Source organism: Hyphobacterium indicum (assembly GCF_003129605.1).
Taxonomy (GTDB): Bacteria; Pseudomonadota; Alphaproteobacteria; order Caulobacterales; family Maricaulaceae; genus Hyphobacterium; species Hyphobacterium indicum.
In genome coordinates this window covers 454,407-510,677 of the sequence record NZ_QBDX01000001.1, presented here as the reverse complement: position 1 = coordinate 510,677, position 56,271 = coordinate 454,407, and the positions used below count along the sequence as shown (strand labels likewise).

Genomic DNA, 56,271 nt, shown 5'->3' with positions numbered 1-56,271 from the left:
GATTTTGCCCGCGCCATCGCCTTTCTCGGCATGATGATGGTGAATTTCCACATCTACATAAACAATGCCGATACCGATCCGGCCTGGGCGACCCAGCTGGCCAGCCTGTTTTCCGGGCGGGCCGCAGCGACCTTCGTTTTTGTCGCCGGAGTGGGCACGGCGCTGCTGACGGCGCGCTGGCGCCGGACCCGCAGCCTGGACGACCGGCGGGCGGCGCGCCTGTCACTCCTCAAGCGCGGCCTCTTCCTCTTTATCGTCGGCGTCTCTTTCCGGGCGCAATGGCCGTATGACATCCTGCATTTCTACGGGGTCTATCTGGCGCTCGCGGCGCTGCTTTTCACGTTCAGCACACGCTGGCTGGTCGTTTTTGCCATCATCACACCGCTGCTCTTCGTGGCGGAATATCTCGCCTTCCCGCCGCTACTGGGCTGGGATTACTGGGAAAGCCCGAGCTTCCACAATCCGCTGGTGGCGGTCCGGGACGTCTTCTTCACCGGACATCATCCGGTCTTCCCGTGGTTCGCCTATTTCCTCACCGGCATGGCGGTGGGGCGGCTGGACCTGCACAAACCAGCCAATCACTGGCGGCTGCTGATCGGCGGCGTGGCGCTGATCGCGCTGGCCAAGGCGATCAAATTCGTGGCGCTGGACCTCAATTATATCAAGCTGGTGCCGGTCGAGGATTGGGGGCCGGGCTATGCGCTCAACTATATTGCTGATCTGTTCGGCACTTCAGCCTATCCGCCCACGCCGCTCTATGTGATGTTCGGGCTCGGTGTCGGCATGATCGTCCTGTCGCTGTCGCTGATGATCTGTGCAGCGGACTGGCGGCGCAGCCTGTTCCAGCCGGTGATCCATGCCGGGCAGATGGCGCTGACGCTCTATCTCGCCCACGTCTTCATCGGCGTGACCGGGATTGAATGGTTCCTGCCCGAGGAGATGGAATCCATCTTCTGGCTGTATGGTATCGTCATCGCCTTCTTTATCGCGTCGATGATCTTCGCGACGATCTGGCGGCGCCATCATGCGCGCGGCCCGGTGGAATGGGCGATGCGGCGGCTGGTGGATTGATTTCTCCCCCGTTTTACGGGGGAGAAAAACTAAATCGTCCCGGTGATCCAGCCACCTCCGAGCACGCGATCACCCGCATCCGCAGGTGAATAGAAGACCGCCGCCTGTCCGGGGGCGACGCCTTCCTCGCCTTCGTCTAGCAAAAGACTGGTCTTGCCGTCCGCAACCTGCATGACGGCGGGCACGGGCGGCCGCGTGGAGCGGACCTTGACGAGGATGGGCGCGCCATCCTGGGCGGCAAGACCGCCCTCGCCGAGCCAGTTGACCTCGTGCAGCTTGATTTCCTTTACCGTCAGCGCATCGCGCGGGCCGACAATGACCTGACGCTCGTCCGGGTTCAGCCTGACCACGTAAAGCGGATCGCCCGCGGCAATGCCCAGCCCGCGGCGTTGCCCCACGGTGAAGCGCAGGACGCCTTCATGGCGGCCCAGCACGCGCCCATCAATGTGGATGATGTCGCCGGGGGCGGAGGCACCGGGGCGCAGCTTTTCGACGATATCGGCATAATTGCCGTCCGGCACAAAGCAGATGTCCTGGCTGTCCGGCTTGTCGGCAATGGCGAGGCCGAAGGCTTCGGCGAGTTGCCGGGTCTGGTCCTTGGTCAGACCGCCCAGCGGAAAGCGCAGGTAATCGAGCTGTTCTGCCGTTGTGGCGAACAGGAAGTAGGATTGATCCTTGCCGGGATCTGCAGCCCGGCGCAATTGCGGACCCTCCGGCGTTTCAACGCGCTGGATATAATGCCCTGTCGCCATACAGGCCGCACCGAGTTGCTTGGCCTGCTTCAGGAGGTCGGCAAATTTCACGCGTTCATTGCAGCGCACGCAGGGGATGGGCGTATAGCCGGCCAGGTAGGTATCGGCGAACTCGTCCATTACCGCTTCCCTGAAACGGCTTTCATAGTCGAGCACATAGTGGGGAAAGCCCATTTCCTCGGCGGCGCGGCGGGCATCATAAATGTCCTGCCCGGCACAGCACGCGCCCTTCTTCTTGATCGCTGCACCGTGATCATAAAGCTGGAGGGTCACGCCCACCACGTCATATCCCGCCTTGTGCAGGAGGGTGGCAGTAACCGTGGAATCCACACCGCCGGACATGGCCACGACCACGCGGTGATCGGCCGGGTTACCGCCCAGACCCAAGATGTCGCCATCGAGGCCGAATTCACGAATGAGGGTGTCGGCGCGGCTATCGCCAGCGCGCGTCAAAGTCGTCGTCATACTCGTCTCCCACGGGGTCAAGGCCCGAAGCAGTCGTTAAAGGGACGGCGGATATAGGCGAAAGGCGCGGGTTTAGGAAGGGTCAGTCGCGCGTGGCTTCCACGCGGTCGGTCACAAACCAGTCCGTGCCAGGATAACGGCGTTCGATTGTCTGGCGATAGTGATCGTCGGAAATCCGTTCCATACGGGTGCGCGAGTCGAAGGGTCCATGCTGGTCCTCGCCGGAAAATTGCGATTCAAAGCCGGTTTCAGTGAGAGTGATTTCCTGTGCCGATTCCACCCAGCGATTAGCCCGGGCATCGAAAAAGCGGACAGAATAGAGATTGGTCTCGACATCATAGGTGTTAATGATGTCGCCGATCCACGCGCCGGTATCATTCTGGACCCAGTGAGACTGATGCCCCATGCCCTCGAATATGCGCTCGACCGTGACCGTAAATTCCAGCGTAAGGGTATTATTCGGGCCGCGCATGATGAAGTTCTCAAGCTGCCAGTCGCCTTCCAGAAACGCGAAATGGTCGAAAAAGTCCCGCGACGCCTGATGCCGGTCGACGGCATCGTCCTGCGCGTAAGCGACTCCGGAAAAGGCGACCAGAAGAACTGCTAGAAAATTGCGCATGCTCACACCTGACTAAATAATTATTTGGTGCAGAGCGATTTATACGAATGATTATTGGTGACCAATGACAATGATTTGATTAGCTACAGAGCGGCTATCTCAGGAAGGGCAGGAGCGAGACCTGGCTGAGGGTCGAGAAGGTGCGGGCGGCGACATCGACCGCGGTTTGCGCCTGCTGGAAACGGGTGGCCGCTGCCGCCATGTCGGCATCTTCCAGATCGCCGATCAGGCTAGTGAGATAGTCGGCTTTCTGACCCTGGCTCCGCACCATGTTCTCGACACGTGATTGCTGGGCCCCGTTTTCGCCGACCCTGTCGCTGATCCGGTCAAACGCGGACAACACATTGGCAATTTCGCCCTGCAGATAGGTCTGCTGGGCATCGGTCAGCGGACCATCAAGCGGACCATCCGGTCCGGCATCGAACTCGGCCAGGCGTTTGAACGCGGCCATGAGGTCGGCCCCGACCTCGTCAGCCAGCAGGCCGACTTCCATCGTCACCTGATCATCCAGCTTCGCCACCGGGCGGCGGCCGGAATTGACGAAGACGTCTGCCGCCGTGGGCGCAGCAACCAGATCGGCAAGCGTGTCCGCCGCAATCGGATTTGTGTCCGTACGTGTGCCGCCGAAGACATAGCCGCCGGCATATTGGGTCGACAGTGCGCTGCGCGACTTTTCGAAGGCTTCGCGGGCCTGGTTCATGATGTGCGTGCCATCAATCGTGGTCATCGCCACCCGCAGATCGCTTGCCGACTCTGACAGCTTGTCGAGGGCAAGGGCTGTGACTTCCATCCGGCTTCCCACGCGTTCGGCGGAGAATTTGTACGATTCCGCACGGTCCCGCGCGCCATAGGCCGCGGAAATGGATTCGGCACGGTGGCCTGCACCTTTAAGGTCGGGATTGAGTTTTCCGGTCGCCAGTTGCTGCTGGCTCTCGAAGACATTGCGCTGTGCTCTCATCAGATCCAAGAGCGCGGTCTGGGCCGCGGCGGATGTTGCGATGCGGGTCATCTCACCTCTCCTAGATGATGCTCAGCAGCGTGTCGGTCAGCTCTTTTGCCGTTTGCAGGAGCCGCGCGGACGCGTTGTAGGATTGCTGGAAAATGGTCATGTTGGCGAGTTCTTCGTCGAGGCTGACACCTTCGACATCGGCGCGTTTCTGATCAGCCGCGGATTTCAGGGATTCCGCAGATTGCGCCGAACGTTCAGCGCGCGCGGCCCGCGAACCGATATCGCCGGCGACCCTTGCAGCAAAATTTTCCAACGTGCCGGAGCTGGCCGCAAAGCCGCCAGCGGCGGAGAAGGCGCGCTGGCTGGTCAGGGCCGATTGCAGGGCGTGACCGCCGCGGCCATCTCCAGACGTCACCACAATATCCCCCACGGCCGGTGCCCCGTCGAGATCGAGCTTTGCCATGGCCAGCTGCGAGGAATCGGCGCGGATACGCGGCGCGACCTGCGGCAGGTCCGTTCGTCCGGCCTGCGCCGAGAGCCCAAGGCCAAACAGATCACTGAAAGCGATGGCGGTCGTTCCGCGCTGGGTATTGTCGCCAACCAGCTCGACCTCGAAGCTGTCAAAACCCGGAACCGGCGTCTGGACCAGTTCGCCGGCGCCGTTGATGGAGAAGGTGGCATAGCGGCCGAGACCGGCCACCGGGTCGTTCAACTGATTGAGCAGATCATTGAAGCTGCCAGCGCCGACGCTGATCGAAATGTCCTGGGCGACCGTTCCGTTTGCACTGTTGACGCGGAAGTCCAGCGTCTGTCCCGGTGTGAATCCATGCGCATCGGCACCGGATACGCCGCTCTGGAAAAACAGCGGGCGGGTGGATTCAACAAGATCATTGAGCCCAAAGAAATGCGAGAACCCCCGGCCACCCCGGTCTGACGGCGCATTGGAATCCTGCAGCGTGGAAATGCCATCGGTTCCGGTCGCGGAAACCGTCATCCGGCCATCGGCGAAACTGGCCGAGCCATCAGCTCCGAACGCGGTGTTGAGCGCTGTTGTGAAATCGGCAATCGTTGTTCCGCCGAAACCCGTGGCAGCACCGCCATCGACACTCAGGGTTCCTGCGTCGAAGTCGACATCAATCTGCTTGACCATTGCGCCGGTGTTATCCACCACCGCAATCGTCGTGGCACCGCTGAAACCGAGATTATCCGTACCCAGAAGACCGGTATTACGGCCCTCCAGGCTGGTGGGCGGCGGGTAGGCTGTGGCGTCGTTATGTTCCTTGTTGAGCGCGTCCGCAGCAGTGGATACCAGCTCGGCAATCTCTTCCATGAGCGCCGGCAATTCATTGTCCCGGAGTTCAAGGAAGGCAGCCAGTTCACCGGACCGGATATGCGGGTTGAAATCCATCTGCCCGGTTCCGCCCGGCGACTGGATGGTGATGCGCGAATAGTCAACGCCGGCGGCTCCCGAGCCTGTCGGCGGATAACGCAATATGGCGGCACCGTTCTCCACCAGCGCCACGCCATCGGTGGTCGAGACGAAAACACGGCCATCGCCATTTGTTGTGGTCCGTATGTCGAGATACTGGGCGAGTTCATCGACCAGTTCGGCCTGGCGGTTCTGTGCCCCTGTCGAGTCGGCGGCCGCCGATGTCAGGGATTGGACCTCGCGGTTGAGGTTTGCGATTTCGGCCGTGAGTTCATTGACGCGGTTGATGGTGGAGGCAATCCGGCTATCGGCCTCCTGGCGCAAGACGCGCAATTCACTGTTCAGGCGGCGACCCTCTTCAAAGAAGGATTGCAGATCCGCAGCGACGGACATACGAGAAACGGTGAGCGAGGGCTCCAGCGCTGCGGACGATATTGACGAGAAGGCCTGATTGAGCCGCGAGAAGATGGAGCCCTGATCGTCAAATGTGCCGACCTGCGATTGAAAACGGTCGAGGGACTGGCCGATAATCTCGGCGGCTGAATGTTCTGCTGACGCGCGGACTGACGCTGCCTGAAGGAAGGCATCCGCGACACGGACGACGCCGGTCACGCTGACGCCGAAACCCCGGCCATCAATGACACGCGTGGTAAAATTCGCTTCGGTGCGCGCATAGCCCGGTGTGTTGACATTGGCGACGTTGTTGGAGGCGGACCTCAGCCCGATCTGGCTGGCCTGAAGTCCCGACAGGGCGCTCCCGAGAATAGAGCTCAGCGACATGACTACGCCTCCCCTTCAGAACAGTGGAAGTGGTGGAAAGATGCCGGGTATCGGGCAGAATCTGCCGGGGCAAAACGCGCGGGCCCGCTGCCTGCAATTTGCTCCTGATGGAGCTTATACCTTGTATTTGTGTTGCTTTTCAGCATTCCGGCTCATTCGCCTCACAACAAAAGTGATATCTCTGGCGGAGGACGTCGCAATGCCGGGGCCAGTTTCAGGGCGGATTGGGCATAGCGGTCAAGCTGGGCAGATTTCGCCATCATGCAGGGGGAGATTCCTGCCGGGCGGCACCTATCCCCTATTGGCAACAAAGTTAATCTGTATATTTTTCAATGCCTTATATCCATGCGCAACTGGCACACTCCTTGCGACTCCCCCTGACGGGTGCATGGGCTATCGGGGCCCAAGCCATAAAGGGAGCCAAGGCACGGCATGGACGCGATTCTTTCGATCCTGCCACAGACCCAAAGCGCCAGTGGCGCTGGCGGAACGGCTGCGCCCGATGCTGCCGGGGATGGCGCGTTTGCCGCCCTTCTGGCGGGCCAGACCGCGCCCGTCGCTCCGGTTCCGGCCATCCCGTCCAGGCCGAATGGCGGGAATGTTTTCAGCCCGGCGACAACGGCCGATACCGGTCCGGTTCTTACCGCCCTGGCACAAACACCTGCGCTGTCCGGTCTGGCGGCCGGCCCTCAATCTGCAGCGGGTGACGCTGCTGCGGCCGCATCCCTTCCTGCCTCCCCCACCACGGGAGAGACTTCCGGCGCTCAATCGGCCACCCCAGCGGCCACGGCGACAACTGGCGGCAGTGGCGGATCTGCCGGGAATGGATCGACCCCGGATGCGGCGAATGGCGGGGACAAGAGCACTTCGTCATCACCGCAGGTTCCAACATCCGTCCCCGGGGAGCCCGGTGCCAGCACAAACGCATCCGGCAAGACCGGACCGGCTCAGCCTGCGTCAGACAATGGCGCGCCAACTCCGCTGGCCGAAGGCGCTGACAAGAGCGCTGTAAAAACGAATTTGGCGACTGTGCCCAATGGCGCCGCAGACACGGCCCTGAAATCCAATGAGGCGGCACAGCTGGCTCAGGCCGCAGGCTCGGCTCAGCCTGCCTCTGCCGCATCTGCCGCATCTGCCGCATCTGCCGGTTCCGGTAACGCTGTTGCGCAAACCGCCGCTTCGCCGACGACCGGCGCTGCCGCAACCACGCCTGCAGCCGCCGGAAATACGGCCGCAACGGCCTTGCCACAAGCGCCGGTCCAGGCGGGTGTGCAAGCGCGCCGTGAAGCGAGCGGCATGGACAAGATGCAACCGGCCGGAACGAATTCCGCTTCAAAAAGCAGCGCGGGGGCTGGCGGGAACGGTGCATATGCCGCCGCGACGGCGTCAGCTTCTGCTGTGAAGCCGGAGGCCGCCACACCGACCGCGCCACAGCCAACCGCTTCGCAGACGGCCACGCCACCGCCCGCCGACTTGCCGGCCGAAGCGGCGCGCCAGGCGCAAGGTGACGCGGCCCGCACCGCGCCGCCGCCCCTGGATGTGGCAAATCCGGATTCTGCGTCCGAAACCGAGCAGGCCGACCTCTCCAATCTGCGCGCGGCTGATGCGAGCCGCGCTGCCGAGCGTCCCGGCATTGCCGCTGGCAGTGCACGCTTCACGCCTGCCGCGGCCGGAGCTCTGGCTGCTCAGATTGCCGCCAAATTCCAGAATGGCGAGCGCCGCTTCGAAATCCGCATGGATCCGCCTGAACTGGGCCGGATTGAGGTGAAGCTGCAGGTCGGCAATGACAATCGTGTGCAGGCAATACTGAGCGCGGAACGCCCGGAAACCCTTAATGATCTGCGCCAGTATGCTCGCGAACTGGAGCGGGCCCTCGAGGACGCCGGGCTTGAGCTTGGCAATGACGGCCTGTCATTCGAGTTGTCGCAAGGCGAGGAGGAGCCCGGCCAGACGCCGCAGGGCGGTGGGCGATTCTCCAGCCTTGAGTTTGCAGAGGACCTTTCCGGTTCCATCACCGCCGCCGCATTGCCGCGGGAGCTTTACGGCTTCCAGCTGAGCGCGCGCAGCGGAATCGATATAAGATTATAGGAGTCAGACATGTCGCAAATTGACGCCCTCGGGGCGGCCTTCGGAAGCCAGACCGCGAATTCACAAGCATCGCTGGCGAACAATTTCGAGATGTTCCTGACTTTGCTGACCGAGCAGATGAAGGCGCAGGACCCGCTCAATCCACTGGATTCCACTGAATTCGTGAACCAGCTGGTCAATTTTTCAAGCGTCGAGCAGGAAATCCGGTCCAACCAGAATCTGGAATCGCTGATCTCCATCCAGGCGGCGTCAGCACAGGGTGCTGCGGTCGGCTTTATTGGCCGCGAAGCCACAGTCGCGTCTCCGGATGCGGCACTCGAGAACGGATCGGCGGAGTGGACCTATATTCTGCCGGAAGACAGCCAGGGAACGCTTGTGACCGTGAAAGACGCCAATGGCCGGACCATCGCGTCATTTGAAGGCGAAGCCACGGCCGGGAGCCATAATTTTGCCTGGGATGGTGAAGACCAGACCGGCAATGCCATGGAGGACGGTATCTACACGCTGGAAATCTCTGCGGTAAATGCTGATGGCAATGCGATGCAGCCGGACATTCTGACGACGGCCCGTGTCACGGGCGTCGATTTTTCCGGCTCTGAAGTCGTGGTCGAGCTGAACGGGCTGTTTGTCCGTTTGTCCTCGGTCCGAAGCCTGCGGGAGGCAGGTGCAGTATAATATCGGGCCCCAAGAACCCGACGCTTGGCGGCAAGAATTCTGCCGGGTGGATGATGAAAGCAGAACGCTCCTAATTGAACACTCAGGGAGCACAAAATGAGTATCAATTCAGCCCTTTGGGCCGGTGCGTCCGGTCTGCTGGCCAATTCAAGCGCGCTGGCCGCAGTCTCGGACAATATCGCCAATGTCAACACGGTCGGATACAAGCGCGCCCAGGCCGTTTTTTCGCCAATGTATGAATCCTATGGCGTGAATTCCCGCTATGCTGCGGGCGGCGTCACCACCAATAACCGCTTCCAGATATCGACCGGCGGACTTCTGACGCCAGGGACCTCACCCACAGATCTGGCGATTGCCGGAGACGGTTTCTTCGTCGTGCGGCCGGTTGCCGCGAATGTAGAGGCGACTGATGCCGTGCTGTTTACCCGGTCCGGGTCCTTTGCTGCGGACTCGCAGGGAAACCTCAGAAACGATGCCGGTCATTTCCTTTATGGCTGGCCGGTCTCGGCAGATGGATCGGTGACGACCAATCCCTCCGATTTGTCCAGTCTGGAAGCTATCAACCTGTCTTCCATCGGCGGCGCGGCCGAAGCGACCACACAGGCCGGGGTCAATGGCAATCTGCAAGCCAGCCAGCCGGTTTCGGCGGCCGAAGCCACCTATGCCCCCGGAGTCAGCGGAACCAATATGGCCTCCGGCAATGTGACCCCGGACTTCCAGCGTTCGATCCAGATCTATGACAGCCAGGGCGGCGCACGGACCATTACCCTGTCCATGCTGAAGAGTTCGACGGCCAATGAGTGGCATGCCGAACTGCACGTCACACCGGCCTCTGACATCACGACGGGTGCCGGACTGGTCGATGGTCAGATCGGAACCGGGACCATTGCGTTCAACGCGCAAGGCGAGATTGATCTGACCAACACCACCCTGCCGCTGACGCTCGATTTCCTGTCCTCCACAAATGCAGCTCCCCTCGGGGCGACCCAATATCAATGGGCATCAGGGACCGGCGTGGCCGGACAGCAGGTCACCATGGATCTCGGCTCGCCGACCCAACCGGGCGGCATGACGCAGTATGACAGCCCGTCAACGCTGACCTCGACCCAGGTCAATGGTTCGGCGTTCGGCACATTCACCGGTGTTGAAGTGGACAATGACGGCTTTGTCTATGCCAAGTTCTCGAATGGCATCGTCCGCAAGACCTACCAGGTTCCGGTGGCGACCTTCGTCAACCCGAACGGGCTGAATGTTGAAGCCGGCGGAGCCTATTCGGTCACACCGGATTCGGGCGGTTTTACCTTCAACGTGCCGGGCACCGCATCGGCGGGTACCATTGCGTCCTCAACGCTGGAGAATTCGAATGTCGATATTGCCACCGAATTCACCAGCCTGATTACGACGCAGCGCGCCTATTCTGCATCGTCAAAAATCATCACGACGGCAGACGAGATGCTGGACGAAGCGATCCGGATGAAGCGCTAGCGCTGATCTGACCTATACTTCCTGAGTGATGGACCTTCCGCCGCGGCGGGAGGTCCTTTGCTTTTTAGTCATTGAGTTAAATGAAGATTTACCACAGCGTTTAGGCGGAATTTAAGAGGCTGCGCGTATAACCCTCATCAACAAGGACGACAAAGAGCGTCCAACGGGTGAAATCAAGGGTGGTGGATATGCAAGCTCGGCGTAAGGAAAATTATGTCATTGGTCCGGATGGAAGCCCGCTGACGCTGGCCGACCTCCCCAATCCGTCGACGCAGCGCTGGGTGATCCGCCGCAAGGCCGAAGTGGTCGCAGCGGTCCGGGGCGGACTCCTGTCGCTGGAAGAGGCCTGCGAACGCTACCGCCTGTCGGTGGAAGAATTCCTGGGCTGGCAACGCGCCATCGACAAGCACGGCCTCGCCGGATTGCGCACCACCCGGATTCAGCATTACCGCGCCAAGCCGGGTCATCTGGGCGCCTGAGCCACATATTTCAGAAAAAACTGCGAAAAACGCCCGGTTCTCTGAGCCGGGCGCTTCGATATTAAACCCTCGTTTACGCGGGCAGTGGGAAAAAGTTGCCGGGTTGCTGCTTCGAAAGCAGCGCAGCGAATCGGCGGGACGCCCACGTGAACAGTCTGATGGAACAATTGCGGTCACTCGGTGCCATGCGCCTCATTGCCATTTTCGGCTTGAGCGCAGGTCTGGCCGCCGCACTCCTTTTCTTCAGCTTCAATATGGGCGGGGGCAGCCAGGCCCTGCTGTATGCGGGGCTGGATCCGTCCGACTCAGCGCGCGTCAGCGAGGCGCTGGACACTGCCGGCATCCCCTATGAATTCCGCAGCGGCGGCTCGACCATTTATGTCGCGCGCAACCAGGTTGATGAGGCACGCGTGCGTGTCGCCAGCGGCGGGGCACTGAATTCCGGCTCGGTGGGCTATGAAATCTTCGATGAAACGGACGCCCTGGGTGCGACCAGCTTCGTGCAGAACATGAATGCCAAGCGGGCCCTGGAAGGCGAACTGGCGCGGACCATCCAGTTCCTGGATATTATCGACACCGCGCGGGTACATCTGGTCTTGCCGGAACGCAGACTGTTCGAACGCGAATCCGCTCAACCTTCCGCGTCCATTGTCATTTCCGCACGGGGCGAGCTGACCCGCGAACACTCCGGTATCATCCGGAATATCGTCGCCAGCGCGGTCGATGGCATGTCTGCCCGTGACATTACCATTGCCGACACGACCGGCCGGCTTCTGGCCAGCCCGGACGAGGGGGACGGTCTCGGTTCGATCGCACTGGAAAGCCAGCGTGCCTCGATCGAGGAACAATACCGCCAGCGCATTCTCAACCTTGTCGAAGGCGTTGTCGGTACGGGCGCGGCCCGCGTCCAGGTGAGCGCCGAGCTGAACCGGAATTCGGTGACGCAAAGCGAAGAGCGTTACGATCCTGATGGCTCGGTCCTGCGCAGCCGGACGCGCTCGGAGGAGACGGGCCGCGAGGTTGATGGTGCCGCCAACGCGGTGTCTGCTTCGGAGAACCTGCCGGATGATGAGGCAGCTGATACGGATCGCCCGCAATCGCTGAACGAATCCTCCACGTCAAATGATCAGCAGGAATTTGCGCTGTCCCGCACGACCACAACGCGCGTGACAGAGGCTGGCGAGATCGAGCGGCTTTCAGTGGCGGTGGCTGTTGATGGCACCGTGGAAATCGCCGAAGACGGAAGCCGTACCTATGTGCCGCGCACAGAAGCGGAAATGGCTCAGATCACCGCTCTGGTTCGCTCCGCCATGGGCTTTACCCAGGTCGATGGCGGGCGTCAGGACAGTCTTGAGGTCACCAATATCCGCTTCTCGCGCGCCGACCCGACCATGGGCACGCCCGCAGCCTCCGGCTTTTCGCTCAACAAGAATGACATCATGCGGGCCGCCGAGATCGGCGTCATGTTCCTGACGGCCTTGCTGGTCATCTTCCTGGTTGCCCGCCCGCTGGCAAAGAGCGCGGCATCCGCCGGCCCGGCCATGGCCATTGCCGGCGCTGGTGGCGGCGGTGGTGGCGGCGCGATCGAACGCGAGGGTGGCCAGGCGGCGATCACGGATGATAGCGGCCAGCAGATTCCCCAGCAGGCCCAGGGAGGCGGATCCGGTTCATCCGCCATGGCGCCTGCGTTTGTAGATAGCGGGATCGACATCGCCAAGATTGATGGTCAGGTCAAAGCCTCGTCGATCAAGAAAGTCTCCGGCGTGGTGAATTCCCATCCGGATGAATCCCTTTCCATAATCCGTAGCTGGATGAGTGAGGGCTGATGGCTGTTCGCGAAGGCAAACGCGTCATTGACGACCCGCAGAAACTGGCCGGCCCCGAACGGGCGGCCGTCATTCTGCTGGCACTCGGCGAGGAGCAACATTCCCTCTGGGAAATGATGGACGAGGAGGAAATCCGCGAGATTTCCCAGGCCATGTCCAATCTCGGCAGCGTCTCCGCCAAGGCAGTCGAGAAACTGATCGTCGACTTCGCCAGCCAGATTTCGCAGGGCGGCTCCCTGATGGGGTCGTTTGAAGCGACCCAACGCCTGCTCAACACCTTCCTGCCCGACGAAAAAGTCGATGGCATCATGGAAGAGCTGCGTGGACCGGCCGGCCGGACCATGTGGGACAAGCTGGGGAATGTGAACGAGGTGGTGCTGGCCAATTACCTCAAGAATGAATACCCGCAGACCGTCGCCGTCATTCTGTCCAAGGTGAAGGGCGAGCACGCGTCGCGGGTGCTGGGCGCCCTGCCCGAGGACTTCGCCCTTGAAGTGGTGATGCGGATGCTCCGGATGGAGCCCGTGCAGCGCGAAATCCTCGACAAGATCGAGGAGACACTACGGACCGAATTCATGTCCAATCTGGCGCGGACATCCAAGCGCGACAGCCATGAAATGATGGCGGACATATTCAATAATTTCGATCGCCAGACGGAAAACCGCTTCTTGGCCGCACTGGAAGAACGCAATCGCGACAGCGCCGAGAAAATCCGCGCGCTAATGTTCGTCTTCGAGGACCTTTCCAAGCTCGACCCGGGCGGCATCCAGACCCTTCTGCGCGCCGTCGACAAGGGCCAGCTGGGCCTGGCACTGAAAGGCGCATCGGACAGTCTGCGCGACCTGTTCTTCTCGAACATGTCGGAACGCGCGGCGAAAATCCTGAAAGACGACATGGCCGCCCTGGGGCCGGTACGGCTCAAGGATGTCGATCAGGCGCAAACTGCCATGGTCGCCACTGCCAAGGACCTCGCCGCGAAGGGCGAAATCCTGCTGGCCGAAGGCGGCGGCGAAGACGAGCTGATTTACTAGGACAAGGATTGAATGACCCATTCGCTTCCAAAATTCGACTTCGACAGGGTCTTCTCGGCCGATGGCGAAGTGCTGCGCGATGGCGACCGGGTCAAGCAACTCCTGACAGCGGCCGAAGTCGAGCAAGTGCGCCAGCAGGCCTTTGCCGAAGGCGAAAATTCGGAGACTGCCAAAGCTGCCTCTGTGCAGGCGGATGCGGTGCGCGCAATCGCGTCCCAGATGCAATTGATTCTGGCGCGGCTGCAGACCGAGTCCGATGCACTGCGCGGCGATTCCGCGAAACTGGCGCTCACCGCCGCGAAAAAACTCGCAGGTGCAGCGATTGCTGCCAATGCAGGCGATGCCGTCGCTGCGTTCTGTACCAGCGTTATGAAAGATGTACGCGGTGAGCCGAGATTCAATGTGCATTGCGCCGAGGTGATTGCCGGGCCGGTCGCGGAGTTGCTCGAGAAAACCGCTGCCGAGGCCGGGTTTGACGGCGCTGTCATTGTCCGCGCCAACCCCGAAATGACCGGTGCGGATTGCCGCCTCGAATGGGGCAGCGGCAGTATTGACCGCTCACAGGAAGACATTGAAGCCCGGATAGACGCGCTGATCGCCGACTGGCTGGCCGCGCCGGACGATGATTCCGCCACTGACAGCGACAGCGCCCCCGCCGCGGATGGCGCTCAGGCGGCGACAGGATAAAGGAGACCGGAATGTCCCAGGATAGTGATCTCGATCTGCCGGAGTTTGAATCCGACACCAGCACCGATGTGCCGGCCACGACGACCGAAGGCAGCGACGCTTCTCAGATTTCCCAGACCCTGGCGGATGAGGACGAAAAGACCGCGACGGACCTGTCACCGGTATTTGATGTCCCCGTCAATGTCTCCGCCGTGCTTGGGAAAACCCATATCGAGCTGAATTCGCTTCTGAAATTGAAGGCCGGTTCAGTGGTCGAGCTGGAACGCAAAGTCGGGGAAGCCATCGATATCTACGTCAATGACCGGCTGGTCGCGCGCGGCGAGATCGTCGTTGTCGATGACCGGCTCGGTGTGACCATGACAGAAATCATCAAGGATGGAGACGCCGCATGACCGCGATTTCATCCTGTAACGGCAAGGAGGGCTAACCATGCGCTTGCTCATCGTCGGAAGCCTCGGAGGCCAACTCCATACCGCTGCCAAGATTGCCATCGACCGCGGCGCAAAAGTCGCGCAGGTCGACACCATCAACCAGGCGACCAGCCATTTGCGCGCCGGCCGCGGTGCCGATCTCCTCATGGTCGATGCGTCACTGGATATCGCCGCGCTGATTGCCGCCAATGAAGCGGAACGGATCACCGTCCCGGTGGTGGCCTGCGGTGTGAATGTCAGACCGGATATTGCCGCCATGGCGATCCGCGCCGGAGCCAAGGAATTCATTCCGCTGCCGCCGGAAGCCGATCTCATTGCCGCCGTGCTGGCGGCCGTCGCCGATGACGAGCAGCCGATGATTGCGCGGGATCCGTCGATGCAGAAGGTGATCGAGTTCGCCAACCAGATTGCCGGCTCCGATGCCAGCGTGCTGATTACGGGCGAGAGCGGGTCCGGCAAGGAAGTCATGGCGCGCTATGTCCACAACAAGTCCAGGCGCGCCGCCGCGCCCTTCATCTCCGTCAATTGCGCGGCGATTCCGGAAAACCTGCTGGAATCGGAGCTCTTCGGTCATGAAAAAGGGGCTTTCACCGGTGCTGTTGCCCGCCGTGTTGGCAAGTTCGAGGAAGCCAATGGCGGTACGCTGCTGCTGGACGAAATCTCGGAAATGGATGCGCGCCTCCAGGCCAAGCTGCTGCGCGCCCTGCAGGAACGCGAGATCGACCGCGTTGGCGGCTCCGGTCCGGTCAAGATCGATATCCGGGTGCTGGCGACCTCGAACCGCGATCTCCGCAAGGCTGTGGCCGACGGATCTTTCCGTGAAGACCTTCTTTTCCGACTGAATGTCGTCAATCTGGCGCTGCCGCCCCTGCGCCAGCGGCCGGCGGATGTCGTCGCCCTTTCCGAACATTTTGCCCGCAAATATGCGGCCGCAAACGGTCTGGGCGACCGCCCGATCTCGGAGAGTGCCAAGACAGCGCTTCTCGCCCGTGAATGGCCGGGCAATGTGCGCGAGCTGGAAAACACCATGCATCGCGCCGTACTGCTGGCTTCGGGCCAGGAAATCGGGCCGGAAGCCATCCGCATGCCGGACGGTTCGCTGTTTACCGGAAATGCCTCGAACCCGGCCGCCAGAGCTGCCGAGACCGCCGATGTCGCGCAGCGCAATATGGTCGGCCGGACGGTTGCGGATGTGGAGCAGGACCTGATCCTGGAAACGCTGGACCATTGCCTTGGAAACCGGACCCATGCTGCCAATATTCTGGGCATTTCAATCCGGACACTCCGCAACAAGCTGAAACTCTATACCGAGCAGGGCATTTCCGTACCTGCCCCCGGTGACACCCGCGCGGGAGCGGCCTGATCTGAATGGCTGACACAACGGCCTCTTCCCAAACCGGCGTCCGCGGGTTTGATCTGCTGGGATTCCTGAAAAAGGGTCTGCGCGGCGATATCGCGCTCGGCGTGGGCATCATGGCCATTCTGGTCATGCTCATCCTGCCCATGCCGCGCTTGCTGATGGATATCGCGCTGGCGATTTCGATCTCGCTTTCCGTGCTGGTCCTGATGACGTCGCTTTTCATCAAGAAGCCGCTGGAATTTTCCGCTTTCCCGGCGGTGCTTCTGATCGCAACACTTCTCCGTCTCGGCCTGAATATCGCCTCGACGCGGTTGATCCTGTCGAATGGCGCAGAGGGCACGGATGCCGCCGGTCAGGTGATCGAGGCGTTCGGGGCCTTTGTGATGCAAGGCAATGTCGTGATCGGCGTGATTGTCTTCATCATCCTGGTGATCGTGAATTTCGTTGTAATCACAAAAGGTTCTGGCCGCATTGCCGAGGTCGCAGCCCGCTTCACACTGGACGCCATGCCGGGCAAGCAGATGGCGATTGATGCCGATCTGTCGGCCGGGCTGATCAATGAGGACGAAGCGCGCCGGCGGCGCAAGGAACTGGAAGGCGAAAGCAATTTCTTCGGCGCCATGGACGGTGCCTCGAAATTCGTGCGCGGCGATGCCATTGCCGGTCTTCTGATCACCGCGATCAATCTGATCGCCGGCATGGTGATCGGGATTGCGCAGTCCGGCATGGATTTCGGGACGGCTGCCTCCACCTATTCCACACTGACGATCGGCGACGGCCTGGTCTCGCAAATCCCGGCACTGATCATCTCGGTGGCGGCCGGTCTTCTGGTCTCCAAAGCTGGTGTCGAAGGTGAAGCCGACAAGGCGCTCTACACTCAGCTCGCCGGCAATCCGCAAGGCCTCTACATGGTCGCGGCGACGGCCGGTGTCATCGGTCTTCTGCCCGGCATGCCGTTCATTCCGTTCGCCCTGATGGCGGCGGGGGCCGTCGGCCTAGCCCTAACGGCGAAACGGAAATCGGACAGTGCCAAAGCCGAAGTCGTGGCAAAAAGTGCGCAGGAAAATGCCGCGTCCGAGGCGGCCGAGCCGCCCATTGGGGAAACTCTGGCGCTGGACGAATTGAAGATCGAGCTCGGCTATGGGCTGTTGCCGCTGATCAATGATGTGGAAGGCCGCAAGCTGACGGACCAGATCCGCGCCCTGCGCCGCTCAATGGCCGAGGAAACCGGCTTTGTCACTCCGTCCGTACGCATCATCGACAATATGCGTCTCGGCTCGAATGACTACACGATCCGGGTCAAGGAAATGGAAGCCGGCAAGGGCCAGGTGAAGCTGAAACACTTGCTCGTCATGGATCCGCAAGGCCAGCAAATCGATCTGCCCGGCGATCATGTCAAGGAACCGGCCTTTGGCCTTCCTGCCACATGGATCGACGAAAATCTGCGCGAGGAAGCGACATTCCGCGGCTATACGATTGTCGACCCGTCAGCGGTCCTGGTCACGCATCTGACCGAGATTCTGCGCGAGCATATGGCCGAGCTCCTTTCCTATGCGGAGGTCGAGAAGCTGATTGCCGGCCTGTCCAAGGAGCACAAAAAGCTGGTGGACGATATTGCGCCCTCCCAGATCACGCGCGCCGGTATCCAGCGTGTGCTGCAAAACCTGTTGAAAGAGCGCATCTCCATTCGCGATCTGCCGACCATTCTGGAAGGCATCGCCGAAGCCAGCGCCTTCTCGCAGCATATCGATGCCATCACCGAGCACGTGCGCGGCCGGCTGGCGCGTCAGATCTGTCATGCGAATGCCGGTCTCGATGGACAATTGCCGGTTCTGGCCATGTCTCCGCAATGGGAGCAGGCGTTTGCCGAAGCCATGGTCGGCGAAGGCGACCGCAAGCAACTGGCACTGGCTCCGTCAAAACTGCATGAATTCGTTGCCGCTGTCCGCGATGCATTCGAGCGGGCGGCCTCGCAGGGCGAGACGCCGGTGCTGCTGACCAGTCCGGGCACACGGCCCTATGTGCGGTCCCTTGTGGAACGCTTCCGTCCGAACACGATCGTGATGGGTCAGAATGAAATCCATCCGAGTGCGCGGCTGAAAACCATGGGGCATGTCTAGACCATGCGCCTGAAGACCTTTTCCGCCCCTTCCCTTGCCGAGGCGATGGCCCATGTCCGCCGCGACCTCGGCGAGGATGCCATCATTGTCGCGACCGGCGATGCACCGGGTGGCGGCGTCCAGGTCCGGGCCGCGTCCGATGCGCCGCGCGGCGGCGATGTCATCGAAGCGCCGCGCGAACGGGCTGCCCGTATTCATAACGACATACGGCGTCAACGCGGTGATGATAGCGACGGGCTTGACCGGATCATCCGCGCGCTCGGCTTTCACCGCGTGCCCGATGCTGCCATCGAGGCCCTGGCGCGGTTCTGTGAATTGCAGGAAGAGGCGCCCGCCGCCCATGCGCTGGCGCAAGCGCTGGAAAGCCGGTACCGGTTTGCGCCGCTGGAGGTCGAATCCGGCCTGTCCTACCTGTTTGCCGGAGCCCCGGGCGCGGGCAAGACCGCTACGCTGGCGCGGATTGCGGCACGCGCTGCGGCTGCTGATGTGCCGGTGCTGATCCTGGCGACGGATTGCGAGCGCGCCGGCGCCGAAGCCCGCATTTCCGAGCTGGCCGCCAAGCTGGGCTTTGATTATGCGATGGCCGACGATCCGCGCGAGGCCGAAGCCTATGCCCAGGATGCCGGAGATCAGCTGCTCCTGATTGATGCCCCGGCGGGCAATCCCTTCGATCTGGATGATCTGGACATGATGGCGGCTTTTGCCGCGGCCGCCGAAGCGGAAATCATTGCCGTCGCCGATGCCGGGCAGGCCCCAGAGGATGCGGCAGAAGCCGCCTCGCTCTATGCCTCTGTCGGGGCCCGCCGGACGATTATCGGCAAGGCGGATTGTGCGCGCCGCAAGGGGGCTATTCTGGCTACAGGAGAGGCGGGACTGGCTTTTGCGCATGTCTCGGCCAGCCCCTATATCGGATCCGGCCTGGCACCGGCGACGCCATTGCGGCTGGCCCGCACGCTGCTGGACCTTCACGATCTGCCTGATGATGTCAGCCTTGAGGGAGATGTGGCATGAGTTTCCTTCCCGACAGCAAGGCGCCGGCCGGACGCATTCTCGCGGTTGCCTCCGGAAAGGGCGGCGTCGGGAAAACCGTCATTGCCGCCGGACTGGCGCAAGCCTTCTCGGCACAGGGCGAACGCCTGTTGCTGATTGATGGCGATCTCGGCATGGCCAATATCGATGTGCAACTGGGCCTGTCGCCGGATGCCGACCTGGCCGCGGTCATGTCCGGTCAGGTCTTGCTGGAAGATGCCTGTCAGCCTGTCCTGGGCGGAGCGCGGCAACGCGGCGGGTTTGACGTGATCGCCGGACGATCAGGGTCTGGCGGGCTGGCAGGGCTGAGACCGGATGCCGTGAACCGGCTGGCGGCGGCCTGTGCGACTATCGCTCTTTCCTATGAGCGGGCCGTGCTGGACCTGGCCGCGGGTGCCGACGATTCCACCATGCGCATGGCGATGGCGGCCGACGATGTGTTGATCGTCATCAATGATGAGCCGACCTCGCTGACCGACGCCTATGCTTTCGTCAAACGTTTGCGTATCCGCGACGAAAGCGCAGCACCGCTGGTGGTCGTCAACAACGCGCCGACCGCCGACAAGGCCCGCGAAGCCTATGCCGCCTTCCGCAAGACCTGCCAGAGTTTTCTCGGCTTTGCGCCGGCGCTTGCGGGCATAGTCGCGCGCGACGAACATGTACCGCTGACAATCCGCGCCCAGATGCCATTGAGCCAGCGGTCGCCGGATTGTGACGCCATGTGCGATATCGCCAATCTTGCCTCGGCCCTCGCCGCAGGGCGCGAAGCCGCGTAAGGTAGTCCCATGGACGCAATACTCGACAGACTTTCGGGCGGTTTCACAGCCACGGACTGGTGGCTGATCCTCGTCTGGTCACTGTTTGGCGCGCTGATCATGCGCCGCGCCACGCAATTGCCGGTCGTTGTCGGCCTGGCTTTCGTGGCCGACACGATTACCCCCTACTTCCTGCGCATCGCCACCGGGGTGACGCCGGACTTTGCCTTCGACCTGATGCTGGCACGGCTTGATGAGCGTGGCGGGTTGGTGCTGCTGGCCCGGTTGTTCATCTATTTTGTTCTGATCGGCCTTCTGTTTGCGGCGCGGGGGCGTTTCGGGCGAAGGTGATGATCCCGCTCCTGACTTCCCTGCTTGCAAGCCTCTTTCTGCCGACGGGATGCTCAATGCCGGGCTGGAGTTTCTGTGTGCGGATGCCCGCCGATGCCCGTATGGAAGTCGCACAGGATCAGTCCGATCCTGTCATCTACCGGTTCGAAATGGCGGACGGCTCGAACGCATTCGTGGCGGTCGGCCAGTCCACCGAGGTTGTCTATGGCGGCCAGTGGTCGGAACGGCGTCAGGGTCTGGAGACGGTGCGTTGGCAGGCTAATGGTGAGGGCCGGATCGATTATTACATTGAACGCGTCTGGGCCGAATCGGCCGGTATTCCGCGATTTCTTCATGCCTGGATCGAAGCATCGGAAAGCGGAGAGATTTCGGAAGCCGAGGATTTGATCCTGACGCTTCGGTCCTGCGACCCGCGAATGTGTCCTGCCCTGGGCCCCGTCAGGCCTGTTACCGAAGCGGCTACCCTCGAAGCGGCGGTGCCAGTTGCGACAGAGACGTTGGTCATTCAGCCTGAGGGAAATGTTGCAGAAACGCCGGACATTCCGCAAGAAACGGCACAGGACCCCCGTCATGGACCGGTTCTGCTCACTGGCGGCAACTGATTGCATCCACATTGCGACTGGCGTGCATCCAACGGAGCATTATCTCTGAAGGAGTTCCTTATGTTGTACGCTTTCCTCGCTGCGGCGCTCAGCGCTGCAAATTTCAATCCTGCCCTCCCGGTCGATTTCCAGTTTGGCACCGGACAGGACGCCCATGATTTTTCAGCCTTGTGTGAGACGCATACAGTGCGGGAGATGAATCCGGCGGAAATGCCGCTTGCGACGACCAGCCACGTTCAGGTCGACTGCCATGGCTATGACTATTTTGGCGCTGGGCGCCTGGCCGAATTTGTGTTCGCCGATGGCGCACTGACCCATGTCTGGGTGCTTGTCGAGGAAAGCGATCTGGATCCGCTGCAAGCCGCCTTCGTCGATGCATTCGGAATGCCGGATGTTCAGGCACCCGTCTTCGCGGCATTCTTTGAACAACGCGCAGCCTTGCGCCGGGATGTACCCGAAGCCCTCTATTACGGCGAAGCTGCCGCGCCGCTGTTTGAGGGCTTTTTCTCACAATAAGCCGTCGCCACTGTCACCCTCTGGCGGAATCGGAGGGTGACAGTGTGCTGGTCTATTATTCAGCGGCCGCCGTCCTGTCGGCGGCTCCGTCGATTTCGACCTGGGCGTTCAGCAATTCCTGCGCTTCGGTCCAGGCTTCCCCGGTGGTTTCCGCCCCGAAGAAGAGGCGCATGGAGGCATCCAGCATCGGGCCGTAGAGCAGCGTGCCTTCGGCATCATCCTCGACATGGAAGCCATCCGCACTGGCTTCCAGATTGTCCCAGTAGGCGCGGACCAAAGTCCAGTAATCCTGTGTCGCGGCCCAATATTCGTCGGCCGCGTCATCATGGGCGAGATCGGTGCGGACATAGGTGTTCACACCCACTTCCCGGACGAGCGGGGTTGAGGCTCCATCCTCGTCAACGATCAGTTTCGTGTTGTCCTGTTCATGCACCCAGCCCCAGGCGGTGATGACGTGGCGGTTGACCGCCTCGATGGCATGATAATCCGACCGCGTCGTGTCATCGCGGCGCGGCAGCGGGCGCCAGGACAGGTCCGGCTCCCAGGTTGAAATCGCCGCCTCATGGTCCCAGCGCGCGACGGCCGCATAACGCGGGCTGTCGTCAACCTGATAGACGCTCTGCGACCAGGCACCGGCGGCCTCAGAAGCCGGCACATCGACCATGTCCCAGTTATCATGACCCCGGAACGCCATGATGCGGGCGGGTTCATATTCCCAGTCCTGACGCCAGTGCTTGATCACCATGGGAGCCTCTTCCTCACCGACCAGCAGGAAATGCTGGAGTGAAATGAAATCACCGCGGTCCTCAATGACACGGACCACTTCCCATGCCCCGCTGAGCTTGGGTTCGGCGAATTCATAGCCGGGCTGCAACGCCACGACTTCACGGAAGTCGAAGGTGACATCGTATTCGCCGGTCATGGCGAGTATGGCTTCGCGGTCGCGTTCGAACTCCGCCTGACTGTGCTGATAGGCGGGAGGCGGGGTCTGCGCCCCGGGCATGTCAGCCGTGTTGGTCGTCGCGCAAGCGGTCAGTCCCAACATGAGCGCGCCCGCGAGAAACAGTCTGGAAGTCATGGAATTCCCCGTCATCTGATCATGAAGCTGGCTGACTGTTATCGCAAACGATTCTTACTTGCAATCGCAAAAGTGATGCGGCAGAAGGGCGCAAATCGCTAATGCGAACTATTCGCAACACTATCGGGGTGATTATTCATGCGTTCTGTCCTGCTCGCTGCGATCAGCAGCACCGCCTTCCTGTCCATCGCTGCTCCGGCTTTCGCACAGGACGCCGGGCAAACACCTGAAGCCAGCGGGAATGACGATGTGATCATTGTCCGCGCGACGCGGACCGAAATTCCCGCTTTCAGCTACCCGGGGCAGGTCTCGGTCATCGACCAGGAAACGCTGGAACTGACCGATCCCTATTCACTGGAAACCCTTCTGCGGCAAATTCCCGGTGTCGACGCCGGCGGCGGGCCACGCCGGACGGGACAGACATTGACCATCCGCGGGCAGTCACGTGAAAACGTCACCCTGCTGCTGGACGGGGCGCGGCAGAATTTCAACTCCGCGCACGATGGAATTTTCTTTGTCGACCCGGCCCTGCTCTCCTCGGTTGAATCGGTCCGCGGCCCGGCTTCGGCGCTCTATGGTTCCGGCGCGTCCGGCGGTGTTATCGCGTTTGAAACAGCGGATGCGGCCGACCTGCTCGGCGACGGGCAGATGCTGGGGGCCCGGGCAACCGCCGGTTACCGGTCAGTGGATGAGGAATTTTCTGTTTCCGGTGCCGTCTATGGCGTGAATGGTCCGCTGGACGTGCTGGCCTATCTGTCGCGCCGGGAGAGCGGAGATATCCGCCTCGGGTCCGGGAATGACCTGCCGGCCGATGACCAGTCGGTTTCCGGCCTGTTCAAGCTGGGCCTTGATGCTGCGCCGGGCGTCCGGTTCGAAGGTTCATGGCAAGCGTTGCGGGCCGAAGCGACCGAGCCCAATAATGGTCAGGGCAACAATCCCACCGGGCAGCTCAATCCGCTGGTCGACAAGGACATCACCACCGACACATTCCGTCTGTCCGGCGACATCTCGCCGGCCGGAACGCCGCTGGATCTGACCCTGACCCTGTTCCAGTCATCGTCTGCTGTTGAGGAGACGGAGACCGTGGGGGGCCGCATCATTGATCGCGAACTGGACAGCTGGGGCGTGCGCGCCGATCAGCGCTTCGAATTCCGGCTCGGGTCAGCCGACGCCGCTCTCACTGCAGGAGGTGAAATCTATCGCGATGAACAGGCGGGCTTTGACTCCACCGCGCCCGGCAATGTGCGGGGTGGTGTGCCGGATGCGACGACGGAATTTTCCGGGCTGTTTGCGCAGCTTGAAGTCACCGCCTATCAGCCGCTGGGCCTGCCCGGTGAAATCGTCTTCCTTCCGGGCGTCCGCTTTGATGATTATGAAAGCACGTCCGCCGTCGCGGGTCGCAATAGCGATGATCAGGCCTCCGGACGCTTCGGGGTCAGCTATGCGCCGAACAATACGGTCCTGATCTTTGCCAACTGGGCGCAAGCCTTCCGTGCGCCGTCCATCAACGAGATCTATCTTGATGGCACGCACTTCTCGCTGCCTCACCCCATACTCGGTGCGCCGGTCTTCATCTCCAATGAATTCATCGCCAATCCGGCACTGAGTCCCGAAACGACCGAAACGATCGAGATCGGGGCAGGTCTGGGCTTCGACAGCGCCTTTCGTGCCGGAGACCGGCTGGAAATCAAGGGTTCCTGGTTCGAGACACAGGCCGAAGACCTGATCAATCTGTCGGTCAATTTTGCCTTCGACCCCACCTGTTTTGCACCGCCTTTCCTGCCCTGTTCGGCTGGCACGACAAACAGCGCCAATGTCTCTTCGGCGACACTCACCGGGTATGAAATCCAGCTCGATTATGAAAGCGGGATCTTCGGCCTGACGGCGGCCCTGTCGGAAACCGATGGCGAGGATGATGCCACGGGCGCGCCCGTTGGCTCCCTGACACCGGCACGCCTGTTCGTTGATGGCCGCTGGCGGCTCGACCAGCATCGCCTGGTACTGGGCGCACGCGCCGAGATCGCCGATGATTTTGACAAGACAGCGACTCTGGCCGAGGCACGCGATGGCTATGCGACACTGGATCTTTATGCGCGCTGGCGTCCGGCGGAAACGTCACCGGTCACGCTGTCGGCGGGGATCGATAATGTCTTTGACGCGGATTATGCCCGCGTCTTTGCCGGCACCAGCGAGGCGGGGCGCAGCTTCCGTATCGATGTCAGCTGGTCAGGCGGGCGGTAGGCCTGATCAGTAACTGCGTCATCCCCCGATTTATTCGGGGGATCCCAGCCTTATCGAGATCCTCCGGTCAAGCCGGAGGATAACGGCATTTCAGTGGTTCAATGCGCGTTGCGGCGGCGTGTTTGCGCGATTTCGTCGAGCTCCGCCTGCTCCTCGGCCCGCAAGGCGTCCTCGATACGGGCGACCCGGCGTTCTTCCAGCAATTCATACTTCTTGAGCTCGCGGAAGGCGCCTTCAAGACGCTCGCGGATGCCTTCGGCCTGCTGGTCAACCTCGTCCAGGGAGGCGCGGATATTCTGCTTCCGCTTGATCACCGCCTGGGCATAGCTGCCATAGGCGATATAGCCGTCCTTGTTGTCGGTTGCCGCTGCCTGTTCTTCCGGCACGGATGCTTCCAGCCGCTCGATCTGATCGTTGAGCGAGGTGCGCACGCGATCAATATCGGCCAGCTGCTTCTGTAATTCCTCGACCTTGAACCGGGCCAGCCGGATCAATGGCTCATGAGACCGTGTCATGAGATACCTCCATCACCACCCAAAATCCCGGCCAGGCGTGCAAAGCTCTCATCAATGGATGTGGCTTCGTCTTTCCCCTGGCCGAGGAATGCTTCGAGCGGACCGTTGAGCGCAATGGCCTGGTCCGTCTCTTTATTCGATCCGGCGGCATAAGCGCCGAGGCGGATCAATTCTTCCATGTCTGCATAGGTCGCGAGACTGCGGCGGGCTTCGCGCACCAGTTCGGCCTCGTTATTCTCATAGACTTCAGGAGCGACCCGGCTGACCGAGCGCAGGATGTCTATCGCCGGATAGCGGCCGCGTTCGGCAATCTCGCGGCTCATCACGATATGGCCGTCCAGAATACCACGCACCGCATCGGCGACCGGTTCATTGTGATCATCGCCATCCACCAGAACGGTGAAAATTCCGGTGATTGAGCCTGTGCCCGATGGTCCCGGCCCTGCCCGCTCCAAAAGCCGCGGCAACTCGGCAAAGACAGAAGGCGTATAGCCCCGCGTGGTCGGCGGCTCACCGGCCGCAAGGCCGATTTCACGCTGTGCCAGGGCGACGCGGGTAACACTGTCCATCAGGCAGAGCACATTCTTGCCCTTGTCGCGGAAATATTCGGCCACGGTCAGGGTCAGTTGCGCGGCCTGACGACGGGCCAGAGCCGGAGCGTCCGAGGTTTCAGTGATGACAACGGACTTGCGGCGGCCTTCCGGGCCGAGCACATCCTCGACGAATTCGCGGGCTTCGCGGCCACGTTCTCCGACCAGGCCGATGACGATGACATCGGCGTCGGCATTGCGCGCCAGCATCGACATCATCACTGACTTGCCAACGCCGGAGCCAGCAAAGACGCCCAGCCGCTGACCGCGCCGCATGGGGGTAAAGACATTGAGCGCGCGGACGCCGAGATCCATGCGCGGACCGAGTCGGCCCCGGCCATGGGCACAGGGCGGGCGGCCGCGCAGCGGATAGGAGACCGCGCCCTTGGCCAGCGGCTCACCGCCATCCAGCGGATTGGCAAAACTGTCGATGACCCGGCCGAGCCAGCCCGAAGACGGGCGGACGGTGGCGACATCGGGATCGAGCCGGGCGGGCGCGCCAGGGCGGACACCATCGACGGGCTCAAACGGCATCATGATGGCTGACTGCCCCTTGAAGCCGACCACTTCGCAAGTGGCTTCGCCCCGGGCCGTATCAATGTGTGCGCGGGAGCCGAGCGCGAGACCCGCAGCCGGGCCTTCAACCTCGACCAGCAAACCATTGATCCCCGTCACGCGTCCGGTCATGACGCGCGGGTCCAGTGATTCGATTCGGTCGATCAGCGCCTGCATTCTTGATCCTCGAACGCCCGTTTTGAGCGCAATGAAGGATCAGGCTAGCAAATTGCGGTTAGGACCACGTAAACGCCGCAGCTAGAGTTCGAAATCGAACAGTTCTGACAGAAAGCTCTCCCGGCGCTTGGGCCGGCGTTCGTCCTGACGCCGGGGGTCACGCGGGCGATCACCATCCCACGGCGCCGATTGCGGTGCGGCAGCGCGCGGTGCTTCGGCGCGCTCGATGATCTTGTCCAGCTCGCCGCGATCCAGCCAGACGCCGCGGCATTTCGGGCAATAGTCGATCTCGACGCCGGACCGGTCTGCAATCACCAGGGTTTCACCATCGATCGGGCATTTCATGGGGCGAGCTCCTTCAAGCGGATTACTCCGATATCTAGTGAAACCGGACTGCCCGATAAGGGGGAATTGCAGGAAAGCTGTCCCTCCCGTTACTGAATGCACTCTCCGTCGCCGAGCTCATCCGGGTCCTCGTCGAGGGGAAGAAGGATCGTTACGCCGCCATCCTGGTTGGAGCCGGGCGTGTCGCGGGTCGGGATTGTTCCCGTGAAACTCATGACGCCGCAGCGAAACGCAGGTGTATTACCACTGGTATCAACATCTGCCGGAACAAATACCCCGCCATAACCGGCCTGATTGGCAATTCGCAACGCGCCGAGCGATGCGTCATACATGAGATCGATCTGTGTCAGGGTCAGACCGCTGACGGGCGGCTCGTGCGGCACAAAGCCATCCAGCAGGGCCGGCGCGTCGCCCGTGCCGATTGCGACAAAGCCGACACCATTTTCTTCGCCTAACACGACCGGGGACTCACCGTTGATCGCCGGGGTCGCGTGAACTTCATTATCCGTCCCACCGCCGAAGAAGCCGGCCAGCAGTCTTCGGGCCTGGTTCGGTTCTTCTGCCGGCATATCCGGAATAGGCGGTGCCCCGGCACATCGCGTTGACCCGGCCTGTGCAATATCGACCAGCCCGCCGCCCTGCGCGTCCCAGTGAATTCTGACACCGCGATCGCCGTTCTGCGCGATCAATGTCGCGGGAAATGCCCGATCGGTTTCCTGAACCGTGCCGGTGCCGCCGCCCGCAATACTGACTGTGCCAGCACCGGATTCGGACGGAAATTCCAGCTGAACGGGACGGAAGAAACCAATGACCCCCGTCTGGAACTGGCCGTCGGCGAATTCCAGAAATCCGTCCAGTTCGACCGGTCCGCCACTGCCCTGTTCCTGCGACACCAGAAGGAAACCGCCGGATCGCGCAAACTCGCCGCCGGTATCACCATTGACCTGTGTGACGCATTGCTGAACGGGCGCAATAATATCGTCAAACGGAGGCTGTGCCCTGGCTTCCACGCCAGAGCTGTACCCGCCGAACATGGCATCCAGAAGCTGGTTCCAGTCGCCCGCGAAATCAGCAGGCCGATCAAGCCCGGTTGTGTCCGGCTCGGGCGCTGCCCGCACCCGCAAGCGCAGCTGATCAGGATAATTGGGCACGCCGTTCTGCGGCGGCACACGCAGGCGCACGGCGAAGAGCCGCACCTCATTCGTGGGCCAATCCGCGACGCTCACAAAGGTATCTTCCGGGCCGATGCAATGGCCATTGGCGTCGGTTTCGCAAATCGTGGGGCGGTAACCCGCCTGGAGCGTCGAGAAACCAGTAACTTCCGGCACGACAATGAAGTCCGTTGCTGGGCCGCCAATGTTGACCGCTGCCAGTGTCATCAGTGCCGCGCGCGGCCCTGTCTCTCCGACTCGGGCGACACCATCATTTGAAAGCGTATCACCGATCATGACAATATCGGGCGGGTTCCCGGCCTCGATCACAACCTGGAAATCGTTGACCAGCGGGATGCGGCGCAAATCATGGATGACATTGTCAGGATCAGTGCAACGGATCGGGATCAGGACATTACCGCTATAGGCGCGGTCCACCGTCAGTACCACCACATAATTCTGGCTCGACTGAGCCGGGATATCGACAAAGGCGTTCGCCGTATCACCGAGAGTGGTGCCGTCATAGGTGAAGAATTGCGCCCGGCCACTCACACCACCCGGACGCGTGAAGAAGCCGCCAAAGCGCGGCTGGCAGGTCATCGTCACATCGCGGGAATTGGAAATGGTCGCAAGAAAGGTCAGTTCTTCGTTTGGCGCACCGGTTCGCGCATTGGGCAAAATCGACCAACTAACGGTGCCTTGCGCAAAAACAGCTGCAGGTAATATTAACGCGATGAGCGTGCCGAGCCCGAGCTGCATGGCGCATTGCCTCCGCTGATCTGACTCAACCTTATGCATAGACAGGCAAAAAGCCGAGTCAAAAATCAAAGCGGAACGAATCGAGGACGGACTCGATTCTGCTATTTGAGTCAATTCGCGGTTAACTTTCGTTAACGCTTTGCATCTACCGTCCGAAGCACGTTAACCATGGAACCAACGGCGAAGTGATTCGCCGGACTAGCGGGGCGGAGAATATCCATGCGGGTTTTGCTGATTGAAGACGATCGCGCGACAGCGCAATCCATCGATCTGATGCTCAAGTCGGAAGGCTTCAATGTCTATACGACGGATCTGGGGGAAGAGGGTGTCGATCTCGGCAAACTCTATGATTACGACATCATTCTTCTGGACCTGAATTTGCCGGACATGCCCGGCTTTGACGTGCTGAAGACATTGCGGATGGCGAAGATCGACACGCCGATCCTCATCCTCACCGGCAATGCCGACATCGACAACAAGGTGCGCGGCCTCGGCTGCGGCGCCGATGATTACATGACCAAGCCGTTCCACAAGGACGAGATGGTGGCGCGCATCCACGCCATTGTCCGCCGCTCGAAAGGTCATGCCCAGTCGATCATCAAGACCGGCGATATCGGCGTCAATCTGGACGCCAAGACCGTGGAAGTGGACGGACATCGCGTTCACCTCACCGGCAAGGAATACCAGATGCTGGAACTGCTCTCGCTGCGCAAGGGCAATACGCTGACCAAGGAAATGTTCCTGAACCACCTTTATGGCGGGATGGACGAGCCGGAATTGAAGATTATTGACGTCTTCATCTGCAAGCTGCGCAAGAAACTGGCGGCTGCCACTGGCGGACAGCATCACATCGAAACCGTCTGGGGACGGGGCTATGTGCTGCGCGACCCGGTCGAGCAGAAGGACGTGGCGTAACCCGCCTCTCCTCTTACCAAACTCAAGGACAAGCCTGGCGCCCCCGCTCCGGGCTTTTTCTTTGTCTGAATTCTTTACCCGGGGGCTGTCACTTTCAGGCGGCCTGCCGGGCCACCTCCATGGTTCGGGCATAGACTCCCTTGATGCCCGACAGGGAGCGATAAAGCTCACCGGCACCGGAAATCGTTTCCCCCTGCCCCAGCACCAGATATCCGGCCGGGCCGGAGCGCTCGGCCAGCATCCGCAAGGTGTGGCGGCGGGCATCCGGGGTCATGCCCGAGAGCACATTGCGGCAGAATATGATGTCAAATTCGCCCAGACTCTCTGATGGTTTCAAGAGGTTATCGCGTTCGAACCGGGCCCAGCGCTTGACCGAGTCTTTCAGCACCCATTGCTGTCCATAGGGTTCGAAATGCTCGATCAGACGCTGGATGGAGAGGCCGCGCTGAACCTCGAACTGGGAATAGGCCGCGGACTGCGCGCGCTCGATGGCGCGGCGGGATATATCGGTGCCGATAATCTCGATATCCATGGCACCCAGGCGGGCTTTCTGCTCTTCCATCAGCATGGCGAGCGACCAGACTTCCTGTCCGGTGCCGCACCCGGCGCTGAGGATGCGGATCGGGGCCTTGCGCGCCTTGACCCGCGCCAGCACCGGCAGAATGTCGGACATGAAATGGTCAAGCGGGGCCGGATTGCGGAAAAACCAGGTCTCGTGATCGGCCAGGCTTTCCACCACGCGCCGCCAGAGGCGGTCATCCCTCGTGCTTTCCAGGGCGCGGACAAGGTCGGCCTGGCTGTCATAGCCTTCCGACCGCGCGACCGGTGCCAGGCGGGCCTCGACCAGATAGGTCTGGGCCTGCGGGATGGCGATGCCGGCGCGGCGGCGCGCTTCAGCGGAAATGGTGTTGATGGCGGCTGTGTCCAACATGGCGCTATTCCCCGATCAGGCCGACTTGCTGGAATTTCGACTGCACAATGTCGGTGTCGAAGGGCTTCATGATGTATTCGTCGACCCCGGCGCGCAGCGCTTCGGTGATCGAGGGCACATCATTTTCGGTCGTACAGAAGACCACGATGGGCTGACTGCCGTCCGGTTCCTGGCGCAGCGCCTTGACGAAATCGATGCCGTTCATGACCGGCATGTTGCGGTCAAGCAGAATGGCGTCCGGCATCCTGTTGCGGCAATAGGCCAGCGCTTCTGCGCCGTCTGCCGCTTCATCACACTGGAATTTGAACCCTTCGATGATCCGGCGGGCGACCTTGCGGATCACCCGGCTATCGTCGACGACAAGGCAGGTTTTCATGTCGCTCTTCTCTCCCTGACGCACGAACAGGCGTCTGGAGAAGAATCGTCACCCGTTTTGGTTAACAGGGGTTTGAGAGATCAGGCTGCGAGCGAGGCTTTCGGAGCCACAAGCGCAACGAATTCCACCCGGTCCTCGCTTTTTTGCGCGGTGACGCGCCCCCCCGCCGAGCGGGCGATCAGACCGGTGTAATAGGGCTGGATGGAGCGGCCATTGAAACCGTCCTCGGGCTCGTGACCTTCCAGCGCGCCTTCAAAGTCCGGCTTGAGGTCCGCTTTCGGGCCTTCCGCAACCAGGTGCAGGCGTACACCCCCTGCTCCGTCATCATTGGCTTCGACCGTGACCGTTCCGCCGCGCGCAGCGGATGTCGCAGCCGTCATGCACAGATTGAGCAGAAGGCGGGCGGCGGTTTTCTCCAGCCCACGCGCACTGACTTTCCAGACGAGGTCCGGACGCAGAGTGGAGAAGTAGTTCTCTGCCAGGCGCTTAAGCTCATCGGATTCCATGATCCCCGGTGCCGATCCCGCTGCGCCAAAGGCGATGCGGGCAAATTCCAGCTTGGCCTCGGCCTGCCGGGCATTTTCGCGCACCAGCTCGATGGCATCCTCGCGCATGGAGTCGGCATCCTCGTCATCGAGCACGCTGAAGGCCATGCCCATGGCCGAAACCGGGCTGACAAGGTCGTGGCAGAGACGGGCGCACAACAGCGCGGCCATTTGTTCGGGGGCAAGTTCGGCGGGTTTGATCTGGGTCATGTGTTATCCTGATACATGATTCTGCCGCGAAGTCCTGACCCTGAAAATTCTCACTGTCAGTAAGCTCTTGGCAACTTCCTTACGTCACGTCATTGTGGTGCCCGCGTTGGAAACTGACTGTATGAACCCGCCGCGGGCGCGGTTCTTGCTAATCGTTGAACGAAGCAAGTTAGCTATCCATTAAAGGCCAGTGATGTCCGGTTTTGATGTACGTTCCCTTGATGCTGTTCGCCGCCGGTCCGCGGCGATCATCGCGAGTATTGTGCTTTCACTCATCCTGTTGATTGCATTGATCTTCAGCCGGGTTGGCGGGGATGGAAGTGCTGGTGCTGCACAGCCTCCGGACACGCTCGCGGCACAAGCAGCTGCCGAAAACCAATCCATTGATCTGGTCAGAAACGCCCCGGAATACACAATCACGCCGGTTGAAAACCTTCGCGATCTGGAACATGCCGCCTTCTACACCGATTGTGTGGCCTGTCCCCTGGATACGCAGACAATCCTGGCGACCGTGCCCAGTGGTGGCACGCTGGCCGGTGTCCTCAATGATACCGGTGCCGCGGGCGGGGATGTCGCCCGCGCCGTCAATTCCCTTGATCCGGTTTTTGAAGTCCGCCGCCTGCGGGCTGGACAGGAAATTACAGTCTATCTGGAAACGCCGCGGACCACCGCAGAGCAAGAGGGCGGACCCCGCCTTGCCGGGTTTTCCTTCCGCCCCGATATCGAACGCTCGATCACCGTGTCACGGCTGGAAGACGGGTCCTACCGGGCGCGGGAAATGACGGCCGAATTCGAACGCGAACTTGTGCGCTCGTCAGGCTCCATCACGACCAGCCTCTATGTCGATTCACTCGCCGCCGGTGCCACGGACCGTATCGTGGTCGAGCTCGCCGGAATTCTCGCCTATGCCGTCGACTTCCAGCGCTCCATCCGCGAGGGCGACCGCTTTGACGTGGTTTTCGAGCGCTTCCTGGATTCAGACGGCAATGTCATGCGCACGGGCGATATCCTTTATGTCATGTATGCCGGACGCGGCGATCCGCTGGAATATTACCGCTATGAATCCGCTGACGGGCAGATTGCCTATTTCAACGCGGACGGCGAAAGCGCCCAGCGCCTGTTGATGATGACGCCCATCAATGGCGCGCGGCTCTCGTCGCACTATGGAATGCGGCGCCACCCGGTGCTGGGATATAACCGCCTGCACCGCGGTACCGACTTTGCCGCGCCCCGGGGGACGCCGATCTTCGCCGCCGGCTATGGCGTGGTTGAGCGCGCTGACCGTTTTGGTTCCTTCGGAAACTATGTGCGGATCCGGCATACGAATGGATTCCAGACCGCCTATGCCCATATGCAGGGCTTTGCGCGCGGGATCACGGCGGGTGCCCGTGTGCAGCAGGGACAGATTATCGGCTATGTCGGCACGACCGGCCGATCGACCGGCCCGCACCTTCATTATGAAGTCCATCACAACGGCACGTCGGTGAACCCGATGGCGCTGGACCTGCCTACCGGCCGAACGCTGGAATCGGAAGAAATCCCGTTGTTCGAAGCTGAACGCGACCGCATCATTGCCATCCGCGACAGCGCCCGTAATGCGGCCGAGATCGGTGATGTCGCAGCGTCCCGCATCGTATCGGCTCAAAATCACGAAGGCGCGCAGTAATCAGCCAAACTGGCACTTGAGCTCGGCGATCCAGGCCAGACGCATGACGCGCCAGCTTTCATGGACCAATGCAGCATGCCTGTCTTCTGATGGTGCCGGCATCTCGCGTGTTCGCGCTTCAACACTATCGAGAAGTTCCCGCGCTGCACGTCGCTCGACGTGAACCAGAAACGGCAGACGTGTGCGCAGTGGGTCATAACCGGCATCTGCCGCCCTTTCCTCGTCGATCAGCCATGACCGCAGGGCAGCCTCGCCTCCGTTTGTCAGGCGGAATACTTTTCTCGGCCGGCGAGAATTGGATTCATCCAACGACACTACCAGCCCCGCGCCTTCAAGCCGTTTCATCATCGGATACACGGCCCCGGCACTGCCCGACCAGTAGGATGAGGGCGATCGACGAAATCCTTCCTTGATCTCATAGGCCGTTAGAGCGGTTTCACGCTTTATCAAAGCCAGTGCGGCGCCCTCCAGCTCAGTTAATGGCGGTGTCGATAACATAAATTTCACTTTCCAGATCGGAGTTTATCAGACACGGTTATTACGATTCGTAATATTGAGGTCTACCGATGATATCAACCTTCCTAGCAGTCACAGGCTTGGCGATCAGCGCCGCCGATGACCCCACACACAGCATCCCGTTCGACTTGTCCAGCGGAAGACCGGTCATTGAACTGACCGTCAATGGCCAGGGCCCTTACCCCTTTGTATTCGATACCGGCGCGAGCGGTGCCATGATCCGATCTGACATGGTCGAGGAATTAGGATTGGAAATTACCGGCACGGGGCAGGTTGGCAGCCCGGCTGGCGGCGAACCCGTCGAGGTCGAATACACTATGTTGGAAAGCGTTGATCTCGGCGGGGCGCAAGCCGGCAATATCCGTTCGATCATTATCGATTTCGGGGATCCGGGCCAGATGGGCAGTGTCGGCGTCATCGGTCCGAATGCGTTCGCCGGTCATGGCCGCGTAGCATTCGACTTCTCCAGAAACCGGGTCGAGATTGGCGGCGCAATGCATCATGGCGAGGGTGCGAGCTGGATGGATTTTTCTGCCACTGCGCCGATCATCGAGATACCGCTGACGATTGGCGATGTAACTGTGCCGGTGCATATAGATACCGGTAATCCGTCGGTTCTGAACTTTCCCAAGGACCGCATTGATGACCTGCCACTGGCTGGCCCCCTGCAAGTGGTAGGCGAAGCCCGCACTATTGATCGTGTAATGCAGATCATGGGTGCCCCCATCGATGCTGTTGCCCGCGTCGGCGATGCGGAAATCCCGCTCTCGGATATAACCGGCTTTCCCCTGCCCTTTGCCAATATGGGCTCTGGTGCCCTCCGCGGGCTCTATCTGGAGATCGACTGGAGCGAACAGCGTTTCGCCATCAGCGGAACCGCCGAGCCGGCCAATCCAAGACGGCGTATCATGCGCCGTGCACCGGAGGAATAACTTGACGCCTTGGCCGGGCGGACGTATTCAGCCCGCCGGCCAAGGCTGCCGGCCGTTCGCAGGACTCTTGTCTCTGGTGAAAGCCTCTCGAATTTTATTTTCGGTTTCTTGAAAGATCCCGGAATGAAGGCAATGCGAGCCCCCTTCAAAATGTTCGGGATCCTGACAAGGATCGATATGATGCCCCCTGCCCAATCCCTGCCCTCACTTGAAGCGCTGAAAGCGCAAGCCAGACGACTGCGAAGCGCGCTCGCGGAAGACGGCGATTTCATCAAGCATGGCGAAGCACTGGAGCTGGTTGCCAGGCAATTAGGCTATCGCGACTGGAACACGCTTCATGCTGCCGCCGGAAACCGTCCGCCGGTGCCATTGGCGGTCGGCCAGAATGTGTCCGGCCTTTATCTGGGCCAGCCCTTCAAGGCCCGTATCCTCAGCCTGCAGACGCTGGCAGATGATGGCTATCTGCGGATTTCGCTCGATCTCGACGAAGCGGTCGATGTCGTAAAGTTCGACAGCTTTTCGGCTTATCGAAAGCGTATTCAGGCGACGATCAGGCCGGATGGTTCGACGGTGACCCGCACCTCTGATGGCGAACCGCATTTGCGGTTGAACATGCGGGAGACGGTGTGATGCAAGATGCACAACGCAAAGCCCGGCTGACCGAATTTCTAGACCGGATCTGGAGTGGCGGTGAATACGACGCGATTCCGGACTTCATTGCACCGCAATATGTGATCCGCAATGACCCCGGTGACCCCTGGCATGGGCAGACACTGGATCATGCCGGTTTCCGGCACCGCATCGAAACCTCTCGCGCGCCTTTTCCGGATCAGGCTTTCACGCCGGTCTCGATATTGGCGGACGGGGATGAAGTCGCCGTATCCTGGCATTGGAAAGGGACCCATCTGGGCGACGTTTCCGGCTTCACCGCCAGCGGCAAGGTCATCAAGATGACGGGGCTGACGGTCTATGGTTTTGAGGGTTTGCGGCTCAACGGCCATTGGCAAGTCTGCGACCGGCTGGGCGTGTTCATGCAGCTTCAGGCGAATGCCGGATAGAAAAAGAGCCTGTGTCTTTTGGCACAGGCTCTTTTGGTCCGCTCGATCAGTTCACCATCACATCCGGCGGGGCGGCGGCTTCACGGGCAATGACATGCCCGTTGATCACCAGATGCCCGCCTTCTGCAGAAACCTTGATCGCATCGCCATCTTTCAGATCGCCCTCCAGCAAGAGCCGGGCGAGCGGGTCCTGGAGCTCCTTCTGGATGACGCGCTTCAGCGGCCGCGCGCCATACGCCGGATCAAAGCCTTTTGTGGCCAGCCAGGTCCGGGCGGCCTCATCGAGCTCGATGGTCATGCGGCGGTCAGCGAGGAGTTTGGCGAGGCGCTTCATCTGGATGTCGACAATTGCCCCCATATGCTCTTCGGCGAGGCGGCGGAAGAGGATGATCTCGTCCACTCGGTTGAGAAATTCCGGGCGGAAATGCGCCCGCACAGCGCCCATGACACTCTCGCGGGCGTCGTCGACATCCTCGGCCTGCATCAGGAATTCAGCCCCCAGATTCGACGTCATGATGATCAGCGTATTGCGGAAATCGACCGTGCGGCCCTGCCCGTCGGTCAGACGGCCGTCATCGAGCACCTGCAGGAGCACGTTGAAGACATCAGGGTGCGCCTTCTCGATCTCGTCAAACAGGATGACCTGATAGGGCCGGCGGCGGACCGCCTCGGTGAGGGCACCGCCTTCATCATAACCGACATAACCCGGCGGTGCGCCGATGAGGCGGGCGACGGAGTGCTTCTCCATGTATTCGGACATGTCCATACGGGTGACGGCGTGTTCGTCGTCAAACAGGAAATTGGCCAGTGTCTTGGTCAGCTCGGTCTTGCCGACGCCCGTGGGGCCCAGGAAGAGGAAGGAGCCGATCGGGCGTCCGGGATCCTGCAGACCGGCGCGGGCCCGGCGGACGGCGTCGGAGACAGCGGCCAGGGCTTCATCCTGCCCGACGACGCGGCCGCGCAGGGCGTCCTCCATTTTCAGGAGTTTCTCGCGCTCGCCTTCCAGCATCTTGTCGACCGGCACACCGGTCCAGCGCGAGACAACGCCGGCAATCTGTTCCTCATCGACGACTTCCTTCACCAGCGCCCCGTCCTCGGCATTGTCGGATTCTGACACCTTGGCTTCAAGCTCTGGAATGATGCCGTATTTCAGCTCGGATGCCTTGCCGAGATCGCCCCGGCGCTCGGCATCAGCAAGTTCCGCGCGGGCGCGGTCGAGGCGGTCCTTGACCTCGGTCGAGGAGGCGAGCTTATCCTTTTCCGCGCGCCAAGCGGCGGTGATTTCATCGGACCTGGAGGACAGTTCGGCGATTTCCTTGCCCAGCTTTTCCAGCCGCGCTTTCGAGGCGTCGTCCTTTTCCTTTTTCAGCGCTTCGGCCTCGATCTTCAGCTGCATGATGCGGCGGTCGATCTCGTCGAGCTCCTCGGGCTTGGAATCGACCTGCATGCGCAGGCGCGATGCGGCCTCGTCCATCAGGTCGATGGCCTTGTCCGGGAGAAAGCGGTCGGTGATGTAGCGGTTGGACAGCGTCGCTGCGGCGACAATCGCGCCGTCGGAAATGCGCACGCCGTGGTGGACCTCATACTTGTCCTTGAGGCCGCGCAGGATGGAGATCGTGTCCTCCACCGTCGGTTCGCCGATAAAGACCGGCTGGAAGCGCCGCGCCAGGGCGGCGTCCTTTTCCACATGCTTGCGGTATTCATCCAGCGTGGTGGCGCCGATGCAGTGCAATTCACCCCGTGCGAGGGCGGGCTTCAGGAGGTTTGAGGCATCCATCGCCCCGTCAGTCTTTCCGGCCCCGACAAGGGTGTGCATTTCATCAATGAAGAGGATGATATTGCCGCCCGCAGCCTCAACCTCGCCAAGCACGGCTTTCAGGCGCTCCTCGAACTCGCCGCGGTATTTCGCGCCCGCAATGAGCGAACCCATATCGAGAGCGAGGAGTCTTTTCTCCTTGATGCCTTCGGGCACGTCACCATTGACGATGCGCAGCGCCAAACCTTCTGCGATAGCGGTCTTGCCGACGCCGGGCTCGCCGATGAGGACGGGGTTGTTCTTGGTGCGGCGGGAGAGAACCTGGATAGCGCGGCGGATTTCCTCATCGCGGCCAATAACCGGATCCAGCTTGCCGGCCCGGGCGGCCTCGGTGAGGTCGCGGGAATATTTCTTCAAAGCTTCATAGCTGTCTTCCGCCGACTGGCTGTCCGCCGTCCGGCCCGCGCGCATGTCGTTGATGGCGGTATTGAGGGATTGCGGCGTGGTACCCGCAGTCTTCAGAATATCGGCGGCATGCGCTCCCTTGGCGATGGACAGGGCCTGCAGCAGCCGCTCGGCCGAGACATACTGATCCCCGGCTTTCTTTGCCGCTTCCTCCGCCGTCTTGAAGACCTCGGCGGTCTGCGGTGCCAGATAGATCTGGCCGGCACCGGTGCCTTCGACCTTGGGCAGGCGGTTCAGCGCCTCTGCCGTCAGATCCTGGACCTGCGCCGGATTGCCCCCGGCAGCCTTGATGAGATTGACGGCCAGGCTGCCCTCATCGTCCATCAGTGCCGCAAGCACATGTTCCGGCGTGAATTGCTGGTGACGTGCGGCCAGAGCCGATTGCTGAGCATTCTGGATGATGGACCGTGCCCGGTCCGTATAGGTTTCAAAATTCATGTCTGTTCCATCCCCCGATCAGGCGAGATTGCAATTCCGGGGCCGTCCTTCGCCAGGCCCGGCCCCTATCCTGAAGCTGAAATAGGTGTTGCGGATTGATCACACAAGGGTGTGGGCGCAAACAAAAACCCCGGCACACCGGCCGGGGTTTCAGAAGGCTTGCGATCAGCTTGATCAGGCCGCTTCAGTGTTGGATCCGTCGCCTGAGGCATTTCCGGAACCCTCTGCGTCTGCCGCCTTGCGCGGACGGCGGCCACGGCGCGGCTTGGGCTGGTCATCCTCATCCCCGGAGCTGGTCATCTCCGGCTTGCCACCGGCTTCCGGATCAACCACTTCAAGCGGATCGCGCTGGCTTTCCATCGGCTGGCGGCGCGGACGGCGGCCACGGCGCGGCGTTTCATTGTCCGGCTGGTCGCCCCTGTTTTCATCTTGCGCGCCGCGGGAGGGCTGATCGTCCGCATTGTTATCCGCCTCATTGCGATTGCGGTAATTGCGGCGGCGGTCATTTCCGCCATCATTCTGGTTATTATTGCTATTATTGTGCTGACCCTGCTGGCCCTGCTGGCGTTCCCGGCGCTGCTGTTGCTCGATCAGAGCTGCCTGCTGCTCGGCCACCACACGGAAATAGTGATCCGCGTGCTGGTAGTAGTTTTCGGCCATGACCCGGTCCCCCGACGACGATGCGTCACGGGCAAGTTGCATATATTTCTCGTAAACCGTTGAGGCATTGCCCCGGATTTTGACGTCCGGACCATTGCTTTCAAACGAGCGGTTACCTTGATTGCCGCCAGGTTTTCCCCGGCCCCGTCCGCGCTGACGCTTCATCGTCGTCAATTCCTCATTATTGTCAGGCTGCAAGCCAAGCCGCGTTCCCCCGTGTACTAGCGGCGCGCATCATCCGTTGAAGATCAATACCGATAACGAAAACGGACGATAAGCTGGAGGGGAAATCTGTGCGCCCGACAGCCTTGCCCGGTGCGCCTTCCCTCAACTTGGGTGGCAAGCTAGCCCGCATTGGATCATTTTCCAAGGGGCTTTGTCGGTTGCGGTTTACGGTTTCAGCCCGGAGACGACACGTGGCTGCCCGCCGAGGTCCCGCGCGAGGGCAATCCCGGCAAATCCGGCCTTTTCTGCCAGCGCCATAATGGCCTCTGCCTGATCATATCCGATTTCGACAGCCATGCGTCCGCCGGATTTCAGAACCCGAAAAAGTTCTGGCAAAAGAATGCGATAGATATCGAGGCCGTTTGCGCCGCCATCGAGGGCGATGCGGGGCTCGTACTCACGCACTTCCGGGTCCAGTGTCTCCAGCACGGCGCTGGCGATATAGGGCGGATTGGAAACAGCCAGGTCGAGACTGTTATCGGAAATGCCCTCAGCCCAGTTCCCGGTCTGGAAATCAGCGCGGTCTGAAAGCCGGTTCCGAACGGCATTTTCCATCGCAATCGCCAAGGCCGATTCGCTGATATCGATGCCGAGCCCTGTTGCGTTGGGCCATTCGGACAGGAGCGCCAGCAGAATGGCGCCGGACCCGGTCCCGAAATCGGCGATGCGCAGTGCTGCATTTCTGCTGCTGATCTGCTTCAGGCATGTCTCAACCAGTGTTTCGGTGTCGGCCCGCGGGGTGAGCACGTCGGGCGTGACCTTCAGGTCCAGCGTCCAGAACGGCTTGTCACCGAGAATGTGGGAAAGCGGTTCGCGACTGGCGCGGCGGGTGACCATGGTGTCCACAGCGGTATCATCTGCGGCGGCCAGCAGAATGTGGCGCAGATCCAGGGCCGCTTCATCGATGCCAGCGGATTTCAGCTGCGCGATCCAGCGCGCCTTGCGAGCCGCGTCAATCATTACAGTGGTCCGGCAGCGTCGCCGGTATGGATATTTCCGCTGATAGCTACCTCCGCATACAGCCCGCAATCGAAGTGGCCATAATGCTGGCGCAGGAGCGGAACGACATCAATGTCCCGCACTGCCGTGTGCGGATCGACATGGGTGGCGGTGCAGCGCTCAATCGGTTTGAGTCCCCGCAAGCGGGCCCCGCCGATAACGATCTCCTGATCCGCCATCTCCAGTTCCGACCAGGCCGGCCAACCCTCAACCATGACATTGCCGCGAAAACGCGCCGGATCGACGGGGCGGCCGATCTTCGCTTCGAAATCGCGGACACTTTCCAGATTAATGAGGGAAACAAAGCCGGTGCGGCTGTCCATGAAGCGGTGAGCATTCGGAGCTGCGAGCACTTTCAGCGGCCCCCTCACCTTGCCTGCCAGCACGCCGGAGAGCCAGGTGGCGAAAACCGAGCGGCCGGAATCATCTTCGAGATCTATAGTTATTTCCCCGAAATCCGGATGCCAGGCTGTCAGTGTGCCTTCGTCCTCATTCCATTTCGTGCGGACCGCCGCGACCTCCGGCAATTTCGCCAGAACGGTAAAGGCCATCTTCTTTATGTGCTCAGGCGCTTCCGGATCGAAGCCGGACGGGCCGTCCTCGACGGCATAGAGCCGGTCGCCGGGAAAGTGTGCACCGGCGCGCAAATGAACAGAGGACAGCGGTTCCGGTGTAAAGCCCTTCACCGGGTGGCGGGCCAGCGCAGCGACGCGCCCGGTCATGCATCCGCCAGGGCAGCAAGACGGGCAGCTTCATCCTCGGCAATGAGAGCGGAAATCACCTCGTCGAGCGCATTGCCGGAAAGGATGTCCTGCAGTTTGTAGAGGGTCAGCTTGATACGGTGGTCGGAGACCCGGTTTTCGGGGAAATTATAGGTGCGGATTTTCTCCGACCGGTCGCCGGAGCCGACCTGGGATTTGCGGGCATTGGCACGCTCTGCATCCGCCGCCTCGCGCTCCATGTCATAGAGTTTGGTCTTGAGCAGCTGCAGGGCGCGGGCGCGGTTCTGGTGCTGGGACTTTTCCTGGCACAGCACCACGATTCCGGTGGGTATGTGGGTCATGCGGACGGCGGAATCGGTTTTGTTGACGTGCTGGCCGCCGGCGCCGGACGCCCGCATCGTATCGACGCGGATATCATCGTCCTTGAGCTCGATATCGATCTCTTCGGGCTCGGGCAGGATGGCAACGGTGGCTGCGGAGGTGTGGACGCGGCCCTGGCTTTCGGTGGCGGGGACGCGCTGGACACGGTGCACGCCGGATTCAAATTTCAGGCGGCCAAATACGCCATTGCCCGAGATCGAGGCAATGACCTCCTTGTAGCCGCCGACCTCGCCCTCGCTGGCGGATTCCAGTTCGAACTTCCAGCCCTGCAACTCGGCATAGCGTCGATACATCTCGTAGAGATCGCCGGCAAAGAGCGCCGCTTCGTCCCCGCCTGTCCCGGCGCGTATTTCCAGCATGGCATTGGCGGTATCGTCCTTGTCCTTTGGCAGAAGGAGCAAGGCCACCTCGTGCTCCAGATCCGGCAGGCGTTCCTTCAGCGCGTAGAATTCCTCGCGCGCCATTTCCGCCATTTCGCGGTCGCCGCCTTCCATCATTTCCTCGAGATCGGCCAGCTCGGCACGGGCGGCTTTCAGCGCGCGGGCTTTTTCGGCGACGGGCTTCAGCTCGGAGTGTTCACGGGACAGGCGCACGATCTCTTCGCCGTCACTGGCGGCGCCGAGGCGGGCTTCAACTTGATCGAACCGGTCAAGGACCTGTTCCAGACGGGCTTCTGGGGCGTGCATGGAGCGTGGTTATCACCGACCGTGAAAACTGAAAACGCCTCTTTGCTGTTAGCTCCCCAGCAAATAGCCGACATTGATGGCTGCGATGAACAGGAGAACGAGTGAGGACAGCATGAACACGGAGAAGCGGACCGGGATGAAATTCCAGAGCGCCTGGATCAGGCTGTGCGCGATGCGCAAGGCGACATACGCCCAGGCCGCATAGATCATCACTACTGATGCCGACCCGGCAAGGGCAGCGTAGAAGATCAGCGCATAGAAAATCACCGGCTGTTCGTGCAAATGGTTGTAATTGTCGGCGATGCGGCGGACTTCCTTCGGCAGGACATCCAGCTCTGATTTTTCCTGCAGTTTCGCCGGGTTGATCTTCGCCTTCTGCATGGCCGGGATACGGGTGGCATACATCCAGATCCACATGACCAGCGTCCAGCAGATCAGGGCAAGGGCGGGTGTGAGAATGGAATCGGTCATGGAAGTCTCCCCTTTAATCGTAATCCGGTGTGAACTCGGCGGCCTGTAATGTCATCACGTCTGTTGCACCTTGATGCGGATATCGGCCGGCGGCGCTTCGTAGCCGGCAAAGGCATCGAGAAGCTGGCTGGCATTTTCGCTGCGGTGGAGCATGGCGCGGTGATCCGCGTTGACGAAACCATCTTCCGCCATGCGGTCGAGGAAGGCATTGAGATGGCTGAAATAGCCGTCAACATCGAGCAGGCCGCAGGGCTTTTTATGCTGACCAAGCTGGCTCCATGTCCAGATCTCGAAGAGTTCTTCCATGGTGCCGATACCGCCCGGCAGGGCGATGAAGCCATCCGAGCGGCGTTCCATCTCGGCCTTACGCGTGTGCATGGAGTCGACCACGACCAGCTCCGTCAGGCCGGCATGTGCCACCTCCTTGAGGGCCAGGAATTCAGGGATGATGCCAATCACGCGGCCGCCAGCGGCCAGGGCGGCATCCGCGACGGCGCCCATCAGGCCGACCTTGCCACCCCCATAGACAAGGGTGAGGCCCCGTTCGGCCAGAGCTTCGCCCATGGCTTTCGCGGCGGCAGCATATTCCGGGCGCGTTCCGGCATTCGAGCCGCAATAGACGCAGATGGCATTGAGTGCTGTCATCGGTGCATGTGGCCGGATTCCATGGAAAATGAAAAGAGCCTGCCCCCTTTTCTCATAAAAGAAGTCCGGCAATACTCCCCTTATGCTGAAAATCATCTCGACCACCTTCGCCTTGCTCATCCTTCCTGTCGCCGCTCTGGCGCAGGAAGAGCTCGTTATTCCCACCGAGATGTGCCGCGACTATTTTTTCGTCCCGATTGTGGTCAGTGCGCAGGAGGGACGACCGGCTAGCGATGCGGACCGGACGCTCTGGCTGATCTATGATACCGGCGCCGAGCGGACCTATATCGACCCCGATTCCATCGCACGGGTGGCAAACATGGATGTCAGCGATCTGGACGGTGTGAATATCACCAATGCCACGATGGGACCGCTGGATATTAATCGCTTGCCGGTGCGGCTCAGCCAGCTCGACCATCTTACCGTCGGGCTCGGCCGGGAGATTGACGGTATTCTCGGTTACACGTTTTTCCGCGATTTTCTCATGACGCTGGATTATGAGGCCGGCACGATCCGCCTGACCGAAGGCGAATTGCCACGGCCGGATAATGAGACGGTTTTTTCAACACGCGGTCCCGGCGTGCGGCCTTTCCTGCGGGTGGATATCGACGGGCGGACCCGGCGCCTGCTGATTGATTCCGGAGCGGGAGGTACACCGCTGGCAGTCCAGAATCTGGACCGCTACAACCTCACCGAAACGCCGCGGCCGGTTGGCGCTTCAATCCGTTTTTCGCGAATCGAATACAGGGACGGTGGACGTCTGGCCGGCAATGCCCGTATCGGCCCCCACGTGTTCGAACAACCCCTGATCGAGAGTCTTCCGGAAACGGAAATTATCGGCGGCATGATGATGCGCCACTTCACCTGGACCTTCGACCTCGAGAATGACCGCGTCCGGATCGAGCGGATCGACAGCGGGGGCCCGATTACCATGGATGCCGAAGTCACCCACGGTCTGGCACTGCGCCCGACGCCGGGCCGGACCATAACCATTGATGCGATCCTGCCGGGCAGTGCGGCAGCCGGGGCCGGGCTCGCCGAAGGCGATGTGCTGACCCATTTTGATGGTTTGCCGGTCGCCGAACGGGGATGCGGTGTTGCACGCGGCGAGCCTATGCCGGACGCGATCACCGTCCGCCGCCAGGGGGAGAATACCGATATCTCTCTGCCACTTGTGACGCTGGTGGACTAGGCGGCGATCCGGCGTCTCAGCATGGCAAAGGCCTCGACAAGCCGGCCCCGGTCCGCCGCAGCCAGCTGTGCATCGACCGCTATTTCCAGCGACATGCCCGGGCGCCCGTCCAGCTCCCAGCCGGATCCGCCAATCCAGACGTTCGTTTCGCGCGCTATGGCATCGCGAAGCGCCGCGAACTCGGCCTTGGTGAGCGGCAGGCGGACATGGAACATGCTGGTCTGAACCGGCCATGGCTCGATTTCAAAGCCGATGTTGCGGATCTGGCCGGCAATCTCCCTTGCCGCGGCGATACAGCCCGGCATGGCGTCAATGACGCGCGGCAGGCAGCGCAACGCATCGGCGATCATCGGCCAGCCCCGGATCAGCAAGCCGCCCTGCCGGTGCCGCCAGAGTTTGGCCTGCGCGATGAAATCTGCTTCTCCGGCGAGGATGGCCCCGCCCAGCGCGCCGATTTCCTTGTAGAAAGAGGCATAAACACTGTCGAAGGGCGCACAGATGTCTGCATAGCTGCGCCCGCCGAGGGCCTCGCGAGTCGACCACAGGCGCGCGCCGTCCATGTGGGCTCTGGCACCTCTTGCATGGATCGCACTCACTGCTCCGGTCAGCGTTTCCCAATCCGGGCAAAGTCCGCCATTATGGCGCTGCGGTAACTCGATGAAGCCGCAGGCGGGATCGACGTCGAGAGCCTGCACGTCGCGTGCGTCAATGACGCGCGGCCACTCGCCCAGGATCGCGACATCCAGCTTCAGGAGTTGCTGCGCGCCGTCATCTTCGTGCAGGAGAAGGTGAGACGTCGGGTGCAGAGCGAGGGTTTTGCGGCCTGTTGCGTCTGCGTGGATCAGCGCGGCAGCGGCCTGCGCCATTGTGCCGGTCGGAAACCAGAGCGCAGCGGGCTTGCCAAGCATTTCTGCGCAGTAGCGCTCCAGCTTTTCGGCAAGCTTGCCGGCGAGATATATTTCGTCGGTGGCGTTTTCGTTTTCCAGATAATCGGCGATGGTCCGCAGCCATTGCGCGGGCGTGCCTTCATCGCCGCGCGGAAAACCGATCCGGATATCGCATTGATCACGCAGCCCGGACACGATCAGACGCCCAAGGACGCCTGAACATCCTTCGTCCAGCCGACGAAAACCTCATCGCCGCGCTCGATCACCGGACGTTTGACGAGCGTCGGGTTGGCCGCCAGCAGGCCCACGGGATCGGTTTCGGCCTTGGCGCGCTCGGCCTCGTCCAGCTGCCGCCATGTAGTGGAGCGGGTATTGATCAACTTTGCGGAATCAACCTGCTTCAGCCATTGCGGGGCGAGCGAGGCCACATCCGCCTCGGCGCGAATATCGACGAAGGTGTAGCTCTGCCCGGCGGCGTCGAGAGCCTTCATGGCTTTTTTGCAGGTGTCGCAATTCTTCAGCCCGTAGAGTTTCATGGGTTTACTCCGCTGCATCCCTGGCGGCACGCATCTGTTCAGCGCGGGCTTCGACCAGGCGGGCAATGTGCTCGACCATTTCCTCGTTGGAAACGTTGTGATCCGCCTTGCCGGAGACATACATCTTGCCCGAGCCCTTGCCGCCGCCGGTAAAGCCGAGATCGGTGAACATGGCCTCGCCCGGCCCGTTGACGACACAGCCGATGATCGACAGCGAGATCGGCTCTGAAATGTGCGACAGGCGCGCTTCGAGCGCCTCGACGGTGCGGATTACGTCAAAGCCCTGCCGCGCACAGGACGGGCAGGCGATGATGTTGACGCCGCGTGTGCGCAGGCCCAGCGATTTCAGCATGTCGAACCCGACCTTGATCTCCTCGACGGGATCGGCTGATAGCGATACGCGGATGGTGTCGCCGATGCCGGACCAGAGGAGATTGCCCATGCCGATCGCGGACTTGACCGAGCCGATGCGTGCTCCGCCCGCTTCGGTGACGCCGAGATGCAGGGGCGCATCCGTGGCTTCGGCCAGCATCTGGTAGGCGGCCACGGTCAGGAACAGGTCGGACGCCTTCACCGAAATCTTGTATTCGTGGAAGTCGAGATCATCGAGAATTTTCGCGTGATCGAGCGCGCTCTCCACCATGGCTTCAGGGCAGGGCTCGCCATATTTTTCCAGCAGGTGGCGTTCCAGCGAACCGCCATTCACCCCGATGCGGATGGAGCAGCCGTGATCCCTGGCGGCCTGGACGACCTCTTTCACGCGATCCATCTTGCCAATATTGCCGGGGTTGATGCGCAGGCAGGCTGCACCGGCCTTCGCCGCTTCGATGCCGCGCTTGTAATGGAAATGGATGTCCGCCACGAGCGGCACCGACACCGATTTTGCAATTGCCGAAAACGCCGCGGTGGACTCCTCGTCGGGGCAGGAAACGCGCACGATATCGGCCCCGGCCTCCTCCAGCTGGCGGATCTGGCCAATCGTCGCCGAAACATCCTGCGTCGGCGTGTTGGTCATGGATTGCACGCTGATCGGCGCATCCCCGCCGACGGCAATATTGCCAACATGGATTTTGCGGCTCTTGCGGCGCTCGATCATGCGCCAGGGGCGGACTTCGCGATGCTGTTCATGCATGGACTTGCTCATTCGGGCTTTGAACCCGGATATAGACGCGATTGATCCGGCTTGCGAGGGGGTGCGTCCCTATGCCGGGTCAGTCGGCGGTTCGTTCAGCAATGGCATGTCCGCAACGGGCTGGCCGGGTTCGCCGAGCGGTTGGGCATCCTCGCCTTCGATCTCGACCATGATGCGGCCGCCATCCGCGGCTGTGACCGTGACACCCGGCTCGGACAGCGGGCGGTAGGTTTCATCCACGCCCAACTCTCGCGAGAACAGGATTCGCCCTGCGCTGTCACGCACTTCGAGGAAAACCGGGGCGCTGGCCCGCAGGATGATATCCGGAATTTCATCCTCGGTGGGATTCAGGGAAGGCAGGCCAGACCAGATGTCGGCTGACGCCACGCGGGGCAGATCGGTGGCAAAAACCGCATTGCCCGCAGTCTCGCCCAGAACATCATCAGGCGGCGGGGGAATGTCGTCGAAAACGGTCTCGCCGGATATGGCATTGGAATACCACCAGGCGATCAGGGTCACGAGCAGCAGGATCACCACCACCCCGATCAGGCCGCGCGGCAATTTGATCTCGCGTTGCTGCTGGGGGGCGGTCGGTGTGGCACGGCCGGTCTGGGTGTCGGCTTCCGCCTTGAATTGCTCGACCAGCGCTGCCTCGTCCAGCTCCAGAAAACGGGCATAGGTCCGCAGATAGCCAATGGCATACGCCTGTGCGGGAAGGCCACGCGGATCCATGGTTTCCAGAGCTTCGAGATAATCACGGCGGATGCGGGTACGGGCCGCGGCGCTGTCGAGTGTCAGACCGAGCCGGCTGCGGGCTTCGCGAAGCCGCTCGCCAGCCGACAGGCGCGTATAGGCATTGCCCGAGTCCGCATAAACAGCGTCGACAGGCACAAATCCTGTTTTGGACGTCCCTTGGGACATCATCCACCTAGCTTTCCATGGCTCTTCTGGCCAGATACTCTTGATCCGCGCCGTAATCGCCCATTACGCGCGTAGCTCCTTATAATTTCAGATGATGCGCGAGTTATCAACAGAGTCGGGCGGTAAACCAGCATCTGGGCCTGCTTTCAACAATTCGTCGCGTAAAGTGCGACCCGGCTTATCAAGCCGGCATGCAAGCCATGCGCCAAGTTTCTCCGCTTCCAGACCGTTGAGCAATGTCCGCACCGGCGCAATACTGGAAGCGGCCATGGAGAGTTTGGTATAGCCCAGAGCCAGCAATACCGCAGCTTCCAGCGGGCGGCTGGCCGTCTCGCCGCAAACCGAGACCGGCACATTGTGTTCGGCACAGGATTTCTGAACCGAACGGAAAAGCCGCAAAGCGGCCGGAGACAGGATATCATAGCGGTTGGAAACGCGGGCGTTCAGCCGGTCTGCAGCGAAGAAATACTGCATGAGGTCATTGGCGCCGACAGCAACGAAATCCACCCGCGGCAGTGCCTCATCTATGGCGAAGGCCATGCCCGGGGTTTCCAGCATCAGCCCGGCCCGCCATTTTCGCGGCCTTTTGTGCCCGTATTTTTCGGCGCGCCGGATTTCCATTTCCAGCATGTCGCGCGCGGCAAAGAATTCCCAGGGCGCGGCGATCATCGGGAAAAGCACGTCCAGCTCCCTGCCGTCCGCCGCTTCGATCAGTGCCCTTAATTGCAGCCGCAGAAGACCGGGGCGATCAAGTCCCATGCGGATGGCCCGCCAGCCCAGGGCCGGATTGGGCTCGCGCATGGCCGGCGCGCTCGCCGTCACCTTGTCACCGCCCAGATCGAGTGTCCGGAACACGGCCGGGCGGTCGCCGCATGCATCCACCACGGATTTGTAAAGGACGCATTGTTCGCTGACGCTGGGCAGGGTGTGGGAAACCATGAACTGGAATTCGGTACGGAACAGGCCGATTCCGGCGGCACCGGTTTCCTCCAGCCGTTTCAATTCCACGAGCAGGCCGGCATTGAGATGCAGCTCGAACGGAACGCCGTCGGCGGTCACAGACGGCGCATCCTTCAGCTTTGCAAAAGCGGCGGCACGGCGGGAAATCGCTTCCGCCCGATCCGTGTAGGCTTCGCGGACCTCTTCATTCGGGCGGATGTGCAGGAGGCCGAATTCGCCGTCGAGAATGACTGTATCACCGGTCTCGACGCGATCGAGCGCGCCTTCGACCTGTCCGACCAGCGGAATGCCCAGCGCCTTGGCGACGATCACTGCGTGGCTGGACGCCGATCCCTCTTCAAGCGCCAACCCCTTCAGCTTGGTCCGGTCATAGTCGAGCAATTCTGCCGGGCCGATGGAGCGGGCAATCAGAATGGTATTGTCCGGCAGTGGCGCACCGGCATCGCCGGAATTCTCATCAAGATGGCGCAACAGGCGGTTGGCGAGATCCTCCAGATCATGCAGGCGCTCACGGAAATTCATGTCCTTGGCCTGCATCAGGCGCGCGCGATGCTCATTGCGGACCCGTTCAACGGCGGCCTCTGTGGTCAGGCCCTGCCGGACAGCATCCCGGAGTTGCGTCAGCCAGCCCCGGTCATGCGCGAACATGCGATAGGCTTCCAGCACATCGCGGGTCGGCCCCCCGAAGGGCAGACGTCCGGCATCCAGCATGTCGTCAATGCCCTTGCGGAGCTCGTTGATGGCGATGTCGAGCCGGGCTTCCTCGTCTTCCGGATCATCCGCAATCAGTCGCACCGGCGAGACATGCGGCTCGTGCACGACTGCAACGCCGATGGCGAGTCCGGGTGAAAAAGCGCCGCCCTGGAAACGCTCGGACCGGGAGGGGCGGACATCCAGACCGGCGAGGTCTTCCGGTGCGATGATGTCGCCGGAGGCAATGATCTCCGCGAGGATCATGGCGACGGTCTGAAGGGTCTCGATTTCGCCGTCGGCGAGCCGGCGCTCGTGTATGGTCTGGCTGGTCAGCACGCCGACCAGGCGGCCGCCCCGCAGGATGGGCACGCCGATGAAGGATTTGAACGGTTCCTCGCCGGTTTCGGGCCGGTAGGAGAAAGCCGGGTGGGCGGGGGCATCGGCAACCGCCAGCGGTTTGGCCGTCAGGGCGACCTGCCCGACCAGTCCCTCGCCATGTTGCAGGCGGGTATTGTGGACCGCTTCCTGTTTCAGGCCGTGAGTTGCGCACAGCTCCAGCGACCCGCTGCGGCGCGCCAGATAGATGGAGGACACATCCGAGCCGGTTTCCTCGGCGATCATGGCGGTGAGGTTGTCCAGCCGCTTTTGCGCATTCTCCTGCGCTGCCATGAGGGCGCGCAGGCGTTTCAGAAGACGCCGCGGTCCCGGAGGCAAATTCTTTATGCCGGACGTATCCATCACCTCATCCATCATGCCGCACCGTCCAGGCCGTAGGCAGCATGCAAGGCACGGACGGCATTCTCCACGGCATCATTCTCGATCAGCACGCTGATCTTGATTTCCGAGGTCGAGACCGTGCGGATGGCGATTTTCTGCTTTGCCAGAGCACCATAGAGGATGCGGGCGACATCCGCGCGCCGGTTCAGGCCGAGACCGACCACGGAAACTTTCGCAAGCCCGGTTTCGCTGAGAACATCACGGGCATCACTCTCGCCGATGCAGACCAGCGCCTTGTCGAGATCGCGGCGGTCAACGGTGAATTCCAGATTGGCGCGCCCGGACTCGCTGGACGGTGACTGGACGATCATGTCGATGCCGATATCCGCGTCGGCCAGTCCGGCAAAAACCGCGGCAGCGGCACCCGGTTCGGATGACAGGCCGCGCAGGGCAATGCGGGCCTGGTCGCGCGCATAGGCGATTCCGGAGACGATCCGGCGTTCGGCAATATCTTCTGCCTGCATGATCATGGTGCCCTCTGACTTGCCCTGTTCGGCAAAGCTGGACAAGACCCGCAAGGGGACGCTTCGCGCCTTGGCAAGTTCCACCGAGCGGGTCTGTAGCACTTTTGCGCCCTGGGCGGCGAGTTCCAGCATCTCGTCATAGCTGATCCTGTCAATCCGCCGGGCCTTCGGCTCTATACGCGGATCCGTAGTGAATACGCCGTCCACATCGGTATAGATATCACATTGCGCGCCCAGTGCGGCCGCCAGCGCGACAGCGGACAGATCCGTGCCGCCCCGGCCCAGCGTGCGCAGACGCTCATTGATGGACGCCCCCTGAAAACCGGCCATGACGGGCACACAGCCCTCTCCCATGGCGCTCTGGATGGGGGCGGCATCCAGCCCGCTGATCCGGGCCGAACCGGGCGGGCCTTCCGTGCGGATACGTGCCTGCCAGCCGAGGAAGGAACGCGAGGCCAACCCGCTCTGGCCGAGCGCCATGGCCATCAGGGCGGCGCTGATCTGTTCGCCGGCGCTGAGCACCACATCGGTTTCCTCATCGCCAAGACCGAAGCCGAGATTGCCGGCCAGCGATAACAGCCGGTCGGTTTCGCCCGCCATGGCGGACACCACGACAGCCACGGCTTCGCCGCGGGCACGTTCCGCCGCGACAATGGCTGCGCAGGCACGGATCCGGTCGAGTGAGCCGACCGATGTGCCGCCGAATTTCATGACCCTTGTGGTCAAACCTGACCCTCGCATACTGTGCTGCGGCGTATAACCGCTTCACACCGGGCTCGAAAGTGCGCCTCTGCGAGGCCATATTATGGCAGAACAGAAATTCATAGCGGAAATGAGTGTGCGACATGGCCCATGCCGAAGCCCCGGAAAAGCTGACGAGCCCCTCCATCGACCCGGATGAGGTCGAAAAATTCTCGCGGATGGCGGCGGAATGGTGGGATCCGGAGTCCAAATTCAAACCGCTGCACAAATTCAATCCGGCGCGCATCGGCTATATCCGCGATGCCCTGATCAGCCATTTCAATCTGGAGGCCGGGGTGGAGCCGCTGAAAGGCCTGAAGCTGCTGGATATCGGCTGTGGCGGCGGGCTGATTGCCGAGCCCATGGCACGGCTGGGGGCAAGCGTCACCGCTGTTGATGCCGCCGAACCCAATATCAAGACCGCCAAGGTCCATGCCGAAGAGCAGGGCCTGAAAATCGACTATCGCCATGGCACGGCCGAGCAATTGCTTGCCGAAGGCGCTGAACAATTCGATGTCGTGCTCAATCTGGAAGTGGTGGAGCATGTTGCCGATCCGGACACATTCCTGCGCGATTGCGCAAAGCTGCTCAAGCCCGGCGGGCTGATGATTGTCGCCACGATCAACCGCACCTCCAAGGCGTTTGTGTTCGCGATTTTCGGCGCGGAATGGGTGATGCGCTGGTTGCCACGCGGCACACACCGCTTCGACAAGCTGATCAAGCCGGAGGAAGTTCGGCGCGCCCTGACCGGTGAAGGTCTGGAGGTACGTTCACCCGCAGGCGTGACCTATAATCCGCTCAAGGACGAATTCGAGATCACCGGCGATGCGTCGGTGAATTACATGATGGTGGCGGCGAAGGCGGGTTAGTTCAACTTCTTCGCCTGAAGCGGCACCAGCGGATCGGGCAGCGGCGCGCAGGGCACGCCCTCATCGGCAAGGGCCTTCGATTCCTCGGGCGTGGTTTCGCCATAGATGGGCTTTTCCGGCTTTGCGCCCGCATGCATGGCGCGCGCTTCGGTGGCGAAACGATCACCGACATAGTCGAAATTCTCGGCGATATGGCTGCGGATCTTGCCGGCCATTTCCAGCATCATCCTTTGCGGATCAGCTGCTGGCCTGCTGCCGCCCTTGGCGATGGCCGGAGCCATGATGGCTTTCCTGACATCCACCGAGGCGCAATGCGGGCATTCCACGAGCCCGGCTCCGGACTGGATGTCGAAATCCTCCGAATTGCGGAACCAGGCTTCGAATTCATGAGAGCCGTCACATATGAGCGCATAGCGGATCATGCTCCCTATATGGGGAAGATTGCGCCAATCGCCAAGCTGGCCCGTCACTAGGGCCCGGAAAGCGTCCGGTCGTGCTGCAGCGAGGGAATGCGGGTACGGGCGGCTTCGACTTTCGAGAGATCGAGATCGGCCAGCAGGACGTCCGGCCTGTCATGGTCGAGCAGAGCGGCCACTTCGCCCCAGGGGTCGATCACCATGGAGCGGCCCCAGGTCTTGCGGCCATCCTCATGCAGCCCGCCCTGGGCCGGGGCCAGGATATAGCTGCCGGTCTCGATGGCCCGGGCGCGCAAAAGCACCTCCCAATGCGCCTTGCCCGTGGGGCGGGTGAAGGCGGAAGGCACGGTGATGATCTGCGCACCGGCCTGCGCCAATTGCCGGTAGAGATAGGGGAAGCGCACATCATAGCAGATGGTCAGGCCGAGTTTCGCGCCGGGAATATCGGCCAGAACAGCCCGGTCGCCGGCGTCGTAATTTGTTGATTCTGAATAGGTTTCACCCTGCCCGAGGCCGACATCGAACATGTGCGCCTTGTCATAGGTCGCGATCAGCTGGCCATCCGTGCCGAATAGATGGGAGCGGTTGACGGCGCGCTGGCCGGCTGTGCGCAAGGCCAGTGAACCGATCAGCAGAGTGATGCCCAACTCCTTGGACAGCTTTGCAAAAAAGGGAAGCGCCGGATCATCGTCCGGATGCTGCAGGACATCGAACAGCCTTGCTGCGTCCTTCTGAACCAGATGCGTGGTTTCCGGTGTGGCGATAAAAGCCGCCCCCTGTCCGGCAGCATCGCGGATCAGCCGCTCTGCGTCGGAAAGATTGGCCGCGATGTCCGTCCCGGACCGCATCTGGACAAGGGCAATACGCATCGCGTCAGGCGCTTAGCAGCGCATCAAGCTGGCCGGCGCGTTCCAGCCGCATCATGTCATCGCATCCGCCGATATGCTCATCGCCAATGAAGATTTGCGGAAAGGTGCGCCCGCCGTTTGACCGCTGCACCATTTCAGCGCGCTTGCCGGCGTCAAATCCGGCATTGATTTCCTCGAAATCCGCGCCCTTCTTCCTGAGCAGGCTGACCGCCCGGCTGCAATATCCGCATAGCGGGCGGGTGTAGATCGTGACTTTGGCCATTCCAACGCTCTCCGGTGAGACTCACTCCCTTATGTAGTGGGATCGGCAGGTTTCACAACGCGCGAAAGCGCCAGCGCGTTCACAAAGACGGCGCCCGCCCGCAAAAGCGGTTTGGCGCAGGCCTCGAATGTCGCGCCGGTCGTCATCACATCGTCGATCAGCACGACGGTCTTGCCCGCCAGGGCGGCGTGTCCCCGGGCGGTCACGGCGAAGGCTCCGGCGACATTGCGGCGGCGCGCCTTGCCGGACTGCCCGGCCTGTGTGGGCGTGCGGCGCTTGCGGATCAGCCAGCCCGGCTCAACCGGAATATCCGTACGCCGGGACACCGCATTGGCGAGCAGCAGGGATTGATTGTAGCGCCGGGTGAAAAGCCGAGTCGGGTGCAGCGGCACCGGTATAAGCGCCTGTGCTCCGGCGAGTACGCCGGTTCCGGCACGGACCATCCATGCGGCGAGCTGATCCAGCGCATCAAGCCGTCCGCCATGCTTGAAATCCAGTACCAGCCGGCGGGACAGGTCCGTATAGGCAAGGGCGGCCCTCGCCTTGTGTACGGCTGGCGCTCTTGCCAGGCAGGCACCGCACTCTGCCCCCTCGCCCACCCAATAGGCAAAAGGCAGGCCGCACGTGTCGCACCAGGGCGCATCGAGGAAATGAATGGCGGCCCAGCTGTCCGCTTCCAGCTGGCCCGTCGCGGCCACATTGCAGCCGGTCAGCGGCGAAACCGGTGGCCAGATCAGATTGCCGACCGCAGTCCCGGCTTTTCTAACCGCGCCCAACGCGCCATATCGGTGCCATGACCTCATCGCCTCCCGCCCTGTTTGACCGGCGCCTTCTCAGGCAGCGCCGCAATCGTGCCGCCGGCAGCCTGCACGATTATGACTTCCTTTTGCAACGCGCCATTGATGATTTGCTGGACCGGGTGGAGAGCATTTCCCGCGATTTTCCCCGCGCACTGGTCCTCGGCGGGGGCGGCGCTGTGGGGCGGGCGCTGAAGGACCGGCCCCGCGCGGCCGCCAAGATCGGCCAGCTCATTGAGACCGATCTGGCGGAGCGGCTGGCCAATGATGTGTGTGTCGATGAAGAGGCATTGCCCTTTGCCGATGAAAGCTTTGATCTGGTCCTGTCCCCGCTCGCCCTGCACTGGACGAATGACCTGCCGGGTGCGCTGATCCAGATCAACCGCGCGCTGAAGAGTGACGGCTTCTTTGCCTGTGCCGTGATCGGCGGCGCCAGCCTCAAAGAGCTGCGTCAATCGCTGATGACTGCTGAAACCGAATTATATGGCGGCGCTGCGGCACGGGTCTCGCCGTTTGCCGACACTGTGGACATGGCGGGTCTGCTGCAACGGGCGGGGTTTGCCATGCCGGTAAGCGATGTCGACCGCGTCACGGTGCGCTATGGCAATGCGTTCGTATTGATGCGCGATCTGCGCAAGATGGGCGAAACCAGTATTCTGGCTGACCGCCCCCGCGCGCCGCGGGGCAGAAAATTCTTTGTGCGCATGGCCGAAATCTATTCAGAACGCTTTGCTGACGCGGATCGCAAGATCCGGGCGAGCTTCGAAATCATCCATGCCGGAGGCTGGGCGCCGCATCCTGATCAGCCGCGGCCAAAACGGCCCGGTTCTGCGACGGTGCGACTGGCGGATGCGCTGGGCGTTGCCGAGAGATCAGCGGGCGAAAAAGCCGGCGGCTAGAATGCTGCTCCGGCGTCGGTGAGCATCTGCAGGACTTGCGGACCGATCAATGCCAGGGCGGCAACGGTCAGGAATGCAATCAATGCAATGATGATGGAATATTCGATTGCCGTGGCCCCCTGCGTATCGACCGCAAAGCGCCTTACAAGCGATCGCGAATTTCTGCGGCGAGCGGCCGATCTGCGGGCGCCAGGTCGAAATCCAGCAGCCGGGCGGGCATCGTCCAGGCGATTTTCTGCCCTTCCTGCGGGGAGATAAACCCATCCCATCGGCGACATATGAATAACGGCATCACGAGATGGAAGGCCTCGTAGGGATGCGAGGCAAAGGCGAAGGGCTGCAGACAGC

56 protein-coding genes (2 of these 56 running past the window's edge) are annotated in these 56,271 nt (G+C 61.5%); 25 read left to right on the top strand and 31 right to left on the bottom strand.

All coding sequences use genetic code 11. The features are described from left to right. Positions 1 to 1,071 carry the 3' portion of a DUF418 domain-containing protein gene (locus tag DBR16_RS02500; protein WP_109259648.1) on the top strand. Its footprint begins 78 nt before the window's first position, so the window shows 1,071 of its 1,149 coding nt (coding positions 79-1,149); its start codon lies beyond the left edge, outside the window; it ends in the stop codon at positions 1,069 to 1,071. A gap of 29 nt (positions 1,072 to 1,100) precedes the next feature. Here the strand turns inward: DBR16_RS02500 and mnmA are convergent, their stop codons facing one another. From mnmA to flgK, 4 genes are all read right to left on the bottom strand, one after another. After that, complete coding sequence (gene mnmA, locus DBR16_RS02495) at positions 1,101 to 2,288, bottom strand: tRNA 2-thiouridine(34) synthase MnmA (protein WP_109259647.1); 1,188 nt, start codon at positions 2,286 to 2,288, stop codon at positions 1,101 to 1,103. Between the two features lie 82 nt (positions 2,289 to 2,370). Next, positions 2,371 to 2,907 carry a hypothetical protein gene (locus DBR16_RS02490; protein WP_109259646.1) on the bottom strand — a complete coding sequence of 179 codons (537 nt, stop codon included), beginning with the start codon at positions 2,905 to 2,907 and terminating at the stop codon, positions 2,371 to 2,373. Positions 2,908 to 3,001: 94 nt separating this feature from the next. Further along, positions 3,002 to 3,916 carry a flagellin gene (locus DBR16_RS02485; RefSeq protein WP_109259645.1) on the bottom strand — a complete coding sequence of 305 codons (915 nt, stop codon included), beginning with the start codon at positions 3,914 to 3,916 and terminating at the stop codon, positions 3,002 to 3,004. 10 nt (positions 3,917 to 3,926) lie between these two features. Further along, on the bottom strand, positions 3,927 to 6,065 hold the full coding sequence (flgK, locus tag DBR16_RS02480) for a flagellar hook-associated protein FlgK (protein WP_109259644.1): 2,139 nt from the start codon (positions 6,063 to 6,065) through the stop codon (positions 3,927 to 3,929). 432 nt (positions 6,066 to 6,497) lie between these two features. Between flgK and DBR16_RS02475 the strand changes: the two genes are divergently transcribed. From DBR16_RS02475 to DBR16_RS02405, 15 genes are all read left to right on the top strand, one after another. Then, positions 6,498 to 8,153 (top strand): flagellar hook-length control protein FliK, encoded by a 1,656-nt coding sequence (locus DBR16_RS02475; RefSeq protein ID WP_109259643.1) that lies wholly within the window; start codon positions 6,498 to 6,500, stop codon positions 8,151 to 8,153. A 9-nt stretch (positions 8,154 to 8,162) separates the two neighbouring features. Next, positions 8,163 to 8,828, top strand: a complete 666-nt coding sequence (locus tag DBR16_RS02470; protein WP_109259642.1) for a flagellar hook assembly protein FlgD — start codon at positions 8,163 to 8,165, stop codon at positions 8,826 to 8,828. Between the two features lie 96 nt (positions 8,829 to 8,924). Beyond that, entirely contained in the window at positions 8,925 to 10,313 is a 1,389-nt protein-coding gene (locus DBR16_RS02465; RefSeq protein WP_109259641.1) for a flagellar hook protein FlgE, read from the top strand. Positions 10,314 to 10,501: 188 nt separating this feature from the next. Next, positions 10,502 to 10,792 carry a CtrA inhibitor SciP gene (gene sciP, locus DBR16_RS02460; protein WP_109259640.1) on the top strand — a complete coding sequence of 97 codons (291 nt, stop codon included), beginning with the start codon at positions 10,502 to 10,504 and terminating at the stop codon, positions 10,790 to 10,792. A gap of 146 nt (positions 10,793 to 10,938) precedes the next feature. Beyond that, entirely contained in the window at positions 10,939 to 12,618 is a 1,680-nt protein-coding gene (gene fliF, locus DBR16_RS02455; RefSeq protein ID WP_109260021.1) for a flagellar basal-body MS-ring/collar protein FliF, read from the top strand. Then, a complete protein-coding gene (gene fliG, locus DBR16_RS02450; protein WP_109259639.1) occupies positions 12,618 to 13,649 on the top strand; it encodes a flagellar motor switch protein FliG in 1,032 nt (343 codons plus the stop codon). Before fliF ends, fliG begins: the two co-directional genes overlap by 1 nt. 12 nt (positions 13,650 to 13,661) lie before the next feature. Beyond that, positions 13,662 to 14,336: a FliH/SctL family protein gene (locus DBR16_RS02445; protein ID WP_109259638.1), complete on the top strand. Its 675-nt coding sequence runs from the start codon at positions 13,662 to 13,664 to the stop codon at positions 14,334 to 14,336. A gap of 11 nt (positions 14,337 to 14,347) precedes the next feature. Next, a complete protein-coding gene (gene fliN, locus DBR16_RS02440; RefSeq protein WP_109259637.1) occupies positions 14,348 to 14,728 on the top strand; it encodes a flagellar motor switch protein FliN in 381 nt (126 codons plus the stop codon). A 37-nt stretch (positions 14,729 to 14,765) separates the two neighbouring features. After that, a complete protein-coding gene (gene flbD / locus DBR16_RS02435; RefSeq protein WP_109259636.1) occupies positions 14,766 to 16,130 on the top strand; it encodes a sigma-54-dependent transcriptional regulator FlbD in 1,365 nt (454 codons plus the stop codon). Between the two features lie 5 nt (positions 16,131 to 16,135). Further along, a complete protein-coding gene (gene flhA, locus DBR16_RS02430; protein ID WP_109259635.1) occupies positions 16,136 to 18,247 on the top strand; it encodes a flagellar biosynthesis protein FlhA in 2,112 nt (703 codons plus the stop codon). 3 nt (positions 18,248 to 18,250) lie between these two features. Continuing rightward, positions 18,251 to 19,258 carry a flagellar biosynthesis-like protein (FlhF) gene (locus DBR16_RS02425; RefSeq protein ID WP_109259634.1) on the top strand — a complete coding sequence of 336 codons (1,008 nt, stop codon included), beginning with the start codon at positions 18,251 to 18,253 and terminating at the stop codon, positions 19,256 to 19,258. Next, entirely contained in the window at positions 19,255 to 20,052 is a 798-nt protein-coding gene (locus DBR16_RS02420) for a nucleotide-binding protein (RefSeq protein ID WP_109259633.1), read from the top strand. The genes DBR16_RS02425 and DBR16_RS02420 overlap by 4 nt, the downstream gene beginning before the upstream one ends. A 9-nt stretch (positions 20,053 to 20,061) precedes the next feature. Then, positions 20,062 to 20,382, top strand: coding sequence for a hypothetical protein (locus DBR16_RS02415; protein WP_109259632.1), 321 nt, complete (start codon positions 20,062 to 20,064; stop codon positions 20,380 to 20,382). Between the two features lie 56 nt (positions 20,383 to 20,438). Next, complete coding sequence (locus DBR16_RS02410) at positions 20,439 to 20,984, top strand: hypothetical protein (RefSeq protein WP_145959641.1); 546 nt, start codon at positions 20,439 to 20,441, stop codon at positions 20,982 to 20,984. A gap of 60 nt (positions 20,985 to 21,044) precedes the next feature. After that, positions 21,045 to 21,500 carry a hypothetical protein gene (locus DBR16_RS02405; protein ID WP_109259630.1) on the top strand — a complete coding sequence of 152 codons (456 nt, stop codon included), beginning with the start codon at positions 21,045 to 21,047 and terminating at the stop codon, positions 21,498 to 21,500. A 55-nt stretch (positions 21,501 to 21,555) separates the two neighbouring features. Here DBR16_RS02405 and DBR16_RS02400 read toward each other — a convergent pair whose 3' ends face one another. Then, on the bottom strand, positions 21,556 to 22,578 hold the full coding sequence (locus tag DBR16_RS02400; RefSeq protein ID WP_109259629.1) for a DUF6607 family protein: 1,023 nt from the start codon (positions 22,576 to 22,578) through the stop codon (positions 21,556 to 21,558). Between the two features lie 138 nt (positions 22,579 to 22,716). On the opposite strand from DBR16_RS02400, the gene DBR16_RS02395 reads away from it, so the two are divergent. After that, positions 22,717 to 24,819, top strand: coding sequence for a TonB-dependent receptor domain-containing protein (locus DBR16_RS02395; RefSeq protein WP_109259628.1), 2,103 nt, complete (start codon positions 22,717 to 22,719; stop codon positions 24,817 to 24,819). Between the two features lie 98 nt (positions 24,820 to 24,917). Here the strand turns inward: DBR16_RS02395 and fliJ are convergent, their stop codons facing one another. From fliJ to DBR16_RS02375, 4 genes are all read right to left on the bottom strand, one after another. After that, on the bottom strand, positions 24,918 to 25,334 hold the full coding sequence (gene fliJ, locus DBR16_RS02390; RefSeq protein ID WP_109259627.1) for a flagellar export protein FliJ: 417 nt from the start codon (positions 25,332 to 25,334) through the stop codon (positions 24,918 to 24,920). Continuing rightward, positions 25,331 to 26,656, bottom strand: a complete 1,326-nt coding sequence (gene fliI / locus DBR16_RS02385; protein ID WP_109259626.1) for a flagellar protein export ATPase FliI — start codon at positions 26,654 to 26,656, stop codon at positions 25,331 to 25,333. The genes fliJ and fliI overlap by 4 nt, the downstream gene beginning before the upstream one ends. A gap of 81 nt (positions 26,657 to 26,737) precedes the next feature. Beyond that, entirely contained in the window at positions 26,738 to 27,001 is a 264-nt protein-coding gene (locus DBR16_RS02380; protein ID WP_109259625.1) for a TFIIB-type zinc ribbon-containing protein, read from the bottom strand. A gap of 89 nt (positions 27,002 to 27,090) precedes the next feature. Further along, positions 27,091 to 28,911, bottom strand: a complete 1,821-nt coding sequence (locus DBR16_RS02375) for a hypothetical protein (protein ID WP_109259624.1) — start codon at positions 28,909 to 28,911, stop codon at positions 27,091 to 27,093. Positions 28,912 to 29,130: 219 nt separating this feature from the next. Here DBR16_RS02375 and ctrA point away from each other — a divergent pair, with 219 nt between their 5' ends. After that, positions 29,131 to 29,826, top strand: coding sequence for a response regulator transcription factor CtrA (ctrA, locus tag DBR16_RS02370; protein WP_109259623.1), 696 nt, complete (start codon positions 29,131 to 29,133; stop codon positions 29,824 to 29,826). Between the two features lie 94 nt (positions 29,827 to 29,920). Here the strand turns inward: ctrA and DBR16_RS02365 are convergent, their stop codons facing one another. The 3 genes from DBR16_RS02365 to chpT form a co-directional block, all read right to left on the bottom strand. Then, positions 29,921 to 30,757: a CheR family methyltransferase gene (locus DBR16_RS02365; RefSeq protein WP_109259622.1), complete on the bottom strand. Its 837-nt coding sequence runs from the start codon at positions 30,755 to 30,757 to the stop codon at positions 29,921 to 29,923. Between the two features lie 4 nt (positions 30,758 to 30,761). Further along, on the bottom strand, positions 30,762 to 31,133 hold the full coding sequence (locus DBR16_RS02360; RefSeq protein WP_109259621.1) for a response regulator: 372 nt from the start codon (positions 31,131 to 31,133) through the stop codon (positions 30,762 to 30,764). A gap of 80 nt (positions 31,134 to 31,213) precedes the next feature. Further along, positions 31,214 to 31,888 carry a histidine phosphotransferase ChpT gene (gene chpT, locus DBR16_RS02355; protein WP_109259620.1) on the bottom strand — a complete coding sequence of 225 codons (675 nt, stop codon included), beginning with the start codon at positions 31,886 to 31,888 and terminating at the stop codon, positions 31,214 to 31,216. Between the two features lie 193 nt (positions 31,889 to 32,081). Here chpT and DBR16_RS02350 point away from each other — a divergent pair, with 193 nt between their 5' ends. Continuing rightward, on the top strand, positions 32,082 to 33,554 hold the full coding sequence (locus DBR16_RS02350) for a M23 family metallopeptidase (RefSeq protein ID WP_109259619.1): 1,473 nt from the start codon (positions 32,082 to 32,084) through the stop codon (positions 33,552 to 33,554). Here the strand turns inward: DBR16_RS02350 and DBR16_RS02345 are convergent, their stop codons facing one another. Beyond that, a complete protein-coding gene (locus DBR16_RS02345) occupies positions 33,555 to 34,052 on the bottom strand; it encodes a PadR family transcriptional regulator (protein ID WP_109259618.1) in 498 nt (165 codons plus the stop codon). It lies immediately after the preceding gene. Positions 34,053 to 34,120: 68 nt separating this feature from the next. Here DBR16_RS02345 and DBR16_RS02340 point away from each other — a divergent pair, with 68 nt between their 5' ends. The 3 genes from DBR16_RS02340 to DBR16_RS02330 all read left to right on the top strand — a co-directional run bounded on the left by DBR16_RS02340 (position 34,121) and on the right by DBR16_RS02330 (position 36,060). After that, a complete protein-coding gene (locus DBR16_RS02340) occupies positions 34,121 to 35,002 on the top strand; it encodes a retropepsin-like aspartic protease (RefSeq protein ID WP_109259617.1) in 882 nt (293 codons plus the stop codon). Between the two features lie 180 nt (positions 35,003 to 35,182). Then, positions 35,183 to 35,632, top strand: coding sequence for a glyoxalase superfamily protein (locus DBR16_RS02335; protein ID WP_109260020.1), 450 nt, complete (start codon positions 35,183 to 35,185; stop codon positions 35,630 to 35,632). Beyond that, the gene (locus DBR16_RS02330; protein ID WP_199288371.1) at positions 35,632 to 36,060 is read left to right on the top strand and encodes an ester cyclase; all 429 of its coding nucleotides are present in this window, start codon (positions 35,632 to 35,634) and stop codon (positions 36,058 to 36,060) included. The genes DBR16_RS02335 and DBR16_RS02330 overlap by 1 nt, the downstream gene beginning before the upstream one ends. A gap of 46 nt (positions 36,061 to 36,106) precedes the next feature. Here the strand turns inward: DBR16_RS02330 and clpB are convergent, their stop codons facing one another. The 7 genes from clpB to DBR16_RS02295 form a co-directional block, all read right to left on the bottom strand. Next, positions 36,107 to 38,719, bottom strand: a complete 2,613-nt coding sequence (clpB, locus tag DBR16_RS02325) for an ATP-dependent chaperone ClpB (RefSeq protein WP_109259615.1) — start codon at positions 38,717 to 38,719, stop codon at positions 36,107 to 36,109. A 174-nt stretch (positions 38,720 to 38,893) separates the two neighbouring features. Next, positions 38,894 to 39,544 (bottom strand): DUF4167 domain-containing protein, encoded by a 651-nt coding sequence (locus tag DBR16_RS02320; protein WP_109259614.1) that lies wholly within the window; start codon positions 39,542 to 39,544, stop codon positions 38,894 to 38,896. Positions 39,545 to 39,769: 225 nt separating this feature from the next. Then, the gene (gene prmC / locus DBR16_RS02315; protein WP_109259613.1) at positions 39,770 to 40,564 is read right to left on the bottom strand and encodes a peptide chain release factor N(5)-glutamine methyltransferase; all 795 of its coding nucleotides are present in this window, start codon (positions 40,562 to 40,564) and stop codon (positions 39,770 to 39,772) included. Next, positions 40,564 to 41,325: an MOSC domain-containing protein gene (locus tag DBR16_RS02310; RefSeq protein ID WP_109259612.1), complete on the bottom strand. Its 762-nt coding sequence runs from the start codon at positions 41,323 to 41,325 to the stop codon at positions 40,564 to 40,566. The genes prmC and DBR16_RS02310 overlap by 1 nt, the downstream gene beginning before the upstream one ends. Next, positions 41,322 to 42,392: a peptide chain release factor 1 gene (prfA, locus tag DBR16_RS02305; protein WP_109259611.1), complete on the bottom strand. Its 1,071-nt coding sequence runs from the start codon at positions 42,390 to 42,392 to the stop codon at positions 41,322 to 41,324. The genes DBR16_RS02310 and prfA overlap by 4 nt, the downstream gene beginning before the upstream one ends. Positions 42,393 to 42,440: 48 nt before the next feature. Further along, entirely contained in the window at positions 42,441 to 42,863 is a 423-nt protein-coding gene (locus DBR16_RS02300) for an MAPEG family protein (protein ID WP_109259610.1), read from the bottom strand. Between the two features lie 54 nt (positions 42,864 to 42,917). Beyond that, positions 42,918 to 43,508 carry an LOG family protein gene (locus tag DBR16_RS02295; protein WP_109260019.1) on the bottom strand — a complete coding sequence of 197 codons (591 nt, stop codon included), beginning with the start codon at positions 43,506 to 43,508 and terminating at the stop codon, positions 42,918 to 42,920. An 82-nt stretch (positions 43,509 to 43,590) separates the two neighbouring features. On the opposite strand from DBR16_RS02295, the gene DBR16_RS02290 reads away from it, so the two are divergent. Then, positions 43,591 to 44,700 carry a hypothetical protein gene (locus DBR16_RS02290; RefSeq protein WP_109259609.1) on the top strand — a complete coding sequence of 370 codons (1,110 nt, stop codon included), beginning with the start codon at positions 43,591 to 43,593 and terminating at the stop codon, positions 44,698 to 44,700. On the opposite strand, the gene DBR16_RS02285 is transcribed toward DBR16_RS02290, so the two are convergent. The 6 genes from DBR16_RS02285 to DBR16_RS02260 form a co-directional block, all read right to left on the bottom strand. Beyond that, positions 44,697 to 45,782 (bottom strand): threonine aldolase family protein, encoded by a 1,086-nt coding sequence (locus tag DBR16_RS02285; RefSeq protein WP_161539378.1) that lies wholly within the window; start codon positions 45,780 to 45,782, stop codon positions 44,697 to 44,699. The two genes, DBR16_RS02290 and DBR16_RS02285, sit on opposite strands and share 4 nt — an antisense overlap. Positions 45,783 to 45,784: 2 nt before the next feature. Continuing rightward, positions 45,785 to 46,123, bottom strand: a complete 339-nt coding sequence (locus tag DBR16_RS02280; RefSeq protein ID WP_109259607.1) for an ArsC/Spx/MgsR family protein — start codon at positions 46,121 to 46,123, stop codon at positions 45,785 to 45,787. Between the two features lie 4 nt (positions 46,124 to 46,127). Then, positions 46,128 to 47,255: a flavodoxin-dependent (E)-4-hydroxy-3-methylbut-2-enyl-diphosphate synthase gene (ispG, locus tag DBR16_RS02275; RefSeq protein ID WP_233347521.1), complete on the bottom strand. Its 1,128-nt coding sequence runs from the start codon at positions 47,253 to 47,255 to the stop codon at positions 46,128 to 46,130. A gap of 69 nt (positions 47,256 to 47,324) precedes the next feature. Beyond that, a complete protein-coding gene (locus tag DBR16_RS02270; protein ID WP_109259605.1) occupies positions 47,325 to 48,179 on the bottom strand; it encodes a helix-turn-helix domain-containing protein in 855 nt (284 codons plus the stop codon). Positions 48,180 to 48,263: 84 nt separating this feature from the next. After that, complete coding sequence (gene ptsP / locus DBR16_RS02265; protein WP_233347519.1) at positions 48,264 to 50,582, bottom strand: phosphoenolpyruvate--protein phosphotransferase; 2,319 nt, start codon at positions 50,580 to 50,582, stop codon at positions 48,264 to 48,266. Continuing rightward, positions 50,579 to 51,781 (bottom strand): aspartate kinase, encoded by a 1,203-nt coding sequence (locus tag DBR16_RS02260; protein ID WP_407657705.1) that lies wholly within the window; start codon positions 51,779 to 51,781, stop codon positions 50,579 to 50,581. The genes ptsP and DBR16_RS02260 overlap by 4 nt, the downstream gene beginning before the upstream one ends. A 134-nt stretch (positions 51,782 to 51,915) precedes the next feature. On the opposite strand from DBR16_RS02260, the gene ubiG reads away from it, so the two are divergent. Next, positions 51,916 to 52,680 (top strand): bifunctional 2-polyprenyl-6-hydroxyphenol methylase/3-demethylubiquinol 3-O-methyltransferase UbiG, encoded by a 765-nt coding sequence (ubiG, locus tag DBR16_RS02255; RefSeq protein WP_109259603.1) that lies wholly within the window; start codon positions 51,916 to 51,918, stop codon positions 52,678 to 52,680. Here the strand turns inward: ubiG and DBR16_RS02250 are convergent. From DBR16_RS02250 to DBR16_RS02235, 4 genes are read right to left on the bottom strand one after another with little or no spacing between them, the layout of a single operon-like run. After that, complete coding sequence (locus DBR16_RS02250; RefSeq protein WP_109259602.1) at positions 52,677 to 53,102, bottom strand: DUF1178 family protein; 426 nt, start codon at positions 53,100 to 53,102, stop codon at positions 52,677 to 52,679. The genes ubiG and DBR16_RS02250 overlap by 4 nt on opposite strands. 47 nt (positions 53,103 to 53,149) lie before the next feature. Further along, positions 53,150 to 53,965: a carbon-nitrogen hydrolase family protein gene (locus DBR16_RS02245; RefSeq protein WP_109259601.1), complete on the bottom strand. Its 816-nt coding sequence runs from the start codon at positions 53,963 to 53,965 to the stop codon at positions 53,150 to 53,152. A 4-nt stretch (positions 53,966 to 53,969) separates the two neighbouring features. Then, the gene (grxC, locus tag DBR16_RS02240; RefSeq protein WP_109259600.1) at positions 53,970 to 54,227 is read right to left on the bottom strand and encodes a glutaredoxin 3; all 258 of its coding nucleotides are present in this window, start codon (positions 54,225 to 54,227) and stop codon (positions 53,970 to 53,972) included. 29 nt (positions 54,228 to 54,256) lie between these two features. Beyond that, positions 54,257 to 55,030 (bottom strand): ComF family protein, encoded by a 774-nt coding sequence (locus tag DBR16_RS02235; RefSeq protein WP_109260017.1) that lies wholly within the window; start codon positions 55,028 to 55,030, stop codon positions 54,257 to 54,259. Between DBR16_RS02235 and DBR16_RS02230 the strand changes: the two genes are divergently transcribed. Continuing rightward, positions 55,021 to 55,923, top strand: a complete 903-nt coding sequence (locus DBR16_RS02230; protein ID WP_109259599.1) for a methyltransferase domain-containing protein — start codon at positions 55,021 to 55,023, stop codon at positions 55,921 to 55,923. The genes DBR16_RS02235 and DBR16_RS02230 overlap by 10 nt on opposite strands. 142 nt (positions 55,924 to 56,065) lie before the next feature. Here DBR16_RS02230 and DBR16_RS02220 read toward each other — a convergent pair whose 3' ends face one another. Further along, positions 56,066 to 56,271, bottom strand: partial view of a (deoxy)nucleoside triphosphate pyrophosphohydrolase gene (locus DBR16_RS02220; RefSeq protein WP_109259597.1) — the 3' portion only. Its footprint extends 205 nt past the window's final position; 206 of the gene's 411 nt are visible here — the last part of the coding sequence; its start codon lies off the right edge, out of view — the gene reads right to left on this strand; it ends in the stop codon at positions 56,066 to 56,068.

Coding starts and splice junctions, on each gene's coding strand:
- mnmA (WP_109259647.1), bottom strand. CDS start 2,288: ATGACGACGACTTTGACGCGCGCTGGCGATAGCCGCGCCGACACCCTC.
- DBR16_RS02490 (WP_109259646.1), bottom strand. CDS start 2,907: ATGCGCAATTTTCTAGCAGTTCTTCTGGTCGCCTTTTCCGGAGTCGCT.
- DBR16_RS02485 (WP_109259645.1), bottom strand. CDS start 3,916: ATGACCCGCATCGCAACATCCGCCGCGGCCCAGACCGCGCTCTTGGAT.
- flgK (WP_109259644.1), bottom strand. CDS start 6,065: ATGTCGCTGAGCTCTATTCTCGGGAGCGCCCTGTCGGGACTTCAGGCC.
- DBR16_RS02475 (WP_109259643.1), top strand. CDS start 6,498: ATGGACGCGATTCTTTCGATCCTGCCACAGACCCAAAGCGCCAGTGGC.
- DBR16_RS02470 (WP_109259642.1), top strand. CDS start 8,163: ATGTCGCAAATTGACGCCCTCGGGGCGGCCTTCGGAAGCCAGACCGCG.
- DBR16_RS02465 (WP_109259641.1), top strand. CDS start 8,925: ATGAGTATCAATTCAGCCCTTTGGGCCGGTGCGTCCGGTCTGCTGGCC.
- sciP (WP_109259640.1), top strand. CDS start 10,502: ATGCAAGCTCGGCGTAAGGAAAATTATGTCATTGGTCCGGATGGAAGC.
- fliG (WP_109259639.1), top strand. CDS start 12,618: ATGGCTGTTCGCGAAGGCAAACGCGTCATTGACGACCCGCAGAAACTG.
- DBR16_RS02445 (WP_109259638.1), top strand. CDS start 13,662: ATGACCCATTCGCTTCCAAAATTCGACTTCGACAGGGTCTTCTCGGCC.
- fliN (WP_109259637.1), top strand. CDS start 14,348: ATGTCCCAGGATAGTGATCTCGATCTGCCGGAGTTTGAATCCGACACC.
- flbD (WP_109259636.1), top strand. CDS start 14,766: ATGCGCTTGCTCATCGTCGGAAGCCTCGGAGGCCAACTCCATACCGCT.
- flhA (WP_109259635.1), top strand. CDS start 16,136: ATGGCTGACACAACGGCCTCTTCCCAAACCGGCGTCCGCGGGTTTGAT.
- DBR16_RS02425 (WP_109259634.1), top strand. CDS start 18,251: ATGCGCCTGAAGACCTTTTCCGCCCCTTCCCTTGCCGAGGCGATGGCC.
- DBR16_RS02420 (WP_109259633.1), top strand. CDS start 19,255: ATGAGTTTCCTTCCCGACAGCAAGGCGCCGGCCGGACGCATTCTCGCG.
- DBR16_RS02415 (WP_109259632.1), top strand. CDS start 20,062: ATGGACGCAATACTCGACAGACTTTCGGGCGGTTTCACAGCCACGGAC.
- DBR16_RS02410 (WP_145959641.1), top strand. CDS start 20,439: ATGCCGGGCTGGAGTTTCTGTGTGCGGATGCCCGCCGATGCCCGTATG.
- DBR16_RS02405 (WP_109259630.1), top strand. CDS start 21,045: ATGTTGTACGCTTTCCTCGCTGCGGCGCTCAGCGCTGCAAATTTCAAT.
- DBR16_RS02400 (WP_109259629.1), bottom strand. CDS start 22,578: ATGACTTCCAGACTGTTTCTCGCGGGCGCGCTCATGTTGGGACTGACC.
- DBR16_RS02395 (WP_109259628.1), top strand. CDS start 22,717: ATGCGTTCTGTCCTGCTCGCTGCGATCAGCAGCACCGCCTTCCTGTCC.
- fliJ (WP_109259627.1), bottom strand. CDS start 25,334: ATGACACGGTCTCATGAGCCATTGATCCGGCTGGCCCGGTTCAAGGTC.
- fliI (WP_109259626.1), bottom strand. CDS start 26,656: ATGCAGGCGCTGATCGACCGAATCGAATCACTGGACCCGCGCGTCATG.
- DBR16_RS02380 (WP_109259625.1), bottom strand. CDS start 27,001: ATGAAATGCCCGATCGATGGTGAAACCCTGGTGATTGCAGACCGGTCC.
- DBR16_RS02375 (WP_109259624.1), bottom strand. CDS start 28,911: ATGCAGCTCGGGCTCGGCACGCTCATCGCGTTAATATTACCTGCAGCT.
- ctrA (WP_109259623.1), top strand. CDS start 29,131: ATGCGGGTTTTGCTGATTGAAGACGATCGCGCGACAGCGCAATCCATC.
- DBR16_RS02365 (WP_109259622.1), bottom strand. CDS start 30,757: ATGTTGGACACAGCCGCCATCAACACCATTTCCGCTGAAGCGCGCCGC.
- DBR16_RS02360 (WP_109259621.1), bottom strand. CDS start 31,133: ATGAAAACCTGCCTTGTCGTCGACGATAGCCGGGTGATCCGCAAGGTC.
- chpT (WP_109259620.1), bottom strand. CDS start 31,888: ATGACCCAGATCAAACCCGCCGAACTTGCCCCCGAACAAATGGCCGCG.
- DBR16_RS02350 (WP_109259619.1), top strand. CDS start 32,082: ATGTCCGGTTTTGATGTACGTTCCCTTGATGCTGTTCGCCGCCGGTCC.
- DBR16_RS02345 (WP_109259618.1), bottom strand. CDS start 34,052: ATGTTATCGACACCGCCATTAACTGAGCTGGAGGGCGCCGCACTGGCT.
- DBR16_RS02340 (WP_109259617.1), top strand. CDS start 34,121: ATGATATCAACCTTCCTAGCAGTCACAGGCTTGGCGATCAGCGCCGCC.
- DBR16_RS02335 (WP_109260020.1), top strand. CDS start 35,183: ATGCCCCCTGCCCAATCCCTGCCCTCACTTGAAGCGCTGAAAGCGCAA.
- DBR16_RS02330 (WP_199288371.1), top strand. CDS start 35,632: ATGCAAGATGCACAACGCAAAGCCCGGCTGACCGAATTTCTAGACCGG.
- clpB (WP_109259615.1), bottom strand. CDS start 38,719: ATGAATTTTGAAACCTATACGGACCGGGCACGGTCCATCATCCAGAAT.
- DBR16_RS02320 (WP_109259614.1), bottom strand. CDS start 39,544: ATGAAGCGTCAGCGCGGACGGGGCCGGGGAAAACCTGGCGGCAATCAA.
- prmC (WP_109259613.1), bottom strand. CDS start 40,564: ATGATTGACGCGGCTCGCAAGGCGCGCTGGATCGCGCAGCTGAAATCC.
- DBR16_RS02310 (WP_109259612.1), bottom strand. CDS start 41,325: ATGACCGGGCGCGTCGCTGCGCTGGCCCGCCACCCGGTGAAGGGCTTT.
- prfA (WP_109259611.1), bottom strand. CDS start 42,392: ATGCACGCCCCAGAAGCCCGTCTGGAACAGGTCCTTGACCGGTTCGAT.
- DBR16_RS02300 (WP_109259610.1), bottom strand. CDS start 42,863: ATGACCGATTCCATTCTCACACCCGCCCTTGCCCTGATCTGCTGGACG.
- DBR16_RS02295 (WP_109260019.1), bottom strand. CDS start 43,508: ATGACAGCACTCAATGCCATCTGCGTCTATTGCGGCTCGAATGCCGGA.
- DBR16_RS02290 (WP_109259609.1), top strand. CDS start 43,591: ATGCTGAAAATCATCTCGACCACCTTCGCCTTGCTCATCCTTCCTGTC.
- DBR16_RS02280 (WP_109259607.1), bottom strand. CDS start 46,123: ATGAAACTCTACGGGCTGAAGAATTGCGACACCTGCAAAAAAGCCATG.
- ispG (WP_233347521.1), bottom strand. CDS start 47,255: ATGCATGAACAGCATCGCGAAGTCCGCCCCTGGCGCATGATCGAGCGC.
- DBR16_RS02270 (WP_109259605.1), bottom strand. CDS start 48,179: ATGATGTCCCAAGGGACGTCCAAAACAGGATTTGTGCCTGTCGACGCT.
- ptsP (WP_233347519.1), bottom strand. CDS start 50,582: ATGATGGATGAGGTGATGGATACGTCCGGCATAAAGAATTTGCCTCCG.
- DBR16_RS02260 (WP_407657705.1), bottom strand. CDS start 51,781: ATGAAATTCGGCGGCACATCGGTCGGCTCACTCGACCGGATCCGTGCC.
- ubiG (WP_109259603.1), top strand. CDS start 51,916: ATGGCCCATGCCGAAGCCCCGGAAAAGCTGACGAGCCCCTCCATCGAC.
- DBR16_RS02250 (WP_109259602.1), bottom strand. CDS start 53,102: ATGATCCGCTATGCGCTCATATGTGACGGCTCTCATGAATTCGAAGCC.
- DBR16_RS02245 (WP_109259601.1), bottom strand. CDS start 53,965: ATGCGTATTGCCCTTGTCCAGATGCGGTCCGGGACGGACATCGCGGCC.
- grxC (WP_109259600.1), bottom strand. CDS start 54,227: ATGGCCAAAGTCACGATCTACACCCGCCCGCTATGCGGATATTGCAGC.
- DBR16_RS02230 (WP_109259599.1), top strand. CDS start 55,021: ATGACCTCATCGCCTCCCGCCCTGTTTGACCGGCGCCTTCTCAGGCAG.
- DBR16_RS02235 (WP_109260017.1), bottom strand. CDS start 55,030: ATGAGGTCATGGCACCGATATGGCGCGTTGGGCGCGGTTAGAAAAGCC.